Origin of the sequence: Bacillus yapensis (assembly GCF_005280205.1) — a bacterium.
Taxonomy (GTDB): Bacteria; Bacillota; Bacilli; order Bacillales; family Cytobacillaceae; genus Robertmurraya; species Robertmurraya yapensis.
The window spans coordinates 1-57671 of record NZ_SUND01000023.1; the positions used below are offsets into that span (position 1 = coordinate 1).

Consider the following 57671-nt stretch of genomic DNA (forward strand, 5'->3'; position numbering starts at 1 on the left):
GAACGATTAGTACCTTACGCTTTTTTCTTTTCATTCTGTCTGCCACGCTTGGCATTTATGGCTTCTTTCTTGGATTATTTATTGTGCTCAGCCATTTAGCCTCATTGCGTTCATGCGGCTTACCTTACTTGGCCCCAATATCACCTCCATTTAAAGACTTGGCCAACGCTTTGTTTCGATTACCTTGGCCATGGCGAAACACTCGACCGGACATGTTGAAGACACGAGATTCTACAAGGCAAGGGGACAGGCATAAATGAGGAGATATAAAAGTATGGTTGCACTTTTCCTTCTTCTCACCCTTACCGGTTGCTGGAGCAGATATGAAGTGCAAAACATGAACTATGCTACGGCTGTTGGAATAGACTATGTCGATGGCCAATACACCTTGTATGTGCAATTGCTTGATTTCTCGACAGTGGCCAAGCTGGAGGGACAGCAAAAAGCGGAGCAGCCCCCGGTTTGGGTGGGCAAAGGCGAAGGTTCCTCGTTTACGGAGGCGGCAAATGATTTGTACAGTACATCACAACAACGCTTAAACTGGGGACAAATCTCTGCCATTTTGTTCAGCGAGAGATTGATGAAGGAAAACAAAGTCGGAGAAGTGCTGGAATTGATCAACCGTTATCGTGAAATAAGGTACTTGGCCTGGCTGTTTAGCGCAAGAGAGCCTCCTGAAGAAATCTTGCTGGCAACCCCATTTTTTAGATTATCGCCAAATGCATCCATTCTTCACAATCCCGAGCAAAATTTCAGACAGCGTTCTATCCTTGCTCCGGTCCGCCTGCAACAATTTGTACTGGACTCAAACGAAAAGGCCAGAACCAGTTATATACCGGAATTATCGCTTCACAAAGGTCAATGGCAGGAAAGTAATAAACCAAAAGAGCTGCTTAGATATTCTGGCATACATGTATATGATCTACACAATTATTATGGACGAATGGATCTTAAGGATTTGTCGGGAATGCCCTGGCTAAGTACTCACACGATCCGAGTACCTCTTGATTTGTTTGCCGAAGAGAAGCTTGCGGCTATTCTTGTCGCAGAAAAACCCAAATATGAAGTGACTCCTATTGTGAAATTGAACAAGGCGTATTTCGATATTTCAGTAAAAGTGAAGGCAGGGATCAATGAATTGCATACGGACCTTACCGAAAAGGAACTCACACAAATGGCTCAGGAAAAAATAGAGGAGCAAATCCGCAAAACGTATCAAACTGCTTTTAAAGAGGGTATAGATATTTACAATTTGGGCGAATCTTTGTATCGCAAACATCCACATCAATGGAAGAGCATTGCCACAGGAAAACAGCAACTCGTTTTAAACCAAGATTCCCTGCGCCATGTAAAGGTTGAGGTGAATATTGTTTACCCTGGAAGATATAAATTACATGAACATGGTGAATCCACCTCGTGATTCTGGCAAGTGAAATTATTAACTCACCTTGCTTCTTCTGCTTAGAGTTGGGGAAGCAAGGTTTTTGTTTCCAAAAAAATAGTTTAACGTTGTAAATCCGCATTTTCCTGACGGAACCCCTATAAAATCATTAAGGAAAGGCGTAATCTCCTCTCCATTCAGTCTCTCATTAACCACAAAACTTTGGGTAGATTCCATTGAAACAAATATGACATTGCGCTTTTCTGCAATCCCGAACATCTTTTCATTTGGCTTTGGTTTGTTGGCCATCAAATAATTTTGAATTTCAGTCAGTTCATCACTGTTTGCCAGTGCCTTTTTTGTACTGGTACGAGTCTGCAGTACGCCATCATATATGTGGAAGTTAAAGATCCCTATATTTTTGACTAATATTTCCCTGTCAAACGAACGGGTTAATAATTGAGGGCGTTCCGATTCAGCGAGTCCTAGATTGATAATGAAAATTGCCGTAACCATCACGAAGTAAATCCAACTTTCTTTGACAGTAGCTTTTTGAACATCATTATTTCGCTTGCTTGCCCACCAAATTAAAAGAAACACGTCTATGAACAATAGCAAATATAAAGGATTTACCAGCTCTCCTATACTGCTTCCTAAGTCACCCATATTGCTCGATTGAAATAATACAGGAATAGTCAGAAAATCATTAAAGAACTTATAGAACATAACATTAGCAATTAAAACGAGAGTAGATACTATGCCTACACTAATGACATAAATATTCCTTGCCCTTTCCTTCATAAACAGACCCAATCCAAACAATAACAACAAGAAACTCAGTGGGTTGAGAAATAAAATGAAGGCTTGCATTCCATTTTCTATCTTTATATCAAAGCTAGTCTTATAAATTACATAGGTTTTTAACCACATAAATAAGGTTGCCATGAATAAGAAGGAGTACTTTTTAAGTAAATTTTTAACCATTTTTCCACCTCTTAATTATTTATCGCAAACACTTTATCCTCTTTACCCTACCATTAAAAGAAAAAGTTTCCGGTCACTATGAACTGGAGACTTTTTCACATTAATATTCTTCACCAATAGTAATACTTTTTTATTTTACGATTAGAACTGGACTGTTTACTCTTTTTACTACTTTATGGCTCACACTTCCTAATACCATTTCCTGCAAAGAATTTAGGCCGCGGCTTCCTATCACAATCAAATCAAACTCTCCTTGGTTTGCATATTCAACTATTGTAGGGCCGGGTTCACCATGCAATATCTTCACGTGGTAAGTCAATGAATTGGATTTTAGTTGCTCTTCAATGGGTAAAAGCTTCTTTCGCCTAGATAGTTCAAGTTCCTCTCTTCCCTGGGAGTGAAGAACATCTCTCTTTGTTTTTGAGAAGTCCGCTACATAAACCACTTCAATAAAGCATTCCTTGCATAAAGAAGCAATTTTTATTGATTCTTCAGTAGCTCTAATTGAATGCTCCGATCCATCCACAGCTAACAAAATCCTTTTGTACATGTTTCTCACTCCTATTAAAATTAATGGCCGGACAGCTTTGCATTTGAATTGTTATATATGGCCAGCTTATCAACAAGCTTTTGGCTGGCCGAATCCAAATTTTTGATGGTCACAACATTTTTATTCTCTCGATATTTAATTACCACTTTGTCAATCGCTCCTACTGCTGAATCATCCCAGATATGGGCGCCTGAGAAATCGATAATGATATTTTTATTTTCCGCAGAGAAATCAAAAGCTTCTAAAAACCCTTCTACAGATGCAAAGAACAACTGACCTTCCACCTGAAAAACCGTATTTTGCTTTTCTTGCTTTTTAGTTACCTTTATTGTTGAAATCTTAGCTACGAAGAATATGGCACTTAAAATGACACCGGCGATAACTCCTTTAGACAAATCATGAGTGGCAACTACGATAGCAACCGTTACCAGCATAACTACTGCATCACTTTTAGGAGCCTTTTTTAAATAAGAAAACGAAGTCCAATCAAATGTACCAATGGAGACCATAATCATAATGCCCACGAGAACCGACATTGGAATTCGAACCACTAAATCGCCTAAAACAATAATTAAAAACATTAAAAAGGCACCTGCAATAAGCGTTGATAGTCTGCCTCTCCCTCCAGATTTCACATTAATCACGGACTGTCCAATCATCGCGCAACCTGCCATCCCTCCAAAGAAGCCTGTAACGATGTTGGCAATTCCCTGTCCCTTTGACTCGCGAGTTTTATTACTTTCTGTGCCTGTCATATCATCAACAATAGATGCAGTTAATAAGGCCTCAAGCAACCCAACAATTGCTAAGGCTAAGGAATAAGGGAAAATAATTTGTAATGTTTCAAAAGTAAATGGAACGTCTGGAATGAAAAATGAAGGCAAGGATTGAGTGATCGCACCTAAATCACCGACAGTTCTCAAGTCGGCATTAGAAAAAATCGCCACAGCTGTTAACGCGATAATTGCGATTAATGGAGCTGGGACTACCTTGATAAATCTCGGCAATACATACACAATCACTAAAGTGATGGCAACAAAGACATAAGTCAAAGTTGAAATCCCGATAAAATGAGGAACCTGCGCCATAAAAATCAGTATGGCCAATGCATTTACAAAGCCAATCATCACGGCACGTGGGATAAATTTCATCACTTTGGCTACCTTAAACACACCAAATATCACTTGGATTATACCTGTTAAAATAGTGGCTGCCAGTAAATAATTAAGCCCATGCTCTTTAACCAACGGTACCATCAGTAATGCCATCGCACCGGTGGCAGCTGAAATCATTCCTGGCCTTCCACCCACAAACGCAATAATGACTGCAATACAGAAAGAAGCATATAATCCAACCATCGGATCAACACCTGCTATAATGGAGAAGGCGATAGCCTCTGGTATTAAGGCAAGAGCAACTACAATACCAGCAAGGACATCTCCTCTCACATTGGAGAACCATTCTTTCTTTAACTTCTCGACCATTATGTTTACACCTCAGTTTATATTTATTTTTTGACTTTTTAACTCTCATAAAAGTCGAATTTAAAACCCAATAAAATGAGTGTACCATCTTTTGTCCCAAAATTGAACCTTTTTGGTCCTTTTTTATAGTAATAACTTTATGGTATGATAAGGAAAAGCACGAACAGTTAGGAGAATATGACATGTTAATTGGTTATATGAGACCCCATCAACAAGACCTCAACTGTGAAATACAATTAAGCAACTTAAAAAAAATGAATTGTGAAATAATCATTGCAGAAGAACATTCATCTCCAAAAAAACGCACGCAACTTAAAAATTTAATCCACAATCTTAATAAGAATGACAAAGTAGTTGTGACAAGACTTTTTACTTTAGCTGATTCAACACGACATCTTGTAGAGTTACTAGAAGAGATTGAATCGAAAGGTGCTTATATTATCTCTCTTCATGAGAATATCGATACTAGTATCAAATCTGGATATCCATTCACTGAAATTGTGAAACATCTTGTTGAATTTCAAAGCGATGCAATAAGCGAAAAAACAAAAATAGGATTGTCAGAAGCCAAAGAGAAGGGTGTTAGTGCTGGTAGACCAAGAAAACCTGATAAAAATGTTCAACGCGCGATTGAAATGTATCAAAGTAAAAATTATAGCCTGTCACAAATAAAAGAAGAGACGGGGATTAGTAAATCCACCTTATATCGATACTTAGAAAATTAGATAAAAAAACGATCATGATAAGAAATTTCCTTACATGATCGTTTTTGATTGAACGAGACTATAACCACTTTCACAAATTACAAAACAATAACCAAACTTGCAAAAAGTGGGGTTATTTAGATAGCAAATATTAGCAACTGTTTCTGGATTGGTATACCCTAAAACAAAAACGCCTACCTAATTGATAGACGTCAAGATATATATTCAACGAATGACGGACTCCGTAAAAGCCCCGTCTTCGTGTAGTTCCTAAATTTAACCCGGCACTTGATTTTCGGTTCAATGAATGTAAACTTCTTATTTTCATCCACGATCAAATCTCTGTACTCACCATAGAATTGTTTCCGAGCAGCCGGTGTCATGAACTCCATTAAACCACCAGGCTTTAGCCTGCCATTTTCTTCAAAAGCCAGCAGCAACCCAAACTTATCTTTTCGCAAACCGGTAATCACCACATCAGTATATTGATAGTTAATTACCTTCAGCCAATCGTGTGATCTCTTCTTGATCTGATATTTGGAATCAGCTTTTTTAAGGACAATACCTTCAAGTCCGTTCTGTTTCACTAAATCGAAATAAGCTCGGCCATTCCCATGCAGCCATTGTACCTTTGAAATATGCTTTTCATTTTCCACTAGCGAATCAAGCAGCTCTTTTCTCTGCAGCAATGGCAGATGTGTCACTTTCTCACCCTTATGATAAAGAACATCAAATATACAATACTGAATGGTATGCTCCGATCGCTTCGACTGAAACCTTTCCATCATGGCCTCAAAATCTGGCTTGCCTTCTGAATCGGATACGATTATCTCTCCATCAAGGACTGTGCCATCAGGAATATTTAAATGCAGCAGCTCCGGGAACTTGGCGGTCACTTCGTTGTTATGTCGCGAATACAGCTTAATTTGGTTATTGAATTTGGTTAATATCAATCTGATCCCATCAAGTTTGAGTTCAGTGATGTATTTTTCATCGTCAAAAGGTTCGTCTGACTTTTCTAATAGCATTGGTGCAGCAAACACCTGATAATCACCTCTGATTAATAGTAGCACGACAGCTGCGATAATTCTGGTGAAAAGGTGTTTGTAAGTTATTCCTAGCTTTCCATTAATGACGAATCATTTGTATAGTGATATTTCAAGAATATTGCTATCTTTTTATTTGGTCTTTATTGGATTGGATATACCACATTGGAACTTCCATCAGTTTGCCTTCATCTTCCTCATGCCCTGTGGACAAAACCTCAAATACAATAGCATCTTCTTTAATTTCAACTACTTTAACACAAATTTCTTCAAATTTTAGTGTTTCACCTATTTTAAAGTCCATTTGATAAAAACTCCTTTTTGACTCCATAATTTTCTTAAACTATCCTGCCCCTTTAGTGGAACAAGAAAGATACAATACACATTATCTCTAGTAAACAGCCTCCAAGAATTCTTGGAGGCTTGACTTACAGATTATGCGATATTCTATGCTTTGCTTTTCGATTGAAAGAACCATTTCATCATTGGTGGAGTCACAATGGTGGAAACCAGTATTACGACGACAATCACAGCAAACATATCTTGTGAAAGTAAGTCAGATTCAAGTCCCAATGCTGCCAGAATCAATGCGACTTCTCCCCTTGAAACCATCGCTGCTCCGATTCCCAATGAGCTGTTCCAATTAAACCCAGCCCATTTTGCCCCGAGCGAAGCACCAACTAATTTGGTCATGATTGCGATAAGGCTTAAAACTGTAATTAAACCCAAATTTTCACCTATACCTGCAAATTGAGCTGTCACACCAATGGATGTGAAGAACACGGGAACAAAGATGGCGTAACTGATCGTCTCGACCTTTTCAAAAACTTCTCCCTTGAAGTTTGTCACGCTGATAGCAACACCTGCGATATAGGCTCCGATAATCGCAGCCACTCCCGTATATTCAGCGAGGAAAGCATAAACGAAGCAAATAATTAGGGCGGACGAGATCACCGTTTCCGAGTCTTTTAATGTTGAAAACTTTTTCAAGAACCACGGTACCAATTTCCATCCAATAAGAATCGCTCCAGCAAAGAATAGTACCTTTTTAAGCACGACTGTCGTCAAACTTACATCTCCGCCTGCAAAGCTCATTAAGAATGCCAAGGCAATGATTACAACTACGTCGTCAATTACAGCAGCCCCTAAAATCGTGGTGCCTTCTCGGGTTTGCAATTGATTCATCTCCTTTAGAGCCTGCACGGAAATACTAACGCTGGTAGCAGAGAGCAGCAAACCGAGGAACCAAGATTCGAAAGTACCAAGGTTCAATGTGATGCCTGCTAAGTAACCAATTAACAGAGGAACTACGATACCGCCCAAACCTACATATGCGGAGGCTTTCCCGGTGCGTTTAAATTCATCCAGGTCCGTTTCTAAGCCAGCGATGAACATCAAAAGTATAACACCGATCTGACTAAATTCTGCCAGTGTTTCTGTTTCATTCACCAAGCCCAGGAAGGAGGGACCCAAGACAATTCCGATCAATAATTGTCCGAGAACTGCGGGCTGCCCCAATCTCACGCTCAAGCTCCCGGCTATTTTGGCTGTAACTATAATAATGGCTAACTGTAGTATTAACACCCATATTCCACCTTTCATCTTTATTATTTGTTTTATAACACACAGACATACAAAAAGAGCCTGTCACCAAGGGACATACGTATCCCTTGGTGACAGGCTCCTCCAAGTCATTGAAGTATTCAAATGTATTATTATTTATTATTATCTCATAATTTGATCAAATCCGTACCCTATTGCTTATCGCTCTTAAATGGGTATCCTTATTCAACTAACCTTCCCCGTTAGTTTAACAAAAAAGAGCTGCCACGATAACAGCTCTGATCTTAAACTCATGCACCCGTTTGTTTAAGTACTTCACATTCTTTATTCATTATCTCGACAGTCTATTATCACTATTGTTTCGATTCTTTATTCTTAAGATGCCAAGATAAACAAAGAGCATAGAACCTGCTAGTCCTATTGTGGCAGGCAGAATAATTGATTTTCCTGAATTACCAGCAAAAATTAAACTCCATCCTATTTTTCCGAATGCGATAAAAGTCATAACCGAAAAACCAAACCAGATGTTTCTCTGCCAAAAAGCAAGAGCTAGCAAGGTAAGTGACAGTGGAATGATTAATGTAACCAAAATCTTCACCATTCCCCAATCACTGGTCAGATAGCCTACTTCATATTGAAGGAATTCCTGTACATCAGCATTAACCGAACTCGGTTCAGGGAACCAAAACATGCTCGTAAAAATGCAAAACAGGGTACACGAAATCCCTGCCAAACTTCTTTTGAAAGCAAAGAAACAAAAAGGAATAATGAAAATCGGCCTGATAAACCATGAAAGTTGATTGTGATGCCGTGCGAATGCCCATTCAAGAAAATTACGATTTACTCCGAAAGCAATCAAGAAACCGACAGAAGCCAAAGCAAACAAAATAGCAAATGATTTATCATATTTTTTGAACATAACTATTCACCCCTTCCATTTACACTGAAGAAGAAGAAAGCACTTTAAATAGACATCAGTTCTTCCTTGTTACAAAAATACAATTCAGATTAACAATTGAAGGATAACAAAGAACGTTCAACCCTACCCAAAAAATACCATATGCGGCTGATTATATATACGAAATTGTTGCACTAACCTGCCTGTTAGTGGAAGAAGTATTTTTTGAACAACTATATTATTTTTTAAATGATTTTATTGTAAAATAAACAACTTTATTATCTCTGCACATCATTTCGGAGTAAATATCAAAAAAAGCACTCTTTCTACAGAGTAAGGGTGCTTTAACCTGTTTATAACTCGATATAAAATGTATGTGTTTCAATATACTCTTTATTTGACTCGATATAGTCAGTAATAATGCCAATCACTTCGTGTAGGTTTTCAATGCTTGTTTCTGTTCGCGGAACTGTATCACCCGGAACATTATGGTGATGAAAGGGATCTGTTTTTACATGTCTTGGTGGTTCTGGGTGTTCTTGTTTATCAAAAGAAGTAATATGTCTTTCGTGTTTACTCTTTCTGTTTCTTCCTTGAACAACAGGGTATTCCCAAGCATAACGATATTCTTCAATATCGCCTAAATCACTGTATTTTTCGTTTATAGATAAGACCGTTTCCCCGTAAATATTATGATTATTTAGTGGCAATGTAGCAACAACTCTTGCCTCTCCCTTTGCCTTTATTTCAGGTATCTTGTTGTGATTAAAGAGTTGAGGATTTGATTCGAAAAGGTCAGCAAAATATTGAACCCTTTCTATTTGCATTTGTTGTTTTGGGTTATTCATATTGTAGTTTGTTTAATTCTTCAAGAGCATCTCGCCAATCAAAATAATCATCAGGTTCATCAAGGGAATACGGATCATCTATATTTTCAAAAACTTCTTCAAATGTTCCATTGTAAATGTTCTGGAATTCGCTAATTTCATCCATCAGTTCTTTAATTACATCTTCTTTTATGCGATTACGTATACGATAGTGTTGATACAAAGCTTGAATTCGTGATGCCCAAACGCCGTTTTGCCAATAGAAAAAATTATGGAGAGGGTAACAACGATGACCTACGTCTGTAATCCTTTCCATACCAGTAGATACATACCGGCTTAGGGTAGCTTTAGATATACCTAATAACTTTTGAAGTTGGTGTGAAGTAATCAAGGCTTTACGATGGTAAATATACTCAAGCTTACCCCGTTCAGTAATTAATAGAAACATTTGGTCTAAAGCATATTTTGCTTTGGCAAAAGATTCTATAAGTGGGAGCCTAGTATCCTTTAGGATGTTATTCAATTCATCTGTCCATTTACTATAAAGAGCTTGTTCTTGAATGAAAACAGTGTCTTTGGCCGGAGTTATAGTAATAAGATACGAATGATATTTCATTTGCATCGCATATGCGTAATTTGAAACCAATTCAACAGCGCTTATATCTGGATGCTGGGTTAGCTTATTAACTAATTTGTTACTAAATTCTTCTCGAAACCCTGATGAATTTGCATTATCATTTTGCAAAGAAATCAATTCTATCCCTCCTTTCCTTTATTTTACCATACAATGAAACGAAATTGTATTTTTGTTTCATTATACTCATTTCTTTCCCTTTTTATGCTGCATATAACCAAAACATAAAGAATATTTTTATCTTAAAGATTTTGTTTATAAAGGTATACTTTTAGGACAAGTTATCATTCTATGTTAATAACGTTTGAAAACTCCTTAAATATTATTTTTTAAACGTTTATGTTATTACATAGATTTTATAAACATATTGGTATATAATGGTGAAGTAGGGAGAGTGAAAAAGGTTGACAAATTTCGGATATGTTCGAGTTAGTTCTAAAGATCAAAATGAAGCACGCCAAATACATAAAATGAAGGAATTGGGGATAGAAGAAAGATTTATCTTCATTGATAAATTATCCGGAAAAGATTTTGACAGACCGCAATATCTGTTATTAAAAAGATTTATCCAAAAAGGTGATTTAATTTACATCGATGCGTTAGACCGATTAGGACGCAACTATGATGGTATCCTTCAAGAATGGAAAGAAATCACTAGGATTTTGCAAGCAGACATAATTGTCCTGGAGAATGCCGAGCTTTTTGACAGTAGGAAATTTCGTTCAATGGGTGATATGGGGAAAATGCTTGAAGATCAATTTCTAAGTTTGCTTGCATATGCAGCCGAGCAAGAGAGGAAGAGAATACTTTTAAGACAAGCTGAAGGAATAGCTGCCGCAAAAGCTTCAGGGCAAACATTTGGTAGGCCTAGCATTAATTACATCAATCTCACAACGGAACAAAAATATTTAATTGAAAAGAATTATGAACGATGGAAATCGAAAAAAATTACTGCGGTTGAGTTTATGAAGCTGCTAGATCTGAAGAAAAATACTTTCTATAAAGTAATTAAACAATATGGGGTACGACCGAGATACATGTAAAAAAGGGTCATAGTATGGTATTGTTTACCATTTATAACCCTTTCTTGCTCTTTACTTTCTTATATACTATACAGGAATATCTTCCTCGATTGGTTGTGGAATATTTTCTAAATCGATCATATAGTCTCCGAAACGTTTTATATGCCTAGTCAGATAAGGGCTAAGCATGACAATATCTTCTTTTGAAAATACATAGCCTTCTTTAGAAAGTTCCCACAAAATAAGTGTTATATCACATACATTTTGGAATATTACTGCGTTGGCAACTAAATCATTATATTTAATTCGCTTTTCTTGTTCTTCTGGATCATTTTCTGAAATGATCCCATCGCCACCAAAAAATAGCCATTTGGAAAAGCCGTTATATGCTTCGACTTTGTTTGTACTAGCACCAATTTGCTCTCTTAGTTTTATATCAGAAATATATTTAAGCAAAAATACAGTTCTTACAATCCTTCCTAATTCCCTAAAAGCTTGATATAATCGGTTTTTTCTACTATAGTTACTTAGTTTTCTAAGTAGTGTAGAGGGTAATATTTTACCAGCTTTTATAGAAAGAACCTGTCACTTTAATCGGTAAATTGCACCTGTTTTAAGTGCTATTTTGCACTTCAAAATACGCCTATTCTAAACAATAAAAGCACTTATCCAAGCTGTGAGCTGGTAACAAGTGCTTTACGTTTTATTTTAGAGGTTTTTCCAAATAGCGATAAATGGTTGTTCGAGATACGCCCCATTTTTCCGCCACATCTTTAATTGATGTACCATTTTCAATGAGCGATTTCATCATTTCAATATCTTTCGCTTCCAGTTTCTCCGGACGTCCCCCAAGACGACCACGCGCTCTAGCTGCTGCTCGTCCTGCTGCTGAGCGTTCCTCGATCAGATTCCGTTCAAATTCTGCAAAGGCTGCGAAGAGGTGGAACATTAATTGCCCCGTTGCGTTGCTTTTGTCCATCGTTAGGTTTTCTTGCAGGCTGTGAAAGCCCACACCTCGTTCGTTCAAAGTATTCACAATCTGTATTAAGTCCTGCATGTTGCGACCAAGACGATCTAATCGCCAAACAACAATGGTATCGCCTTCACGTGCATATTGAAGTGCTTCCTCCAAGCCAGGGCGCTGCTTTTTCGCTCCACTCATCTTATCGTGAAAGATTTTTCCACAGCCATGTTGCGTTAACGCATCCATTTGTAAATCTAAATTTTGTAACCCTGTCGAAACGCGCGCATATCCAATTAACACCAGTAATCACTCTTTTCTCATTTTTCCTTTAAGTTCATTGTAACATAAGATAGAATTCAATATGTTATTGAACATAGAATAATGAACAGAGTTTTGTAACACCTATAGCCTTAAAAAACATTCATTTCAACGGATATCTGAGTGTGTTCAGAAAAGGACGAGTTTTAGAACACATAGAGTAGCATAAGTAGTGGTCATGTTAGATTTTGGAACATGAAGAGTAAAATAAAAAGCGCTGATAATTCCGAATAACCGGGTATGTACACTTTTTGCTTTTTATACAAAATGAGCAATAGATGTAAAAAAAACCCGTTGTTAGACGGATGCAGTAAATGGGGACCATCGCTGAGCTGTAATTTCTTGTATACATTAAAGTAGTAGTAACCGAAATGGCACAAGTCCCTATAGCTGCATAAACCAAAAATGTAGGGAGCCAAAGTCAAAACGCTTTCACATCTAAAACTTATAAATTTTTGACGCACAGATTTTTAGATTTATTTTAACTGTTCTCTCAAAGATTGTTGCTATCGTGCATAATTTAGGCATTTGAAAAGGCGTACCTCTGATAATAGATTAGTACGCCTTTTCCATCTCATTTTTAATGTCAAAGCGGGAGTCGAACTGAAGCAAACGCCCTATTTAGTCAAATAGAACTAAAAATAAATAAAAAAACATATAAATTTCTTCAATGGGTATATTATATACAAGTTATATCAATTTATAGTAGGAGGTTTTACTTGTGAAAGCAGTTACTTTTCAAGGTTCCAAGGATATGCAAGTGAAAGAAGTTCCAGATGCGAAGCTTCAACAAAAAGACGATATTGTCGTGCGCATTACATCAACAGCGATATGCGGATCTGACTTACATATTTATCAAGGTGCCCTGCCAGCTGAAAAAGATTACGTAGTTGGCCACGAGCCTATGGGTATTGTAGAAGAAGTAGGGCCAGAGGTAACAAAAGTGAAGAAAGGGGACAGAGTTGTCATACCGTTTAATATTTCGTGTGGCAGCTGTTTCTATTGTCAGCATGATTTGGAGAGCCAATGCGATAATTCTAATCCAAATCCAGAAATTGATACAGGCGGATATTTTGGATTTACGGAGCGTTACGGTAATCATCCAGGTGGACAAGCTGAATATTTGCGTGTTCCTTATGGGAATTTTATGCCTTTTGTAATTCCTGAATCTGTTGAACTTGAAGATGAAGCATTACTGTTTATGTCTGATGTACTACCAACTGCTTATTGGAGCATTGAAAGTGCAGGGGTAAAAAAAGGGGATACAGTTGCCGTACTCGGCTGTGGACCGGTTGGGTTAATGGCGCAAAAGTTTGCATGGATGAAAGGCGCAAAAAGAGTCATTGCGGTCGATAATCTTCCATATAGGCTTGAACGTGCCAAAAAAATGAACAATGTTGAAATTTATAATTTTGATGAATTTGATGATATGGGTTCCCATATTAAAGAAATCACAAATGGCGGTGTAGACGCAGTCATTGACTGCGTAGGGATGGATGGTAAAAAAACACCCCTCGAAGCTGCCGAACAAAAGATGAAGCTTATTGGTGGAACAATTAGCCCGATCAAAATCGGTATGAATGCTGTGAGAAAATTTGGAACGTTGCAGCTGACTGGGGTCTACGGGTCCAAATATAACCAGTTCCCTTTAGGGAATATATTTGAAAGAAATGTACAAATAAAAATGGGCCAAGCACCTGTCATACATTACATGCCAATGCTCTTTAAAATGATTACGTCGGGAGAGTTGGACCCAACAGAAATCGTCTCTCATAAAATGCGTCTAGACCAGGCGAGCGAAGCCTATCAAATCTTTAATGATCACGAAGATGAGTGTGTCAAAGTCATTCTTCAACCCTAATCTTACTATACACTTCCAGATTGTATTATAACCAATAGTATACTTTTTATCACTATGTAAAAGTAAAGTGTGTACTTACAAAATAATGCTATATTGGGGTACGACCGAGATACATGTAAAAAAGGGTCATAGTATGGTATTGTTTACCATTTATAACCCTTTCTTGCTCTTTACTTTCTTATATACTATACAGGAATATCTTCCTCGATTGGTTGTGGAATATTTTCTAAATCGATCATATAGTCTCCGAAACGTTTTATATGCCTAGTCAGATAAGGGCTAAGCATGACAATATCTTCTTTTGAAAATACATAGCCTTCTTTAGAAAGTTCCCACAAAATAAGTGTTATATCACATACATTTTGGAATATTACTGCGTTGGCAACTAAATCATTATATTTAATTCGCTTTTCTTGTTCTTCTGGATCATTTTCTGAAATGATCCCATCGCCACCAAAAAATAGCCATTTGGAAAAGCCGTTATATGCTTCGACTTTGTTTGTACTAGCACCAATTTGCTCTCTTAGTTTTATATCAGAAATATATTTAAGCAAAAATACAGTTCTTACAATCCTTCCTAATTCCCTAAAAGCTTGATATAATCGGTTTTTTCTACTATAGTTACTTAGTTTTCTAAGTAGTGTAGAGGGTAATATTTTACCAGCTTTTATAGAAAGAACCACTTGGAGCAGATCTTGCCAGTGTGTTTCAATTAGGTCCCAGTCAACGGTATCACTAAACAACTGATCAATGTGGTGATATTTTGTGTCCTTATCAGCCCTGTAAAATTTTAAATCCTTCCAATTTCGAATACGAGGCATTAAATTAATCCCCAATAAATGTGCAAGTGCAAAAACAGGCGTTGATTGACCTTGCGTATCAGCATGTAACGTATCGGGCTGAATGTCTGATTTATTTTTCAGCAAACCATCAATAATATAAACTGCTTCCCAAACTCCACATGGAATGAAGTGACTAAAGAGTGCAATATAAGTATCTGAAACATGATGATATGCAATCCCCCCATAACCTCCGTATCGAATGTGGTATTCAGAGATTAAGTTTTCTTCGTAGAGATCAAATTTTGTTCCATCTGCAGCAGCCGTTTTTCCATCACCCCATAGTCTAGGCAAACTAAATTGATTGTATTGATTTAAAATATTACGAATAGCTTCGTCTATTTTAGATGCATTAATATGTCGCCGATTTACAAATGAAATCATGTGTGGGGTTACTGCTTTTTTCATGTGCTTAGAAGTCTGTGTTGGTCCTAAATTACATCCGTATCCAAAAGAAGTAATGATATAACGTTCCATTGCATTTTCAAGCTTAGGATCTGAACCAGATAATGGTCCAAAATGCCGTGTCCAATTTGTCCAATGTTCTACATTACAAAGAATATCTAAGACATTTCGTTCAGGTAACCGTTGAGAAATAACTACCTCTAACGCCTTACTTGTCTGAGGTTGTTCTTTTCTCATTATTTTTCTCAACGTTGGTTCTCCATTTTCATTAATGATTACCTGGCCGTTATCAGGGTAGTTTAAATCTACTTTTTGTGCAGTATCTCCTAGCCAGAGCTTTAATTGTTGAACAAAATCCCCTGAATTTGAAGAAAAGCCAAGTTCCTTACAGTATTCATCTACCATAGGTTTACACTCATCCCAAGAAAGGAGCTGTTCACGGTAATCAGCAAAATTCTCTGATCCTTTTACACAAAGGTCTCCCGTTTTTAAATCGCTTGCAAGATAGGAAAAAATACAGATTTCAAGGTGTTTACGATGGATTAAGTTATTTTCTTTAGGTACATAAATCGTTTTTTTCCACTGTTCACTAGCAAATGAAAGATCCAAATCTATTTGTAGCTTTACAATTTTTCGGTTCTCATTATCACGTAAAAATTGTAAAGCTTCTAAAAGTGATTGATCCTGTGTGGTTGAATTAATTTCAATCATACTAATCAATCTAAAAAGAGTTTTCCTGTGGCTTTTATAGAACTTCCATAAAAGAGGAAGGTAGTTATTGCCATTATATGATGAAATTGATTCACAATCTTCTTTTAATGCGTCGATACCACCTCTTCTCCCTAATAACTCCCTTATTTTCTGACCAGTCAAGGTATCGTTCTCATTTATACTTGTGGCATTTAAGACTTCCGCCAAAACAGATATAAGATTTTCAGTTTTTGATCTATGTTTTTCTCGAAGAAGTTCTAGCTCCTCTTTGCCTTTGTTATGTATAGTTCTGACTCTTTTGAGAAACATCTCTACCAAACTATCTATAGCTGAAATTTTTGAGCGATAAATCATACAAAGTAGCAGCATATATCTTTTAGCTAAATTAAAGTCTTTTAATTCTGATGCATCAAGCGCTTTTGCTTCTAAAGCGAAGTGTTTAATTTTTAAATTTGGAATATCCTCTAGTAAGCTATCAATTTCTTCTATAAAATCAGTTAACAGAAGTAACCTATTTTGTATTTCTTTCATATGCGAAAGTGTTGCGCTTTTTGGAATTTCTTTTAATAAGTTATATTCAGAAGTCCGATTATCATTTTTAGTAACTAGTAATTGATCTAATTTTCGCTCAATTTCAGGAGTCAATTTTGAAAATACTGAATTAAATAACTGGTGATTCACTAATGTTCTTATACGACGAGCCAATCGATCTAATGTACTAAAAGCAGGTAATTCACACCTTTCTTTTATTAATATTTCAATGGATACGTTGATAAGATCGGCTGGATTGTCCATTACCTGTGTAGCCTTATAAATTGAAGTAGTTGCAATATGTAAGGCTTCTTTTCCATAAGGACGTACATTGAGGTAATCTCTAATTGCTTTTTGATGTCGGTAAATTGATTTACTATTGTAATTCGGTTCAACACTAGCAGAGAGATTCAAACAGGTCCGAATATGAATCATGATCTCTACAGGAATATCTTTCGGTGGAGGAAAGTAACCAAGTCGTTGGAAAGACTTTAACATAACTAATAGACTTAGAACTGAAACAGGTCCTCTAGCAACTTTATGCGCAAATTGGTTTTCTTCAGGTGTAGGGGAGTAAACATCACGAAGTTCTTTTGAAGTAGGACGTTTTTTAAATCTTGGATAAGCCGTACGTTCTATAGATGACAAATTACCAACTCCATTCAAATTAAGTTGGGGGTGGTGACAGAGTAGCTGCCCTAGTCCGTCACATAATTCCCTAAAAATATAAGAGATTATTAATTTGCTTCTACTAGTTTTCTTTTATTAATCGCTCGATATAATGATCCCTGTGAAAGTCCTGTACCTTCTACAATTTCTTTTACCGAGTATTCTTTACTGTCATACATCCTCAAGGCTATTTCAATTTTCCCTTGATCCACTTTAGGCCTTCCTAGTTTTTTTCCTCTTCTTTTACTCGCTTCTAACCCTTCTTTAACTCTTTCTACAATTAAATTTCTTTCTAACTCTGCGATGACACACATCATTTGAAACATGGCTTTTCCCGTTGATGTTCTTGTATCCATGTTCTCCTTAATAGAAACGAACTTTACACCAGTATCCTCGAATTGCTGAATAATAGAAAGAATATCAAGTGTTTTTCTCCCTAAGCGTGAAATACTTTCTACTACAACGGTATCACCTTTCCTTATTACATCTAGCAATGAGTTAAGTCCATCTCTATCCTTTGTAGTCCCAGTAAATTTCTCTTGAACCATTTTTTCACAGCCGTACTCAGAAAGTAATATAATTTGTCGGTCTAAATTTTGGTCAACTGTCGAAACTCGAGCATAACCGATTATCATAAAGAAGCCTCCTGCACAATTTAATAATCTAATTGTACAAGAGACATCATTTTTGTAAAAGTATTTGGTAAAACTTTTGGTAATTATTTTTGGTAACCTATAAAATTAGTAAAATCAAGCATCAGTATTTCTCATAAATATTGTTACAAAAAATATGGTTTTTGGTAACAATCTTTTTATTAATACAAAACCAATCAGATATAATTATTTTGATAAACGCTCCATGAGAGTAGCTTTTTCTGCTTCAAAACCAGGTTTGTCAAGTAAAGCAAACATATTCTTCTTGTATGCTTCGACTCCAGGCTGGTCAAATGGGTTAACTCCTAATAGATGGCCACTAATCCCACATGCCTTCTCAAAAAAGTAAACCATCTCACCGTAAGTGTATTCATTCATTTCATCCAGTTCAATCACGAGATTAGGTACTTCTCCATCTATATGGGCCATAAGGGTACCCTGAAATGCACTTTTGTTGACTTCATCCATCGTCTTACCTGCCAGGAAGTTTAATCCATCAATATTTTCTGGATCCTCCTGAATAGTCACTTCAATTCGAGGTTTCTTAATCTGTAAAACCGTTTCTAAAAGGTTTCGTCGACCTTCTTGTACATATTGCCCCATGGAATGCAAATCCGTTGAAAAATCAACGGAAGCAGGGAATAGCCCCTTTTGATCTTTTCCTTCACTTTCCCCAAACAGCTGCTTCCACCATTCCGATACGTAGTGAAGGGAGGGCTCATAGTTAACAAGCACTTCAATTGCTTTTCCCTTATTGTAGAGTACATTTCGGACCGCAGCATACTGATAGCTCTCATTTGTCAATAAATCAGGATTGTTGTATTTACGGGCTGCTGCTGCTGCCCCTTCCATCATATGATCAATATCAAGTCCTGCTACGGCAATTGGTAAGAGACCAACTGCTGTTAGCACAGAATACCTTCCACCTACATCATCCGGAATAACAAACGTTTCATATCCTTCTTTGTCCGCAAGCTTTTTTAATACGCCTTTTTCCTGATCTGTAGTGGCAAAAATACGTTTTCTCGCCTCTTCTTTTCCGTATTTTTTCTCCATATAGTCACGAAAAATACGGAAAGCAAGGGCTGGCTCTGTCGTTGTTCCTGATTTGGAAATGACGTTAACAGAGATATCTTTCCCCTCTAATAGTTCAAATAAATGAGATATATAAGTAGAACTGATATTGTGACCGGCAAAATACACTTTTGTCTTATCGTTCATTTGGTTATGAAAGCTATGGGACAAAGCTTCTATAGCTGATCTTGCACCCAAATACGAACCACCAATACCAATTACAACCATTGCGTCTGAATGTTTCTTGATTCTTTCAGCAGCTTGTTTAATTCTTTCAAATTCACTCTTATCATAGTTTAGTGGCAAATCGACCCAACCAAGATAATCAGAGCCGGGGCCTGTTTTTTCATGTAGCATTTTATGAGCCACTTTTACAAATTCACTTAGATTATCTACTTCACTCTTTTTCATAAATGCTAATGCATTGGAGTAATCAAACGAAATAGTCATACATTACTTCCCCTTTCAATCAAATTTAGCTTAGCTGCTTCAATCGGAGATCCTTCTCCGTAAAAAAGATCTCTCGGCATAGTAAAACGTTTCATGTTAGTGCATTCTCCTTTTCTACAGTATATAAGGGAAGTTTTTAAAAACACATTTAAACTCCCCCTTTTCAATTTTGAAAAATCCTTAGTGGGACCGTGTAATTATCAATAGCGTACATTAAAAGATAGTTAGTATTAAGAAAACTCAATGGTCCCTCTCTACATCGGCACTTAGTATGTCTTCTGTTTTGATTTCAAGTAATATTTCCAAGAATCTTATCGTTCCTAATACTTTTCGAGTGTCTCCCTCATTTTGAACATTCTCCATTTTCTTTTGTTGGATCAGTTCACTTATTACTTGCTTGAAAGCATTGGTTTTTATAAGCCATTCTCCAACCAGTAGCTTAGTTGAGTCTCTCTCGTGTTCGGTTTTGACAGCAAATAAACTTTCGGTATCTGTCTCTCTTAACGTGATTGAATTAAAATCTTCGCTCATTTGAATCCGAAAATAATTCCTTTCACTATCATAATATTTTCCGTCCCTTAGAAGAAAATACTCTATCCCTAATACTATTTCATAAAAGGGCTCATTATCTGATGGAGAATGGAGTTCTTTTACTTCGATATTCTTCACCATGTCTAAATAGGTTTCTAAACCATATTGTGTGTTAATGATTTTTGCATCCAATACGTTCATGATGTCACACCTCAATATTGTTTTATTTTTTTGGCTCTGTTAAACTTGTCTGTTGGCTCCAGGTGCTCGCTTTCCGCGGGCGAGCCGGGAGCCTCCTCGGCGCTGTGCGGCTGCGGGGTCTCCCTTGTCATGTTTTTCCCGCAGGACGTTGAATCATCATCCGTGAATAGGCACCGCACGAGAAAATGTGAATGCATTTTCGAGGAGTCTCGCTCCTTCCGCTTCAATCAACATAGTTAGCACTATCAACGACTTAAGTAAATCTACCAATTTTTGGGATATACCAAACTAAAAATCCAATGAATTTCCGGCTCATTTTAACGAAAGACATATACAGCAGATGACTTTATGATTTTTCCACAGCATGTCCGCCAAATTCATTACGAAGGGAAGCTACCACTTTACCTGTAAATGTATCATTGTCTAATGAACGGTAACGCATTAGTAAAGACATAGCGATAACAGGGGTAGCTGTTTGAAGATCCAAAGCGGTTTCAACTGTCCATTTCCCTTCCCCAGAAGAATGCATAATGCCCTTAATTTCATCTAATTTTGCATCTTTAGAAAATGCGCGTTCTGTCAATTCCATGAGCCATGAGCGGATGACAGAACCGTTATTCCACACCCGTGCCACTTTTTCATAGTCAAAATCGAAATCGCTTTTTTCCAGGACTTCGAATCCTTCACCAATGGCGGCCATCATTCCGTATTCTATTCCATTGTGGACCATTTTTAAGAAGTGGCCACTACCAGATTTCCCAGCATATAAATACCCATTATCTACAGCTGTATCTCTAAAAATCGGCTCGACAATGCTCCATGCTTCAGGATCTCCACCAATCATATAACAAGCACCATAGCGAGCACCTTCCATCCCCCCAGAAGTACCGGCATCCATAAAGCTCACTCCAACTTTCTTCAACTGTTCGTAACGACGAATGGATTCCTTATAATGCGAATTACCAGCTTCAATGACGATATCTCCTTCACTTAGAAATGGTGTGATTTCACTAATAACTGAATCAACGACTGAGTGTGGGACCATTATCCAAACAACTCGTGGCTTTTCTAATGATTGAACAAGATCTTGTAAACTGGATGCTCCTTCAACTCCGTATTTTTTAATTTCTTCAATAGTATTTGTATTTAGATCAAACGCCATTACACGGTGTTTATTGTCAATTAAGTTTTTTCCTAAGTTCATACCCATTTTCCCTAATCCAATTAATCCTACTTTCACTTGAGTTTCCTCCTTTAAATTACAAAAAATAGCCTGTATTATTATGCTACCCATTTGTTGTTCTTCATGGTCTCCTTATGGAACCATAAGGATTCAACAAATACTTTAAGTTCCTTGGGTAAATCGCGTAACAATTATCTGTCAAATCCAACCTCGGTTTGCTCTCTTCATACCAATAGCCTTCCAGGGAGGTGCGGATTAAACTCCCCCCCTAGTTTCCCACCATTTAAAACCATCCTCCTCCAATAATTGCGAAGCAGCTTGTGGCCCCATCGAACCGGCTTGATATAGGTGGAGTGGAAGGGCATTTTCCTCAAACGCCTCTAAAACGGGCTGTACCCATTTCCAAGATAATTCAACTTCGTCCCAATGAGCAAAGAAGGTAGAGTCCCCACGCAGAGCATCAAATATTAAGAGTTCATATGCTTCGGGCACGTCTTTTTTACTCGCTGAAAAATCAACAACAATAGGTTCTAATTTTCCATTTATCGGGTTTTTACTATTTAACTGCAACGAAACACCTTCATTAGGACTTACATTAATAACTAATAGATTGGGTTCAGCATTTTGGATTTCATTGGTATACAAATTCTTTAATGGGTTTTTGAATTCAATCACAATCCGCGTTAATTTTTCCGTCATTCTTTTTCCTGTCCGGATATAGAATGGGACCCCGTCCCAGAAGGAATTATCAATCCATAGACGAGCAGCGACGAATGTATCGTTTTTAGAAGAAGCATCAACGCCAGGTTCTTCTAAGTATCTGACTACTGGTGTACCGTTTATTTCACCTGATCCATATTGGCCACGAACGACGTGGATACCTACAGTATTTTTCTGTAATGGTCGCAGAGATTCCATAACTTTTCTTTTCTCATTACGGATATCTTTTGCACTAATCTGTTTTGGGAGATGCATGGCTGTCATCATCAACAGCTGTAGCATATGATTTTGAACCATATCACGAATAGCGCCTGCTTGGTCATAATAACCAGCCCTCTCTTCTACACCAACCGTTTCACTAGCCGTAATTTGCACATTGGCAATAAACCGATTGTTCCAAAGTGATTGCAGTACAGGATTGGCAAATTCCAAGGCTTCAAGGTTTTGAACCATTGGTTTTCCGAGATAATGGTCAATCCGAAAAATTTCGTCTTCTTCAAAAGCTTTGCTTAATTTTTCGTTTAAATCTTCAGCAGATTTTAAGTCATACCCAAATGGTTTTTCGATAATCAATCGTTTCCATCCCTTTGTCGAACCTAAGCCACTCTTCTTTATGTTTAAAGCAATTACATCAAAGAATTCAGGAGCAACAGAAAGATAAAACATTCGATTCTCTTCAATACTCTGGTCTTTTTCATTTTGTTGAACGACTTCAACTAACTTCTTATACCCTTCAGCATTCGTGAAATCTAATTGGCAATAACGAAATGCCTTTACAAACTCTTGTTTTTCGGATTTATCATTTATCAAGTGTCTAGAAAAAGTGTATAGCGAGTCTGTTACATGGTTTTGAAAATCAACATCAGACATTTCGTCTATTCCTACACCAATGATCAAAAAAGAATCTGGTAATTTTTGATTCAAATATAAATTAAACAAGGCAGGGTAGATTTTTCGCTTAGCTAAATCCCCAGTTGCCCCAAATAAGACAAACGTCATAGAATCCACTTTTCATTCCTCCACTTTTTCAAAGCATTTTTAAATGGAAAAATGCCTGATTTTCTTCGTTTTCCCTACAAAACAACAGGGATTTTCGCTATTGCGTTATCCTACTTTTGGATGTAAGATTCGTTTATTTCTCCCAGCTTGTCCGGTAATAATGATATCTCTTAATTGAGAATGTCCACATTTTGGACAGGTTTCATTATTTATGGTGATGGTTAGACATCTTTCACAAACTTTTCGCTGCTTAGTTTTGAACTTTCCCATGCGGACCTCTCCTTTCGTAAAAAGCAACAACATGTATAAATTATTAAATGAAGTTTCACTTCATCTCACCATACTTGTAGCAGTATTCCCTTAAGGTTTGGTAGTATTTTTTAAGCTCGCTATTACTTGAGCAAAATCAGTATATTACGTATGTTATACTTTTGAAAGTACGCACTTTATTAACATATAGATACATTCGTATAACATAGTGTTAAAAATAATACTATAAACTTGAATCCAATACCAAGCGTGAAAAGCCAAGGACAGCGATTATACAAGATTCGCTGCCCTTGGCTTTTTAGTAACTGATTCTTTTATTAAATGTTGTGTTTTTTCAACCTTTTAAATACGTAGAGATATAAAAAAACACGGACAGCATCTTTATTAAGATAGCTAACCGTGGTTTGTTAGTATATGAACTTTTTTACACTTTTTCGAACCTCTAGGAGAAACTCTTTTTTCTACTGAATAGACGATTTGTTTTCTGTTTCTTTTTCCAATACATTTTCAATATAATCTTTACCCCAGTCATACATAGCATCCAGAATAGGCATCAGACTTCTTCCATACTCAGTGAGTGAGTATTCAACTTTTGGTGGAACGACAGGATAGACTTCACGATGAACAATCAAATGGTCTTCAAGTTCGCGCAATTGATTAACAAGCATTCTTTGAGTGATACCCGGCATGAGGGCCTTTAGTTCACCAAAACGTTTGGTTCCTTCTTTTCCTAGATGCCACAATACCAACATTTTCCATTTTCCACCAATAATCGAAAGAGTCAATTCTTTTTCACAATTAAACACTTTTTCCCCAAGATTCGGCATTCATTTCACCTCCAACCCTTATTATGTCCCATAGTATACTTTTTGTTACTATATGATAAAAAAGTGCATACTTTTAATTTAGTAACATACCCAGTATACTGAGTATCATACCGTTAGTAAATAGCTATCAATTGGATACAATAACACTGTGCAAAAGAAAGCTATACGGCACAATTATACTATTATATAAGGAGCGAGTAATAAATGAAATTACAATTAGCATTAGATCTTGTAGATATTCCAGGAGCCATTGAATTGGTGAAAGAAGTAGAAAATCATATAGATGTTGTAGAAATCGGCACGCCGGTTGTGATTAATGAAGGCCTTAAAGCAGTAAAGGAAGTGAAAGCTGCCTTCCCTAACTTAACTGTATTAGCTGACCTTAAAATCATGGATGCAGCTGGATATGAAGTTAGCCAAGCATCTGCAGCAGGCGCTGACATCATCACCATTCTTGGTACAGCTGAAGACGAGTCCATTAAAGGTGCTGTAGAAGAAGCAAAAAAACAAGGTAAACAAATCCTTGCTGATATGATCGCAGTTAAAGACATTGAAGGTCGTGCGAAAGAACTGGATGAACTAGGAGTAGATTATATCTGCGTTCACACAGGTTATGACCTTCAAGCTGTAGGAAAAAATTCTTTCGAAGACCTTGCAACCATTAAGAGCGTTGTAAAAAATGCGAAAACTGCTATTGCAGGCGGAATCAAATTAGAAACACTTCCAGATGTGATTAAAGTACAACCAGATCTTGTCATCGTAGGTGGCGGTATCACAAGCAAAGACGATAAAAAAGCAGTTGCAGCTAAAATGCAAGAATTGATTAAACAAGGTTCATTATAACTATGAAAACTACTCAATATTTAGCTGAAGTCGTTCAAGAATTAAGTCGGACAGTCGACTTAATCTCTGACGAAGAAGCAGAGAAGTTGGTTAATAAGATTCTGGAATCCAAAAAAATCTTTGTTGCAGGTGCGGGCAGATCTGGATTTATGGGCAAATCTTTCGTGATGAGAATGATGCACATGGGGATCGATGCTTATGTAATCGGTGAAACTGTAACAGCAAATTTAGAAAAAGATGATTTGTTGATCATCGGTTCAGGTTCAGGTGAAACGAAAACCTTGGTTTCAATCGCTGAAAAAGCAAAAAGTTTAGGTGGGACGGTCGCAGCTGTAACGATTTCCCCTGACTCCACGATTGGAAAATTAGCTGATATTATCATTAAATTGCCTGGATCACCGAAAGATCAATCTGAAAGTGAATATAAGACCATACAACCAATGGGGTCACTTTTTGAGCAAACGATGTTATTATTTTATGATGCATTGATCTTGCGTTTTATGGAAAAAAAAGGCTTAGACTCTACTAAAATGTACGGCAAACATGCCAATCTCGAATAGAGTACACTTTAAAAAATATGGAAACATCGTAAAGACCGCATTTATTTCTTTTATGAATTGCGGTCTTTACTGCATATTACAAATAACACAGTCCATACAGGAAAGAAAAAATAGCCTCTGATTCAGTCCCTTCTATGGCCGGATCAGAGATCATTATTGGGTGGGGCACAGCCAAGAATTTAGCCATCACTCACAGTATGAGCCCTATTTGGGTTATCACCAATATTTCACTGGTAGGCCCCATGTCTATATAAGTTTTTTTATGGGAAAATAAAATCCTATTGGCGATGAAAAACGCTTCATAAGTGTAGTAAACAAAACTCTTCGTTTTATAAAACAAAGGAATGAGGTTGAATAAATGGTTCAATTCGGCGTAATCGGTACTAATTGGATTACAGAAAGATTACTTGAAGCAGCAAATGATGTAGAAGATTTTAAACTAACTGCTGTTTATTCTCGCACGATTAGTAGAGCAGAAGAATTTGCAAGTAAATATGGAGTAACAAAAATATTTACAAACCTAAAAGAAATGGCAGTTAGTCAAGAAATTGACGCGGTGTACATTGGCTACTCCCAATTCATATCACGCAGAACAAGCTATTTTATTTTTGCAAAATGGCAAACATGTGTTATGTGAAAAGCCACTGGCTGTTAATGCAACCGAAGTAGCGAGGATGATTCAAGCCGCAAAAGATCATAACGCCCTATTAATGGAAGCAATGAAATCAACCTTACTTCCAAACTTCAAGGTCATTCAAGATAATTTACATAAAATTGGTCCTATCCGTAGATACTTTGCAAGCTATTGTCAGTATTCATCTCGTTATGATAAATACAAAGAAGGAATTGTCCTTAATGCCTTCAATCCAGAGTTTGCGAACGGTTCATTAATGGACCTTGGTGTCTATTGTTTGTATCCACTTATTACATTATTTGGTGAACCAAAAGAAGTGAAGGCAACTGGCATTATGCTTGATTCGGGTGTGGATGGTGAAGGTAGCGTCATCTTAAAATATGATGATAAAGATGCGATTGTGATGTATTCCAAAATAACGAACTCTTATTTACCAAGCGAAATTCAAGGCGAAAAAGGAAGTATCATGATTGATAAGATTCATACGGCTGAAAAAGTAGAAATTCACTACACTGACGGCACGGTTGAACAATTAACAGTCGACCAATCTCATCCAGCTATGTATTACGAAGTGAAAGAATTTATTGAATTAATCAACCGAGGAAAAACAGAGTCTGATACTAACTCATATAAAAATTCATACACCACGATACAAGTGTTGGATAAAGTGAGAGATGAAATAGGTCTTGTATATCAAAGTGATCATAAGTGAAAAAACACAAAAACCCCTACAGCGACTTGTATTATTCTCTTGAGAAATTACGAATCTGGCCTGTTTGTCGAAGAATAAAAGAAATCGTTTTAGAACTTACCTAAACTATTTTGCATCCATTCTTTTTTATAAGAGCATTATAGCATTTTCTACCCGGCTAACAAATTTTAAAGGACTTTTGCTTATTATGCAAAGGTTCAATGCTCATTTTTTAAGATGTGTTTCTTCTTATTAATTTGTGATTTAGTTTAAGTATTCCTTAATAGGAGTAGCGACAATGACACTACCCCTATTAGGATCCTACCAACAACCGCACTTTTCTGACCCCACCCTACCCTACAGAGTAAAAAGGGTTGTAAATGTAAAAAAAATCCATGCTATGACCCTTTTTTACAAGTACCTCGGTCGTACCCCAATTAGTGGCATTACTGTTGGTCATGCCCGGTTGGTTAACACTTTGGATAGCGATATTTGCTGATATGGGAGCAACTTTACTTGTAACATTAAACAGTTTACGCTTATTGAAAATCAAAGAATAGGTTCTAAAATGGGCTTCAACAATTGGATGCGATAATTGAACTGATTAAAAGGAGGTTTTCAAAATGGTCATACAATCAAATATGTCACCCAAAGCTATTACTGAAGTTTGGGAAAGTACAACGGATGTTTTTAAAGAACACAATATTCCACTGACTGAAAAAACTTTAGTTACATTGGTTGAAGCCGATGCATTGACTTCCCTACTTCAAGAACTCAATGCTATTGTTGGAAGTTCAACGGCAACTTGTATAGAAGGTGGCTGACAAATGCCATCAAAAAAGGAGTAGTCTACTCCTTTCATCATATATATTTTAATTATACAACTAAAGGACGCTTTAACTGAGCAACGAAAAAAGCCAAATTTCTCAATGGATGTTGAGAAATTTGGCTTTTTAGTATGAGAAATTCCTTAGCGTTGTAAATCCGCATTTTCCTGACGCTACCCCTATAAACATAATAATCACCTATTACCATTCTAAAAGCATAAGTAATAAAGTTCATTGGTAATTGAAGGGAAGTCATAAAAAAAGTGTAATAATCCTTTGGGGACTATTACACTTAATTCTAATCCATCGCTATTCTCCACTAGGAGGTATAATCTTAATTTGTTTTTACATTTCAAGTAGTTCTAAAAACTCTTGTTCGTTAATGATTTTAAGTTTAACACCATTTGTAATATACTTCTCTGCTTTTTTTAATTTCGTACTTTTAGTTCCCTTAATGAAGTTCTGAAAGTCTTCTAGACCTGCAACAACATAGGTTGTTTTCTTGGTAACATAATCGTTGCATTTTCCACTACGAAGAAGAACCTCTTTTATTGCTTCTTTTCTCACTAAAAATGATAATTTTCCAGTAAAGACGAACGTTTCATCCTTTAAAGATAGGGACTTGAACTTTCCAGTCATATAATCACCAAACTACATTAAACTAACTTATTTCGAATTTTAAATGCTTGAATAAAGACCTGGGCAAACTCTGTACTATTTGAATAATCTAAATCACAAGGATTTCCGTTATATAGACTAAATCCTGCTTGTACTAGCCATGTAGTTGATCCAGTCAATCCAGCGTGACTTGGTACCATTATTCCTTTATTTTCATCGAATCTCATTAAAGATACTAGTGGACCGTTATATGGCTTAAAATCACTTTCGTCAATCAACTCGTAAATGTAAGGAACAGCTGCTATATAAATATTTGATTCATATTGACTGCTCTTACCAGGTGTAATGCCATAAATCTGCATTAGTTTCTCGAAATTTTCTTTGTGTTCTTCATTAATAAAATACATTTAAGTCCCCCCACCAATTGATTTAATATGTTTGTTTCCATTAGGAATTTTATTTAATTCAAATTAACAAAACTATTGTTTAGATAGCACCTTGTATTTAGAGTGATTCACAATAGTTCTAGTATTTTCTAAATTAAGCTCCTTACTGGAATCTAAACTGATTTCAACTAATACACTATTTTCTCTAATCATTGTTACATTTCCTTCAACAGTAATCCCTTTTCTTGAAAATTGTATCGTATCTCCAATTTTTGCTTTTGTAGACATAAACATCAAACTCCAATCTCGTAAGTTCTTATATCCAGTTCATTGGTTTCTCTTCGCAAAAACTACCAACACATTCTCTTTAACTATTTCTCTATGTCTATCCAATCTCCACTTTTTGTCCAACGTTTCCCTTTTTAGATTCCTCACTTCTATTCAGGAGATTCAAACATTGATCGAGCTCCTTTGAATATTGAATTGTTTTTTCATGCGTAAGTCCATATTCAAGACCAGCGCCAATCATTTGTTGACGCTTTTTTTCTATAGCGCGCATTACCTCGTTATTTTCCATCTTTAATATCACTTCTCCTTCTAAATGCATGAAAGTCATCGCTCATTGATGTAATTCATGTAGAGAATAAGCTTAAAACGGAAGCGGCCCTTCATATTCGTTCAATATATGAAAGTTGGAAATACGGGAAGGATTAATAATGTCACCATTTGAAATATCGACTAAGGCATATCCAAATTCCGAACGTAACTTTTCTAATGAATCCTGGTAGATCCCTTTAATTTTGCTAATTTCCTCAGCATTATAGGGTAACTTTCCCACTGTTTGTTGATTTTTCCATAAAAATAAAGCCCGTATAATTGTACAAAAATTAATTAATATATCACTAGATTCAACTTTAAGTGCAAGGATCACACTATTTCCCATAAGAATCTTCTGGAATTTATACATGGTTAAAAACCCTCTTTCTGAATTGATTTCACTCCACGTACAACAGCTTCAATTAATTGTTCTTGCGTTGTCATAGAACGGAGATTAGCCAACTTCTCCACTTCTGCGTGCAGTTCATTCGGTAGATGAATATACTGACTAACTATTCCTGATTCTAATTTCACTTCACCATTTAAGTAATGTATTTCACCCTCAATTACATAACGTTGCAAGAGGTCAAAATACTCTTTATTTAATTTCACCCTTGCTTGACGGCAGCGCACCAGGTAGTCCCCTTCAGCTCGTTCAAAAACTTGAATATTTTTCGGGCCTAATTCACTGATTAATTCATATAAAAGGTCATAAGTTATATGCTCGCTTTTTCTTGGAATCGGTAAACGGAATACGATAAATCCCTTTTTTGGATTGTATGGTTTATGTGGCCACTCGTCCGATGTTAACAGTATTTCTTGTTCATCCGGATGGATCAATCCTCCATCAGCTTTCAAAAGAGTAATAGTAGATGTATTTACTATTCTTACCGTTTCATCATGATAAGGAATAAGGTCAAACAGTCGCATACGATTCTTATATAAATGAAGCTTTTCTCCATATTTAGCAATGCTCTTATGTGTTCTAGTGTGAAGATGCTCTTTGAAGTCGATACAATCTTTTTCATTGAATCGTCTTTCAGTTTTATTTCCAATTTGAACAAGTTTACTATCAATTTTCTCTGCAAGAGCTAAACTATTAAGATATTGAGGTGTAACACCGACAATTTGAGCTGCTTTACGTAAAGAAATTCCTTCTAATTTCAGTTTTTCTTTTGCCCTTTTTACTTCATCTTCAGAAAAGCGGTATCCACCATCCCTTCTAAACGTATCTTGATTCGCTGGCGATAGAACTCCAATTTTAATAAGATAGCGCACTTGGCGTTCCGTACGATCAAGTTCTTTTGATGCTTGTGAAAGTGTAAGATACATGGCTTTTCCCTCTCTTTATCCGTGCAATTTAATATAAATTCGTTACTACCTCTTTAGGGTATAAATAATCTAAATCGACTAGATCAGTTCTATCATACACAGGAATATAACATTCATCCCCGAGCCCATATACGCTAAATACATATCCTGCTGGTTCTTCATTTTGCTCAACAGGGAAACCTAACAATGCTGTTCTAGTTTCCGATAGAAAAACCCGCTTTTCGTCCTTCCCTAAGGAAAGATTGTGCCACTCATTACCGTCGAAGTACGGCTTTTCAAAGAAGATAACTGCCTCTAATGTAATAAATAAAATAGGTGTATTTGTCATATTATATCTCCTTTTAGTTCCACATATATAATAGAAGAAACTAGGGAGAAAATCTCCCTAAGATCCTTAAATCTATTTTGAAAGTAACGCTCTTGCTTCTTCTTCCGTATCGCAAAGAAGATGGAATCGATTAGCTTTCAAATTGTAGTATTTAACTTGTTTAGTAACGGAAAGCTCAAATACGTGCTTCGATGCGGAAGTTGATTTCCCGATAATAACTTTCTTCACTTTATCACCAACAGGAAGATATGCATTGTCACCCACGCTCCACTCCTTCATTTCCTTCATAACAGCGGGACGTTCATTCCAAACAGTACCTATTAGCGATTCATCAACTACGGCTTCTAATCCAATGGGAACAATATTTAATTTTCTTCCATCACTTAACGCTATAGATACCGGATGCTTTCTTGATAACTTAACTTCAAAAATATAACCTAATTCTCCATTATAACGAATCATTCTTCCAGGCTCGCAATCCTCTTGACTTAATGTCAAACCATCTGTAATCGAGTAGCGATATCTAGGGAATTTTTCTTGCATCTGAGCAATAACTTGCGGTTCAGCTAGTTTCAATGTTTCTTGATCACTAGCTCCTATTGGTGTAAAGACGGTAACTTGAATTGGCATTAACTCTAATCGTACCGTTTTTTTCATCAACTTCATATTCATATTCATTCCTCCTAGTGTGTGTTGTTACTTATTATCTAGTGCATATCCTGTGTTTTTAAATCTACAATCACTTCCTCGAATGATTTTAGATTTACAAGAGGCAAAATGTATTTTGAGAATAACTCTATATATTGGTGACCCTTCATGGTGTACTCAAACAGCTATCTTCATGTTGAAACCTCCTTTCTTAGTTCAGATTGAAATACTTATTGTAGTCCTTAATGTAAGGAACGACCTACCTACTTTAAGAATTGTTAAAAGGGATTTCTTAGTGTAGAAGAATAATAAAGTTGTTTAAGTTTCGAAATGCAACTCAACATTCATTAAGTTTCATATTAGCTTCGGAATGTGCCATTAGTTTACTAGTTTTCCCTTAGAATTTTTCCATGAAAAAGGAGAAGAAAACCTATATTTTCTATATTTTCCTGATTCAACTTCATAGTTATAATGCCGTTCATATTTTTCAGTGGAAGTCTCTTTATCCTTTTTCATAATTGTGACTTCTCCAGTAAAATCAGGATAATTAGAAACAAAAAGCTGCATTACCTTATTATTTTTTTCTTCTTTCTCAACTTCTGTTATAAAAGCCATTCTGTTTGTAATCATTTTAACGTACATTTTTTCACCGCCTTTTCTTACTGAACTTCATCGTTCTTTATCGAAACATATCTATCATTTTGTTCGTTTCGCTTTGTTGAATCGCGCTCTGAACCGTTCTAAAACCCAGTCCCTTTCGTAATGGTTTTCATCTGCAACTTCATCACAAGTCTGTATTACTTCTTCTACGAGTTCATCAATACGTTTAATCGCTTGTTTATAGAGCGTACTTTCATCTGTCATGTTTTCACTTCCTTTGCTAATCTAGTACAAAATCAACAGCTAGAAATAAGGGTTTTAACCTTTGCATTTTTTAAATCTGTACCTTGCTTCAAAGACCTCAATCAATTATTCCATGAGACTTCCTTCCATTAAGCTGCAAACCATTCTTCAGGATTACAAGAGTAGGACTTTGAATCACGATTTTCTACTTTACCAATGTAAATCACCTTATCGTTATCATCGATTTTATAGAATACTCTTGCTCTTTTACATTTCACACGCTTCACTTCTTTATTTCGGTTTAAGCCGCCGTACTGAAGGGAAGTAGGACGCGGGTCTTCAGAAAGTACCCTAATCGCCTCTTCGATCATTGCCTTCTCCTTTTTATTAAACTTTGATAATTCCTTTTCTACTCTTCTAGACGAAAATTTTACAAGATACATTTTATATACTCCTCTCATATTTATTTATGCTGTATCTACTGCTTTCGACAAATTTAAGTATTTTATCTTTTTAGTAGAGATAAAGAGGTTCTTATTTTTTACAAGGACGATTTGAAAAATATGGAATATTTACTCCGTATGAAATTCAGCTTCTGTGATTTCTGGAACCGATTGAAATTTTCTTATACTGCCACCACCTTATAACCATTTATTTCAAATTTCGTGGATTATATACATTATATACATATATATGTATATCGTAATATCTTGACTAAATATTACCACCTCTTCGCTGGAAATACAACCCATAATTTAATTAAAATATATAAAAAATTACAACATGGTATATAACCTTTAAAAATATAACATTTTTCTATGTTTTATCTTCTTTGATAGTGGTTTAATTAAATATAGGAGATTATAACTTTGTTATTTTATTATTTATTTAAATTGTAAATATATTACATAATTAATCTAAACTTATAAAGGAGTAGGAAAATGACAGAAATTGGTTTTCGAAGAAATTTTGAACTCGCACTTTCAAAAGGAGAATATTGGAAAAACAAAAAACTATTTCATGAAATAGAAAAATATGGATTTTCGAATATTAATTGGACTGAAATACCAGATGATGTTCTTTTGTACATTTTTATTCACGATCAACCTACTATCGGGGAAAAACGGAAAAATACTACTAAAAAAGAATATTTACGTGACTTAAATCAATTACTATCTTATCTATATAATCCCGCAAACAATCTACCTTCTTTGAGAGAGCTGAAACCTGAAGACCTTCTTGGTTATCAGCGATACCTGGAAGGAAAATATAAAAAGACCACACTTTTACGCAAAACATCAGTGGTGAAACATTTCTTCCGATATTTAGCAAGTAAGGAAATACTAAATCGGGATATAACGTTGCAGCTAAAGAGGCCTAAAACAAAATACGAAGAGCTGGTTAATCGAGATCTATTTAATCATGAAGTAAGTCAACTCCTGGAACATTTTAAAATGACAGATTGGTTTGCTTATTCTATGGTTTTTTCGTTGGTGACAACAGGTATGCGTATAATGGAGTTTTCTACTGCTAAATGGAGAAATCTTCGTTATGAAGAAAGAGTGGGTCTTCATGTCTTAACGGTACTAGGTAAAGGGGATAAAGAAAGAGACATAATTATATTTGATGATGTATTGGAAGTAATCAAAGAAAACCGTAGAAGAAAGAATCTAAATGACACCGTAGGGGCTCTGGATGATACAGCATTCTTTCCTAAATCGGATGGAACTCATTACAATAGTACGTATCTTAGTAATGAATTCACAAGATTAGTTAGCAATGCCCCCTTTGATTTCATAAAGGATCGTTTTGTAAAAGAGGAGCTTTCAGCCGGTGAAGGAAAGCATATCAAATATAGAATTACACCTCACACCTGCCGGCACTATACAGCAGCCTTTTTCATGGATAAAGGAATTGATTTAAAATCCATTCAAGATTTGCTAGGTCATGCGTCCATGCATACAACGGACAGATATTTAAGAAGGAAACGGAGTATAGAACAGCATGCTGCAGTAAAATTAGGAGAAAAATCATTTATCAATTCATTAACAAACTGACAGAGGATACACTAATACACTAACAAAAGGAGCATTCGAATCTAATCGTCTGCACCTTTTTCTAAATTTATTCTTATTACGTCTATGGTAGATGAATTTCAAAAAAATAGTGCGGCTATAAAATGGGGTAGCATCAGGAAAACACGGATTTACAACGTTAAGGAAATTCTCATATAAAAAAGCCTAATTTCTCAAAATATATGCTGAGAAATTAGGCTTTTTTCGTTACCTCTTTAAAGCGCGATTGTTTAATAACATTTCCTTTCAAACAACTTACAAGGAGATAGAACTTTTTTTCCCTAACTGAATATTTATGTATGATCTGAATTGTCTATTCTTTCCAAAGATCTATACCATAAACTTTGTTATCATTTTCATCAACTACCAGAATTACCCTTCCGAAATAAGAAATAAAACTTCTAATAAACGGAGAATACTGTAATTCATTATTTGCATACCACCCATAAGGAACAAGTGGAAGAAAGTTACTTTTTTCAAGATAAGTAGAGAAAAGGAAGGTAGCTAATTCTTCAACTTCTTTTGATAAGAGTGGTTGAATCTTTTCCTTATTAACTAGAAAGTATTTTAAATTCTTTTTGAGAGTAGAATTACTTGAAATTCTCTCCTTATATAGTTCTCTAAAAATGGTAACTGCAACATTATCTGATGATTGACCTAGAAACTTTTCTTTAGATGCCTTTTTAACTTTAGAAAGATTAATATAACTGACTTTATCGTCTTCATATTGTAGTAATACTTTTTCATAATGTGGGGCAATTTCTTGTATTATTTGTTGAAGAATCTCATTGTTTGGTACCGGAATAACTGTAACAAATGTATCATCATTACCTAGTAGTATAGATGATAAAAAAAATTGACAAATTGTACTTATTTCATTTGATTCTGGTGGTTTGATTCTCTCAACTCTAATATTTTGATTTGCCACTGAAAAATTCATCTTTGGTGGTTCAATCTCAATAAGCCAGTGTAACATTATCGACACCTCTTACTCTAATACAATATTTTACCACGAAATATCGTAATCTTTAGAGAATTTTTCTAAGTAATACGAACCATATCTACCAATAGCTGTTCCATGAACAGATGCACTATATTTATCTTTAAACGACAAAATTACCTCTCTTGAATTTGACCATGTAGTAGTTGCTGGATTTAAAAAACTTGTCATATCCGCTTCCCAAAACCATATACCATCTTGATAAAAATTCATTTCTAAGTATGCTTCGCTAATAAAATCTGCTACAACACTTGTTTGAGTACAAGTAAATAGTCTCTTGGTTTTCGCAAAAGTACAAGTTATTGTGGCAACACCTTCGGGTGATCTTGCTTGAACGCTGCTTTTAAGGACTCCTGTATTATTATTTATTTCTTCTATTATTGGTGTTATTTCTGTTTGTAAAATTCGATTTATCTCTTCTTCATCATCTTTAGCAGTTATTAGTTTATCTTCTAACTCAGCAAATTCATTATCATTTAAATACTCCCTTAGAAAATCTGTCTGATTTTTCTCTGTATTCCTATACATCATATTATCATTACTCTCATAATAAAAATAAACTTCCTCTAGTACCGTGGTTGTATCGTTGTCTAGATTATCTTGATTATTAGTCGATTCATCATTTAACGAATCATTATCTAGACTCGCGGCATTACTTATTTGTGATGGAAATGTAAGGCAACATCCAATCAATAATACTATTAATAGTTTTCTAAACTTCATACATTATCTCCTCCTAAAAATGATGTAAAAACATTTCATCGATACTTCCTATTCTTTCCATTACCATTATAAGGCAAATTGAAATTTAATGCGTCTATTTATTCAAAATATTAATTAAATTCTATTATTTCAAAATCGATATTTTAATAGTTAATTTTCTATGCAAGAAGATTTGCTGATTTTTTAACGCTTTATTGTAAATTAAACAAATTGCTTATCTCTGTACAATTCCGCTATTAACCATGATTTTATCAGTCTCCTACACTTGTAATAAGATTAAAAAAATACTTTTGTTTGAAAGTATATGTATTTGCTATCAATAGTTCAATTGAAACTTGAAAATGTCATTTTAATAAATATTTCTTCATCCGTACTTAATTTACTCCTATTCTCGTCATCCAAATTAACTCTATTTTCCTAATTAATCTATTGAATAATTGGTCATCCAATTTGATCACTCCTCCAAATTTATAAATATAGAATTACTCAGATTCTTCTAGATTATTTTTAGGCTTTCTTGTGAACGTTTCCAAATACCTATCGCTTTTAATGATCATTTCCGTTCGTTGTTGGTCCTTATATTCATTTTTTCTCAAATTACCGAATACAAGAACATTCTTCCCTACCAGTTGTTTTTCCGTATAAGTGAACTCCTTCCAGTGCTTCTGGAAGATAACAATGGTGAAAGGTACTGAGTTTTCTTCTAGGGTGATGTACATAACCTTTTCTAACTTGATTAGTTTTGTCACCTTTCCATAAACAAAGTATCCGACGTTCTGAAGAATATTGTCATTCCATAAAAGTTCATGGGCTTGCTCCTGGTTAACTACTAATTCAGATATGGGCACCTTTCTTCCTCCGCCGACATTTACTAGAATTGACGATAATATATCAGGTTCATATTCTGTAAGAAGCTTTACAACCCCTTTAACAGAGCTAATAGATTGAGGTGTCAGATTTTCATTTTTCAACTTCACTTCTTTTTTCTTTTTTTCGGTTTGCTCCCTCTCGGTTGTATTTTTCTCCTTATCTGGGTCTAACCCACTCATACTTAGTCGAATGACAATTTCTTTTACCCCTTTATTCAAAACTTCTGCCTGATACTCCTTTACTTTTGAAATTGTTTCAACAAGGTCCAGCCGTTGATAAAAACCACAATCAGACACATGTTTAGAATCTCCTTTTCCGGACGTCTTAAAATGTGCCACTCTCCCATCTTCAACTGCGTCAATGTAGATTAATGGAGCATTACAATTTTTATCGAGACAATATATCCTGGTCCCATGTGTAGATTCATTGTATTCTGAAGCCGAAATAATTCCTCCGTTATGCAACTTCGCTGATAACATACCAATTCCCCTTTCCACATGAAAAAAGACGCACGTTCCCTAGAAATTAAGGGAATGTGCGTCCTCCGCCACATTTCGAATATTTGTTATTAGTTATAATAAATTATAGCATGGTAGCTAATAACCTTTCAACCTGTATACGAGAGTTTAAAGGTTATTCTATAGCTTTGCAATTGAATTTATACCGATATTTTTAGCAGTTTCATTTAATGTTTCTGTATATTCAAATATTTTGTTTTGAAATTGATTCACTATTTCATTTATATTTTGTTGAAAAAACTTGATTAGTTCTCCCATATCCTTCAGAGTATCACCCGACTTCTGAATACGAGCTTCTACAAACAAATCATGGCCACCAATTGGTAGTTCAGTAAAGTCTTTTACCGTAATCAACGCATAATCCTCATTTGTTTCTACAAGGATCAACGCTGCTTTGTCTGTTTGTTGGATGATTTCTTGTGCCAATTTTGATGCTCCAAATACTTCTGTTATTTTTTGATTCAAAATTTCGTTGTTTAACATGTTCATTCCTCCAAGTGTGTGTTTTCATATATTTAAAGAAGTAGAGTTATTATAAAAGAGATAACTATACTACATTCTTCCTACTAATTTTAAAGCTTATTTCGATTTCCATATTTGCTGTACTTTGCAGCTTAATAAAGTTACTTCAATTTTCTTCTATTGCCTGTTTACTTTAGCCGCTGGACGTATAGTGCAATACTTCCATATTTCAAAGAACATTTTCTGAATAGAAATGAAGATTTCTCTATAGATCATTAGCAATATATTTTTTCCCTCTAGTAAGCTAAAAATAACAAGTATGGGAGAAAAACAGACGAAAATAATGATGAATGGTACCAGTAGTCCTACACCAAATATCGTTAAAAATAACTTATTAAGTATTTTCACTTTAATCGCTCCTTTGTAGGATATCGTTATTCATTCCATTGAAAACTCTTTAACATTCCTTACGCCCCATAGCTACTCATAAGCCACAAGCTAATTGAGTTCTATTAAATAGAATATTTCCTCCCAATTATAGTTCGTTCAGGATGTTCATAAAGATTGTCCAGCCACATGGAGTAATCGTAAGTTACTATGATGTCCGCGCCCGGACAACCTGCATGTAAACTATCTAACAAAACGGCCAACTCTCTGTGGTCCTTTTCTGTATAATTATGACGTAAACCATAACTTTTCCCTTAAATAAAGCATAAAGTTTCCAGACTTAGAGCCACCTAATTTTAATCGCACTCTTTAGCCAATTTTTCTATTCTCACTTCTTATCTTTTTATGAAATGGAGTTGCAGTAGCCATAAATAGATATTTTAGGAACGTTTATGATTTATTTTTTTGATTATGGAAATTTTATGGTTTATTCTATTTTTGTGTCATATTCTGCTGTTCCTACACCCTTTTAAAAACTACTCTTTGCACTAATTTTTACTTTTTAACAACCGCACCCACTTTAAATTCAAATAGAAAAACAATCCACCTGGATTTGGTAGCCCAATATGTATCTCTCTACTCTTTGTTTATGAAATTACATTTTGCATCTTAGCAACCACTCTTATCCTTAATGTTCTTCTAGTTCCTAATATAAACTTAAATAGCAGGCTAATCTCTTTTATCTGTAATCCTCATTTTTTTAATTAAGGGTGATATGGTCAATCCTTGGATTAATAAGGAAAACAATACCACACTGAATGTTAGAATTAGGATTTCCTCTCTCCCATCAAAGGTGCGTGGAAGACTTAATGCCAGAGCAATTGATAAACTGCCCTTTACTCCCCCCCAATTTAGAATCACTTTATATTTTTCCGAAAACCCTTTGAGCGGGGCAAGACTTATATAGAGAGCGATTGTCCTCGAAATTAAGACTATTAGTATGGCAAGTGCAATGTATCCCCATTTTTCAGCAAGATGAACGTTTTTTATCTCCAGTCCAATCATCAAGAAAATTAAGCTATTTGCAAAAAATGTAATGGTATCAAAAAAAGAATCTATATTCATTTTGGTAGTTGAAGACATACCAATTTTCCTTCCGTAATTACCTAAAATTATCCCAGACACCACGATTGCAATGACACCTGATACATGGAAATGCTCAGCTACAAAGTAACTTCCAAAGAACATAAGAACTGAAAGTGCAATTTCTAAAGGGTAATCATCATAAATTCTGACTATCTGCGAAAAAATGAAACCTGACACACCACCGATAATAATTCCACCAATGCTAAATTTTAAGAACAACAATAGCCCTTGAGAAAGGCCGACAATCCCCATATCTAAATATGAAATGAGAAATACAGTAGATATTTGGAATAGTACAACAGATACTCCATCATTAAAAAGTGACTCTCCTTCAATTATTGTTACTAGTTTTTTGGGTACCCCTAGTGATTTGAAAATTGAAATGACACTGATTGGATCCGTTGCACTCATTAAAGAAGCAAATGTAAAAGCTGCGACAATAGGAAGACCGATGAGGTAATACGCTCCTAAACCAATTAGAAGGAATGATAATAGTGTGCCTCCGATTGCTAAGGCAATTATTGGCTTTTTTTCTTCCCTTAATTGTGAAAACGGTAGTTTTAAGGAAGCGTCTCCTAATAAAATCGGTAAGAATAATGATATGATAATAACCTGAAAAACGTCAGATTGTACTATAAACTGTTCGGCCTCATCTAAGTAAGGTATTTCAGTTAGACCTAAGATCAGACCTACTATCACCAGCGCTATCGAATATGGCCGCTTTAACAATTTTGCAATCGCAATAACCGCTAATGAAATCACCAAAAGAACAAGTATTTGAATAAATGTTTCATTGAAATGGTGCATAAGATTTCTCCTTACCATTATTTAAGTTCGATTTTTATGATGTACAAACTCTACAATTATTTTCTTCGTCCCGTTTATTAATATACGAATCGATTTACTAGAAGAATGTCTCCTTTATATAGAAAGTAAGTGCGGTAATCCTATAAGGATCACCGCACTTACTCATACCTTTTTATTCCCCTGTTTAACATAACTAATTTTACTCCAAAAAATAGCTTTATCCTATCATAATCTTCTCTTCGACATACTTAAAAGGCTGTTTTTTGGTTGCTCTTGCCAATGCAAAGGCGATAGTAAGTGGCCCCACTCTTCCAATAAACATCATGAAAGAAATTAGCACTTTCCCTGCTGGACTTAACTCTGGAGTCAGTCCTAGAGACATTCCTACAGTTCCAAATGCTGAAATAACCTCAAATAATAGAACATTGAGAGGAGCATCCTCCGTGATTGTTAATATAAACAATATAAAAAATACAAGTGCAGTAGAATAAACAGTAATTGAAAATGCTCTAAAAACTAAATCATTTGGCAAACGTCTTCCCATTACATTTACTTCATCTCTTCCCCTAATTAGTGTCCATACAGCAAGTACAATAATTACAAATGTCGTCACCTTGATACCTCCTGCTGTCCCCCCTGACCCACCTCCTATAAACATAAGAAGCATTGTAACAAATTGGGAACTTAGGGTCATATCAGCCGTATTCAATGAATTAAAACCTGCAGTCCTCGGAACTACACCATGGAAGTAAGCTCCTAATATTTTGTCTTTTAGCGCTAAGCTTCCTAAAGTACCTGGGTTATCGTATTCCAAAATTAATATAATAATCGTAGCTAGAACATTCAAAATCAATGTAATTAATAATACTAATTTCGAATGAAGAGAGAGTTTTTTCAATGATTTTTTCTTTACTAAATCCAATATTACTGTATAACCTATTCCACCAATAATTAATAGTGAACTAAGGGTTAAAATGACTGTTACATCCCCTACGTAACCGGTCATGCTACTAAATCCACCCATAAGATCAAACCCGGCATTATTAAAAGCCGAAACAGAATGAAATAGACCATAAAAAAGGGCTTTGGGAAATCCAAAATCTGATATCCAACGGAAGGATAGAACCACCGCTCCAATTAATTCAAGTAATAGAGTAAAACCTACTACGAATTTTACTAGTCTAACCATTCCTTCTAGCGAGAGCTGATTAAGCGATTCTTGGATCATGAGCCTGCCCTTTAGGCCAATATTTTTCCCAAGAAACAAAGCTATTAGAATTCCGACTGTCATAAAACCAAGCCCTCCAATTTGGATGAGAACCATTATGACAATTTGACCAAACATAGTAAATGTCGTATGTGTATCAACAACTACTAATCCGGTCACACAAACCGCTGAAGTTGCTTCAAACAAGGCATCAATAAATGACAGATAGTGTCTATCCTTTGTGGAAAATGGAAGCATAAGCAATAATGTACCCACAAAAATAAGACCCAAAAATCCTAATGTCAAAGTTTGAGCAGGGTTAATTTTAATCCACTGATTTTCAAACTCGATTGATTTGAATTTTTTGAAACTTTTATTCATATTTGTATCTCCTAACTTATATGTAGATATTGCAGTTTATAGTCTATACACCTTCTTCTTCAAATCTTCTAATGTCATCGTTATGTCCAATGACGATCAAGATGTCCCCTTCAAGAATTTTATCTTCAGCTGCCGGAGATATCATAACTTGTTTTCCTCTTTTAATAGCTACTATCATACATCCAAATCTAGCCCTTATATCTAACTCAAGCAATGTCTTAACATGAATTCGATCTGTAGCAACAATTTCAATTATACTGTGGTCTTTGGATAACTCAATATAATCAATAATTTTTTCTGAAACAATATAGTGTGCAATCCTCTTTGCCATATCCCTTTCAGGATGAATAATTCGATTAACACCAATTTTCTCAAGCACCTTATGGTGATAGTCATTTTGCGCTTTTGTCCAAACCTGCTTAACTCCCATTTCTTTTAACATTAAAGATGTTAGAATACTTGCCTCAATATCATCACCAAATGATACAAAAACGTGATCGAAATTTCGAATACCAAGTTGTTTTAAGGCATTTTCATCAATTGCATTTACTTGAAGACTATGTGTAGCATATTCAATCACGTCATTTACTTTCTCTATGTCCTTATCGATAGCAAGTACTTCTACCCCTAATTCGTAAAATTCTTTTACAATACTACCTCCAAATCGTCCCAAACCAAATACAGCAAATTGTTTTTTCAATGACAGCTCATCCTTTCAAAATAGAGGACCTTATTGTTTGTAGTGAAGACTTAAATAAGTCCGCAAAGTCAGATCAGAAGTTCTCTTTATTTTTTCCATCATTAGTAAAACAATTCACTCCCTTCAGAGGGACATCTCTATAGCTTAGGACTTTGTTTTGTGATATTCTTTCTGATTCAAGACCTTAAATAATTGGTTGGCACAGTACTCAATAATCTCTCTTCTTCTGATAATGCCTATGAAAATACCATTATCGTCAACTACAGGTACAAAGTTTTGTTCTTTTGCTCTTGCAATTATTGCCTCCATTTCTTCATTAACAGAAATCGGTTCATTTTTGACATGGAGAGGTATTTCTGAAAGCATAATTTGATCGGTATTTCTAAAATTTAGATCCGGTGTATTTTTTAGCTTCCACAATAAATCCCCTTCCGTTAAAGTACCAATATACTTTCCATCATGATCGATAATAGGAATCGCCGAATACCTATGGTATTCCATTTTTTCTAATGCTTGTCTCATTGTCCTATTAAAGTTTAAGTAAACTACTTCTGATTTCGGTAAAAGAAAAAATGCAATATTCATTATTGTACACTCCTTCCATCTGCCACTATATGAATATCAATGTTTGACGTCTTTCTCATAATTGTATTTACAATTGAGCCTTTTTTTATTTCTTCCCATCTTGTTCTTGCCGATTGTCCTAAAAGGATTTGAGTAATAAAATGTCGCTTTGCCACTTCAATAATGACATCTGAAGGTTTCCTATTATTTTGTTGCTCAAGAATAAAGCTTGCATGAAATTGTTTTGCAAGCTCCTGCCATTGTTCGATTTTCCGTTTTTTCTCCAGTGAAAAGTGCTCTGGGTTTTCACTTGTAACATTAAGAATATATAGCTCTGCTTTCAAACGATTGGCCATTCGCCAACCTCTTCTAATCAACTTTTCAGCTGTTGGTCCATAATGGACACATACGAGTATTTTTTCATGGATTCCGATTGGACCATCCAGTAATTTTCCGCTTGTTTGTTCAATTTTTTCATCAACTTCGTTGGCAATCTCTCGGAGAGCTAGTTCTCGAAGCGCAGCAAGATTAGTGGTCGTGAAAAAATTACGCAAGCTTTGCTCGATTTTATTGCTCGAATAGATTTTCCCCTCCGCCAGGCGTTTCCTTAAAGCTTCAGGTGTAACATCAATTAATTGGAGTTCATTAGCCTTTTGTAAAAAGGTATCAGGTACTCTTTCTCTTACAACAATTCCCGTAATTTGTTGGACGATATCATTTACACTTTCAATATGTTGAATATTCATAGCAGACATCACATCGATTCCTGCCTCTAATATTTCTTCTACATCCATGTATCTTTTGGGATGGTTAGAACCAGGAATATTCGTATGAGCAAGCTCGTCTACAATGACGAAATCAGGTTTTCGCTGAATAATTGCGTCAACATCTACTTCATAAAATGATTTTCCTTTGTATATAATTTCTTTTAATGGGATAATCTCTAAATCTTTTATTAAGGCTTCTGTGTCTTTTCGCTTATGGGCTTCAATAAAGGCGATGACTACATCGTTGCCTTCAGAGCGTAAATCATGGGCTTCCTGAAGCATTTTATAGGATTTACCAACCCCAGGTGCTGCTCCTATATATAGTTTTAGTTTTCCTCTTTTTGACTCACCTATATCACGCAGGTATTCCTCCGGAGTTTTTCTACGAAAATAAGGGTGATTGTCAGCCATCCATAGCACCTCCAGCATGAAGACCCCGACGAAGAGTCGAGGTATCTCCTATTACTCAGCCATATTCTTTAATTCTAAGTTAAGTGTTAAAACATTCACTCGTTCCTCACCAAATAAACCTAATTCTCTTCCTTCTATATACATCGAGATTAGTTTATTTAGCTGTTCTACTGATATCCCGGTTATGCTAGAAATTCTTTTTACTTGAGCATAAGCTGCTGCCGGACTAATATGTGGATCAAGTCCTGACCCTGAGTTAGATAAAAGGTCGATTGGAACATCAGATATCGGTGTATCTGGATTGTTTTCCTTCCAGGCCTCTATCGATTCCTTTGTACGATTAATCATATCCTCGTTTGATGGAGCATAGTTATTTGATCCTGAGCTTGCACCATCGTAATCGATACTTGATACCCTTCCGTGAAAATATGCTGGATCTGTAAAACTTTGACCAATCAATTTAGAGCCAATAATCTCATTTTCCTCACTATATATCAAACTGCCATCTGCTTTATCAGGCATAATTGCTTGTGCAATTCCTGTTACTGTTAGAGGATACGTTAATCCACATAAAACCATGATAAGAAAACTAGTTCGTATGATCGGACCGAACATTTTTTGTTTTTCTTCCATTAAATATTACCTCTTTTCTACTCTTTATATGAATAATCCAACCATAAGATCAATGAGTTTAATCCCGATAAATGGAACAAGCATTCCACCTAATCCATAAATAGTTAGATTTCTACGTAATAACGCATTTGACTTCATTGGTTTATAGGTAACACCCTTCATTGCCAACGGAATCAGCAATGGAATAATGAGAGCATTAAAGATTAATGCAGAGAGAATTGCTGACATTGGCGAATCCAAACGCATGATATTTAATACACCCATTTCTGGTATAGCAATCATAAACATTGCTGGGATAATGGCGAAATATTTGGCAATGTCGTTAGCGATACTAAAAGTCGTTAATGCTCCACGTGTCATTAATAACTGCTTCCCAATCGATACAACCTCAATGATTTTCGTAGGATTAGAGTCAAGATCTACCATATTAGCCGCTTCCTTCGCCGCAGTTGTGCCACTATTCATCGCTAATCCGACATCTGCTTGTGCCAAAGCTGGCGCATCATTCGTACCATCACCCGTCATGGCAACAAGTTTCCCTTGCGACTGTTCATATTTAATCACTTCGATCTTATCTTCCGGTTTACACTCTGCAATAAATTCATCTACACCAGCTTCTTTTGCAATCGTTGCAGCTGTGAGTGGGTTATCACCGGTACACATAACCGTTTTGATCCCCATTTGCCGTAATTGTTCAAAACGCTCTCTCATACCTGGCTTAACGGTATCCTTTAAATAGATTAAACCATAGATTTTATTTTCACAGGCTACAGACAGTGGCGTTCCTCCTTCCTTAGCAATCATATTTGCTTTTTCATCTAAATCCTTTGGAATACTTCCACCTTTGGCAATGACCCATTGTTTCACTGCATCTACTGCACCTTTTCGAACCTGTAGACCATTTTTTAAATCCATCCCACTCATGCGTGTTTCTGCTTTAAATTCAATAAACTGTCCATCTGCCGCAACTTGGTCATCATATTTTAATCCCTTTTGCTTCATTAATACTAAAACAGAGCGGCCTTCTGGCGTCTCATCTTTTATTGAACTAATAGCTGTCCATTGAACAAGATCCTGGATTTTTTCATCTCCTACAGGAATGAACTCACTTGCCATCCGGTTCCCAAATGTAATAGTACCTGTTTTATCGAGAATAATCGTATTAATATCTCCAGCCGCTTCTACTGCTTTTCCCGACATCGCAAGGACATTGAATTGTGTCACACGGTCCATACCAGCGATTCCGATCGCTGATAATAATCCACCAATCGTCGTTGGAATTAAGCAAACCAACAATGCGATTAATACAGGGATTTCCAAGCTAAATCCCAGGTATTTTGTAAAAAACGGTAATGTTACCACAACAATCATAAAAATAAGCGTTAAGCTTGTTAAAACTGTATTTAGCGCAATTTCATTAGGCGTCTTTTGACGTTCCGCTCCTTCAACAAGTGAAATCATTCGATCAAGAAATGATTCACCCGGATCACTAGTGATTCGAACTTTAATACTATCACTCACAACTCTTGTACCGCCTGTAACTGAGTTGAAGTCTCCACCTGCTTCCTTAATGACTGGTGCAGATTCACCAGTGATTGCAGATTCATCTACAGATGCTAATCCTTCGATTACCTGACCATCACCAGGAATCATTTCACCTTGCGTAACAAGGACAATGTCTCCTTTTCGTAGATTTGTAGAAGGTACTACTTCAATTTCTCCGTTTGGCATAAATCTGTTTGCCATAATATCTTTTTTGGAATTCTTTAATGAATCTGCTTGCGCCTTCCCTCGCCCTTCAGCAATCGCTTCTGCAAAATTTGCAAATAATACTGTAAAAAGAAGAATAAAGGTTACCGTGATATTAAACCAAGGTGCGATCTGACTAGCCCCAAATGCATCAGGCGCAAATGAGAGTATAAGTGTAATCAAAAACCCTATTTCCACAACAAACATGATTGGGTTTTTGATCATTTTTCTCGGATCGAGCTTTAGAAAGGATTCTTTTAACGCTTGTTTCACCATCGCATTATTCATCGTTTTATTACTTCCACCTTTTTTATTAGGTTGATTGTATGAGAGATTACTCAAACTCCTATTTTGAGGGAAATCATTTCCATTTTCCCTTTGTAAATTACTCATAAGATTGCCTCCAATCTATAATGTTAAAAATTCAGCAACTGGTCCAAGTACGAGTGTCGGGAAGAAAGTTAGTGCTCCAACAATTAAGATGGTTCCGACTAAGATCACCCCGAAGAGGGAAGTATCTGTACGGAATGTGCCTACCGTTTCTGGAACCAATTTTTTCGAAGCCAATGAACCAGCTACAGCTAACATTGTTACCAGACCGAAGAAGCGTCCAATATACATTACGATCCCCGTTGATATATTCCAAAATGAAGTATTATCTCCAAGTCCCTCAAAGCCTGAGCCGTTATTTGCCGCTGAGGAAGTGTACTCGTATACAACCTGAGTTAATCCATGGAAACCTGGATTTGAAATCCCGTCGCTACCTAGTGGCGTAAATAACGCGATGGCTGAAGCACCGAGAATTAACAATGGCTGCAGGATTAAAGTAATGGCAATCAGCTTCATTTCTTTTCCTTCGATTTTCTTTCCTAAAAATTCCGGAGTTCGACCAACCATTAAACCAGACAGAAAGACTGCTATCATCGCATACATGAGGACGTTAATAAATCCTGCACCTACTCCACCGAAAACGGTATTTAACATCATATTAGAAAGTGTAATTAATCCACTTATCGGTGTAAGAGTATCATGCATACTATTTACCGCTCCCGTCTCAGATGCAGTAGTGACCACCGCATAAAGCACAGATTGCCCTGTACCAAAGCGAACTTCCTTCCCTTCCATACTTCCTTGATCATGTTGCATACCTAAATCGTTTAATATTGGGTTCCCTTGATATTCGTAAGCAAGTGACGTCCCCAATAACACAACAAACATCATCGCCATAGATACAAATAAGACTCGACCTTGTTTCTTATTACCTACCATTCTTCCATAAGCAAATGGCAATGAAGTAGGTAATAGCATCATCAATAAGATTTGCATAAAATTACTAATCGCGTTTGGGTTTTCAAAAGGATGTGCAGAGTTTACTCCAACAAATCCACCACCATTGTTTCCCAACTCTTTTATCGATAAGAATGAACCGATCGGACCTCGTGCGATACTTTGCTCTGCACCTTCAACTGTATGAGCTGTTACAGTCGGTTCAAGTGTTTGTGGAACACCAAGTGCTACAAAAATTAATCCTGTAATAAATGCGATCGGCAACAATACTCTTGTAATCGAGCGAACTAAGTCTACATAAAAATTGCCTAGTTTATTTCCCGCAAGACCACGAACAAATGCCATTACCACTGCCAATGCTGTTCCTGGAGCTACGAACATCATAAATAGGATTCCAATCATTTGCGATAAATAGGAAAGCCCACTTTCACCGCTATAATGCTGTAAGTTTGTATTTGTCATAAAACTAATAGCTGTATTAAAAGCAAGTGTTGGTTCCATTCCTGCTATATCACCTGGATTTAAAGGCAATATCCCTTGGAATCTAAAAACCATGTATACTAGCACAATCATAAAAGCATTAGCTAAGACAGCAGCTAGAGCATATTGCTTCCAGCTTTGGTTAACTTGTTTGATTCCCCCAATTTTATAAAGTAACTTTTCAAATGGACCATAAATCTTATCTAGACCTGTTTGTTGATAATCAAAAGCTTTTACTAAATAAATTCCCATTGGCTTTGCTAGTAAGGCTACCACCAAAAGGGTGATGACAATTGAAAGTATGGTCATACTCACCTGAATTTCCCTCCAACCTAAAATTTCTCTGGATTAACTAACACATATAGTAAATAAAGAGCTGTGCCCGCGATTAATAAAAGCAATACTTCAGACATTCTTTTCATCTCCTTGATCAACCACTTTTGAAGACCATTCTGTAAGGCCAACCATCAATATGGGCAGAACAATAAAAAGTGCAACCATAATTCCATCTAGCATTCTCGTTTCCTCCTAACATCAGTTTTCATGAAGCAAGAATCTATAATTTGTACTTTTCGAATGAATGACGTACTTGGCACCTACCGAATAATAAAGTCTTAATTTATAAAGTTCTTTTGTAATTACAATAATCGGTGCTGAAGTACTTCGGCTTATAAGCTGAATCATTTTGCAGGTGGCTGGGATCTCATCTTCGAAAATCAGCACTTTTTTCACAACAGAATTCAAATGAATATATCGATTTGTTGGACTAATTTGAAATATTTGATGAAACCCAATACTTCTTAGATAACTGCAAACTTCATCATCAAAAGAGACAAAGATGAATCGACAATTGGAATGCAGTTGGGACTCTAAATCTTGCAAAATCTCAAAAGTCGGAATACAAAGTAGCAAAGGTTCTTCGGATAAATTCACTATCTCCCCCCCTTTCAACCTATTTATTGGCGAATTCTCTGTTCTCCCGAAAAAATTAACAAAACCATAAAAAAATAGACCAATGCTTACTTTTTCCCCAGATTGAATACAAGAATCCTCAGGATATGAATGGCAATAAAATATGCCACTTCATAAGAATGATTCATGTCTTTCAATTTTGATTGGAGAAAAAGCACACATTGGTCTACGTAGCGCCCAGCAAGCATATTGCTCTCTTTGCGCTCTGTCTTCCATGTTTACTTTTTCCATATAGGCATAATAAAAAGACCTACATAAATACTCAGACTGTTTTTTAGCTGATTTTAAGACAGCAAAAAAACCCCCTGATGTAAGGTGGTCTTGTGGACCTCCTTCGCTTTAGCCGACGAAGTTAGCTGACGGGTAGGATGGCGAAAGAGTCTCTCATCCCTTCTACATCAAGTAGAATTAACCCCAAAAAATTGGTTCCTCCGCTCCCGAATTATTCGGGATTAGGCCGAAAATTAAATTGTTTCGTTTATGTGGAATATAATACTCTCGCTTATTTTATTTGTAAATAGCCGAAAAACACTAAAATAGTTCGAAATTCAGTTATATTATCGTCATTTTGTGATGTTATCTTTAAATTCCTAACTATTTCGCATTTTTTCGCAGGATTTTAAAAAACTTTTTCTTGTTGACAATTTGAAGAGGACGCCAGTATGATAATGCACAGATTAAAATCTTTCATTGGAGGATTATATGGCAATAACAAAAAAGAAGCTAGAAGCTGATATCAGCGAAGAATTTATCAGACTTCAAAGAGATCTCATTGGCCGAGGACCTCAAGAAACGAGGACTTATATCTTACATGATATGGTAATTGTTCGTTTCAAAGGTGTTCTTACAGTCGAGGAAAAGCACCTAGTTGCTAGTGTAGAAGGAAGAAAATTAGTAAAACATGCAAGACAACTTTTACGAGAAATGTACAGCAAAAAGTTTGAGGAAATAGTAGAGAGATATACTAAGTGTAAAGTCCTTTCCAGTCATAGTGATATTAGTACAAACATTGGAGAAAGAATTGAAGTATTTGTTCTCGATAAAGATTTAGAGAAGATGTTAGAGCAAGGATTATAAAAATGAGGTTTTCTCTTAACTCTAAGGATACTAAGAGAAAACCCTTTTTATGGGAAATACTTTAAGTAGTTGTTATATTAAACATTATTGTGAAAAAGAAATTAGCATCCCATATTGAAATATGCTGCTTACGACAGTTTAATAAATTCGATAAATAACATTAATCCCTCTTTGATTAATGCTACCTGTTACTTTAATGTCAACTTTCGTACTTCCGAAATCATAAACCTCTCTTCTGTAGGTTTTTAGCATGTCTTAATTTATCGATTGTGCCTTATAAACCAGCATTTTTGGTTTCTGAAGAAACCTATTAGCTATATAAAAGAGTGAGATATTATTCAGCCTCTAATTCAATATAGTGGCCCGATTGTTTAACTATCCTGCTTCTATAGTTGAAGAAGAAATTTTTATTTAAAGGCTGTTCTTATTTCTTTTATTGCATCTTTAATTTTGTCTACTTGTGCAAAATGAGGGTGATTAACCTCGGAAAGTATTCTCTCTAATACAAACTTAAGTTCGCCCAAATACTCCGAGGAAGTTGTATATGTATTGTAAGAGAAGAATTTTATCTCTTCTGCCAATTCTACTTGGCTTATTTTCATTAACTCTTCATATAAGAGTTTTGCGAACTCTTTCATATCATCTAAGCTTTCAAAATTCCTCCCCATTTTTTTCAACTCCTTTTATCCTTCTTCAAGTAAACTGCTCCTTTCGCACAATAAGAAAAGCTGCCACATTGACAGCTTCGATCTTCAACTCTTGCCCCCGTTTTGTTTAAGTACAACTTTTTACAATCTAGAATAGCTATAATAATAAAATTATTTTTTCATTACTATCAAGAATATACCTAATCCAGCAACTGCAATTAGTAAGAATAAAGAAACAGTCGGTATTCCAAAATCCGTTCCCCAACTTAATTGTCCATCTTTAGTTGCTATATATGATGCTGAAGCTTTAATGGAATCGGATAATTGTTGTATTGAATACGCGATAATTCCCGTAATAATCGCCTGTGCAATAAGAAAATACCCTAATAAATCTCTCAAATAATTTTCCTCCTTAAGTTGGTTAGTATAAATTTCGACAAGGAGAGAAATTATCCCTTTTTAATCTAACCTCCTTCTTAGCACAATAGGGACTGCCAAAACTAAAACTTCTTCTTTCGTTTATGCCACCCATTAGATCAATACTAGGATAGAAATAAATCATAAGCATTTAGAAATATGAACAATTTTTTTAATTCGAATAAGGTTCCCTGAATATATTAGTACTTCGTTGACTGTGAATAACTCGTTCAAAGAGAATTTCATCTGGAATATCAAAATGAACTAATATACGGACAAACTCGTCATTATTGTATATTTCTTCCAGATAATATTTTCTCCCTTTTTTAGTTCGGTTTGCACTGCAAGTAATAATATGAAAGTCACTGTGTTTTTTAGCATAATCAATAATTACCTTTAAGATAGAATGCTTTAGAATGTTAGGTCCTTGTTTTGGTTGTAGCTTCTTATCGTTTTTATAGTTCAATTCCTATTTCTTACTTAGCCTTATTGCTATGTATAGAAGTAAACCAAATGCACCGCCACCAAGTATAACTAAACCATACTCTGATAAACTCATAACTAGTCCAACAGAAATTATTATTCCAAGTAATATAGACCAAAATATTTGCATTAACTTATTCTACTTATGCTGCTTTATATATTTAATCCTTATATAATTAAAATTTTTCACAGTAAAAAAGAGCAACTTAACCGCCACTCTTTCAGTAAAATTCTATATTCATTAATTAATATCCTTCTTCAACTTAACTGCTTACTATAGTTCAATAAGAAAAGGCTGCCGTAATTGCAGCCTTTTCTTGAAGGAAAGCACCCCGGTAGTTCAACAAACACTTATAATCAATGTTCCATCTGGATTAACTGTGACCAATGGATATTCAGGTGAGTTTTCTCCAGTAAGAATACTTTCTTTATCAAGAATCTTTGATAGATTTTTCATAAATTCAAAGACAGCATTAGCCTCATATTTACTTTTAACTTCTTTTGGGTCAATATTGAATTCAATCTCATCTACTGAAAAGAAATGGCAATTAATCAAAACACCATTAATGTTAATAGACATTAAGTTACATTTTAAAGTATAAGTTTGTCATCTATCCTTTTAAAGCATAAGCATGGCATAGTGACATTTTTATGCTTTAAGTAACAAAAAAATCTATAAGTGAAATGATTAAGTAAAATAAAGCATAAGCTTTCCAAACGGAAAACTTATGCTTTACGTCACAATAATAACAATGGTATATATCTTTTCCTTTTTTTACATATGGGGGGTCAAGGAAGATAGTTGAATCATCTGACCAATAGGCTTCTTCTATTAAATCTATAGCATTTTCTTGCGTCACAACAATATTATCACTCAACGAATGAATTTTTTCTATTCTTCTAATTAGTTCTCCCGGGTTCCTTCTCGAAAGCAGGTCCTTAACAGTGCCCTTTCTTCCTCCAAGAGGATTAGCCTTTGGTACACCACTATACGCTAATCGATTAACCAACAGCGAAGACCAAGCAGCTTCTACCATATCTGCTCCTTCATAGTCAGACAAAATAACATCTTGTGCCTTAAAGTAAGCCTCATGAGTAGGTTGAACAGTTTGAATGCGTTCAATAATCTCGTGTGGATAATGCTTCATTAACCACCAAAAAGAAAACACTCCTGTATCTAGGTCATTTAAATGCAGTTGTTCAACAATTCCCGCATTGAGCATTGCTAACTCAAAACTTCCTCCACCCGTGTAAGGTGATACGATTTTTTTGGACTTGGTTTCCTGAAGGTGAGTGTACAAATATTCAACTATTCTACTCTTCCCTCCTGGATATCTGTACGGTGACATACGTTTTGACAATCTCTTTCCTAAAGGTGAAATTTTAATTTTTTCTGCATGTTTATCCTCTAAAATAAGTTTAAACCTGTGTTTAGTTGTTTGTTCATTTAGATAAGTATACCCATCACAAATTTCACACCAAAACCCTTGTTCAATAGAATCCATTTGAAAGTCTTCGCTTTCCAGAGTATCCATATGTCCGCAAAATGTGCATGTAATCAACAAAGCCACCCTCTTTCAATCGCTTAGAGAGTTTAGTCAGCATATCGTCAAACTAAAACCTCCCTAGCTGCCTAAGTATGGGTTTTATTATTCTGAGTTGCTAGTAAGTAGTAATAAATAATTAAAGGTGATTATTTTCCTTTGGGTGAGGTAACCAAATTTCACCGTCTTTTTGGATAACACCATATTGGCCATATCCATTTTCATCAACAAACCAGACCAGGTGTTTTCTAAACTCAGATGATTGAATGTGGACCGGTTCGTTTGGTGGAGCTACACTCTTTCGTACAAACGGGCTCCAGCCAAATTCGATTTCATTGTTTACAACTACATCTCCATTAGATTTGTTAAGGATCCAAACTCCGAAATTTTTCTGTTCATCTGTAAACCAAATTAAATCCTCAATAAGAGGTTCCCCGGGAGGATTAAAAGGATATCCATCATAAAATGTATCTTTACGATGCTTGTTTCTCCATTCAACTCCTAGTTCATGATACTTCATGAAGCTATCTGCTTCTTCTTTGGAGAATATAGCGTAAACTCCGCCTCTATTTTGATTTACTCTATCTATAGGGAATTGAATTACTTTCGCTTTATTCATTTTATCAACTCATTTCACTATACATATATATGTATACTATTTGTATTTTCGATTATAAAGGAATACTTGTTTTCTTGTCTAGTATAAATTTCAAAAAAATAAAAAAAAGCTCCGTTCACGACGAAGCTCAATAAAAGCGTAAAGCAATGTATGGCAAGAACGCAAAGAAGATTGCGATAAATATAAATCCATAGGACCAAAATCTCCACATACGTTGCGACTTAGGATTTTTCCTTACTTTATAGACCTTAGCCACTACAAAACAAAGTAAAGCTCCAACGATACAAAACATTACTCCCCATTGTTGGCAAAAGGAAAGGACATCTAAAAAAAATGATTCTGACTGCCCATTATTTGGAACCTTAGGCAATAGAGTGTCCTCTTCGAACTGGACTAAAGGTGCACTAGTTGCGTTACCTAGTATCATTATTCCTCCTCCTCATCATCCGAAAGAAAATCATCTATATTTAATTTTGGTTTACCCGACCGTTCCAAGTCCTTATATGTACCTTCATTATTTACTGTACAATTTATTATTTTGCCGTTCTGGAATTCAACAGTTAATTTCCCTTGTGGGACAATACGTGTTGCTAAGTATCTTGTAATAATATAGTACAGATACCTAATGTTGTTCTTTAGAAAAAGTTCGTCATAATTCTTTGTTGGAAATAGAACTTCGAAATCGCCACCACTATTACTAATAATAGAGTATTTATCACTTATTCTTGGTGGTGAATTAAAGGTATAAATAATCTCCAGTATACCATGACCGTGCTCAGGGCTAGATAAGTGCGGTGATTCCTCTGTTAAGCGCTTGATCAATAATTCCATTGTCATATCATTGAGAGTTTCTGCTGTATAGACAATTTCATTCTTCTTCATAACTTTCCCCCGTGACTTTAGTTTTACAAATATATATAGGTTCCGACATATATTGACATTAATACCATTCTATTATACATATATATGCGTAATATTTAAATATTTTTTTAATTTTGCTATTTTCTCCCTCTTTAATAGGTCTTGTTTACGAGGTCATTAGGCTCATATAAAAACCGATTAAAGAGAGAGAAAAAAATTTTCTCTCTTCCCGTAATCATATAGCTTCCTTCACTTCTTGCTCAGTATTGTTATTGTTAACTTCCCAAATATTAATAAAATGCCATACACTCTTATGGACTTCTACTTGCGATATAATCACATCTCCAACAGACAACAATTGGACTTTATTGTGATAAACCATTCTCTCTCCAGTTCCATCACTAATAACAGCTGACATTTCATCTAACACATCCATAACCTTTCCAGCAACATAATATAAACCTTGCATTGGACGGTCATTCATATGTAGATCAACTTCCGGGAATGAGAACCACGCTGCAGGTTCCTCATATACTGTAACGTTTGGTAGCTGAATTTCCTCTTGTTTAGGTTGAAACTTGCTAACAAACTCTAATGCTTTTTCATCTAAATCGAGTTCCTTCAACTGAACTTCCTTTACAGGTAGATCAATTACCTCTTGACCTAGATCATGAGTAACGGGCTGTACTGATAGTGTCTTCTCGGTAGAAATATCGATTGGAGGCTTTACACTTTCCAAATTAGATTTTTCTAATTCAAAAAGTTCATTCCGTAACCTTATAGATTCCGCTTCTTCTCTTATTTGTAAAGCATAGAATTTTTCTGTATTTGCCCTAGCACGCTGTTCAGCACTCTTTGAGAATAGGGATAACGAAACAGCAAATAGACCAACGCAAATACAAACGCACAAGAATCCTAGCACAAACATATAATTCCTCCTAAGTGTATTGTGAATAGTTATCCTCAATTGCTCGTAAGACCTGTACGCAAAAAAAACCCTACGGGCAAAATTTTCCTAAAAAGAAAATTAATGCAACCCGTAGGGTTTAAAACTTCAAGTTCAGGCTCAAAAGAGCAAATAAAAAAATAACTACGATTAGTATACCAATTAGCAAATAAAAACTCAATCAACTTTCACGATTTTATTTTCATAACTTTTATAATATGTAAAGTACTCTTCCATTTGTTCAGTAGAATCTGCTGGAGAAAGAACAATACGCTTTAATTGTCTCTGACTACCTGGGAATGAAAATGATAAAGATTCAATAATATTTGAGAGCCTACTTACAATCGGTCTTGTTCTCTTATATTCAAATTCTAACTGTTTATTGGATTTGAATCTTCTATCCATTAACGCTCTAGCTAGGTATTCTATATCTTCTTTGTTTATTTGATCACACATAAGCTTGTTAAGCCGAAATTCATCATCGGATACTTTTTCTTTTTTCCAATACGTTAGTGAACAATAATCAATAAGATATTGGATTAAATCGTTTGCTTCTATATAAATTCGTGTTCGAGGAAAGTTTACTCCTGTAACATGCAAATGTCGTACACCAGTACCAACAATCTCATTTTCTAAAATATTGCGCTCAAATGTAGCTCTTGTTAGGTCAAGCAGATCTACGCAATCATTAACGGATGTTAAATACTTAAATCCAAGTTCCTTCACTACACTATGATTTTGAAGAAAAGACAAACCTTCTTCATATGTAACCACATTGTCCGCATTAATATTAATTTGTATTGGTACCACATTACGAACACTCATATTATAACTACCTCTTCTATTAGATTATATAAAGCAAAGTATAGCATATATATGTATACTCTGTAATATTTTAATGAAAAATTAAGGTATATTGAACCATTTTTTTGTTAAATTATTGAATAAATTATAAAGCACCCTAATTTTTCGTTTAGGGTGCTTTAATTTTACTCAATTGCATTGGTACTTTTTAAATTTTCTATATTCAGGTAAATAGACAACCTTATTGTTTCTAATTTCTTTCAACGATTTCTTAATATCAACATCACTAACAGCCAGGATATTAGTTGCAGGAATCCTTTTAACTTCCCGCTCCCGTGTCAAAACCATAAAATGGTTCTGTTCTCTACCGATAACTGTAACTACAGTTTCATCAAACTTTACTAAAGTCATGTCGATTGCCTCCTTTAACAAGTTTAAATTTCTCAACCTGTTCATCTGTAATAAATCCGACCCTTCCTCCACTCATACCTGTCTGCGCATTAAAATTAAGCACATGATTGAAGATAG

General features: G+C 35.5%; 63 protein-coding genes, 3 pseudogenes and 1 riboswitch (1 of these 67 running past the window's edge). Of the genes and pseudogenes, 11 read left to right on the forward strand and 55 right to left on the reverse strand.

The annotated features are described in order from the left end of the window. The first annotated feature begins 5 nt into the window (after positions 1–5). Complete coding sequence (locus FAR12_RS20910; RefSeq protein WP_281275706.1) at positions 6–260, forward strand: spore germination protein; 255 nt, start codon at positions 6–8, stop codon at positions 258–260. Continuing rightward, complete coding sequence (locus FAR12_RS20915; RefSeq protein ID WP_246010468.1) at positions 257–1420, forward strand: Ger(x)C family spore germination protein; 1164 nt, start codon at positions 257–259, stop codon at positions 1418–1420. The genes FAR12_RS20910 and FAR12_RS20915 overlap by 4 nt, the downstream gene beginning before the upstream one ends. Before the next feature lie 120 nt (positions 1421–1540). On the opposite strand, the pseudogene FAR12_RS20920 reads toward FAR12_RS20915, so the two are convergent. The 3 genes and pseudogenes from FAR12_RS20920 to FAR12_RS20930 form a co-directional block, all read right to left on the reverse strand. After that, positions 1541–2365: pseudogene (locus FAR12_RS20920) on the reverse strand (LTA synthase family protein); the annotation flags it as partial. Between the two features lie 130 nt (positions 2366–2495). After that, positions 2496–2915 carry a universal stress protein gene (locus tag FAR12_RS20925; RefSeq protein WP_126410715.1) on the reverse strand — a complete coding sequence of 140 codons (420 nt, stop codon included), beginning with the start codon at positions 2913–2915 and terminating at the stop codon, positions 2496–2498. Positions 2916–2935: 20 nt separating this feature from the next. Then, a complete protein-coding gene (locus FAR12_RS20930) occupies positions 2936–4399 on the reverse strand; it encodes a SulP family inorganic anion transporter (protein ID WP_126410716.1) in 1464 nt (487 codons plus the stop codon). Positions 4400–4581: 182 nt separating this feature from the next. Here FAR12_RS20930 and FAR12_RS20935 point away from each other — a divergent pair, with 182 nt between their 5' ends. Beyond that, complete coding sequence (locus FAR12_RS20935) at positions 4582–5124, forward strand: recombinase family protein (protein WP_126410717.1); 543 nt, start codon at positions 4582–4584, stop codon at positions 5122–5124. Positions 5125–5315: 191 nt separating this feature from the next. Here FAR12_RS20935 and FAR12_RS20940 read toward each other — a convergent pair whose 3' ends face one another. The 6 genes from FAR12_RS20940 to FAR12_RS20965 form a co-directional block, all read right to left on the reverse strand. Then, entirely contained in the window at positions 5316–6146 is an 831-nt protein-coding gene (locus FAR12_RS20940; RefSeq protein ID WP_126410718.1) for an ATP-dependent DNA ligase, read from the reverse strand. A 127-nt stretch (positions 6147–6273) separates the two neighbouring features. Next, positions 6274–6453, reverse strand: a complete 180-nt coding sequence (locus FAR12_RS20945; RefSeq protein WP_126410719.1) for a hypothetical protein — start codon at positions 6451–6453, stop codon at positions 6274–6276. 143 nt (positions 6454–6596) lie between these two features. After that, positions 6597–7733 (reverse strand): cation:proton antiporter, encoded by a 1137-nt coding sequence (locus tag FAR12_RS20950; protein ID WP_126410720.1) that lies wholly within the window; start codon positions 7731–7733, stop codon positions 6597–6599. Between the two features lie 310 nt (positions 7734–8043). Next, positions 8044–8631 (reverse strand): hypothetical protein, encoded by a 588-nt coding sequence (locus tag FAR12_RS20955; protein ID WP_126410721.1) that lies wholly within the window; start codon positions 8629–8631, stop codon positions 8044–8046. A gap of 332 nt (positions 8632–8963) precedes the next feature. Next, complete coding sequence (locus FAR12_RS20960) at positions 8964–9458, reverse strand: toxin-antitoxin system TumE family protein (protein ID WP_126410722.1); 495 nt, start codon at positions 9456–9458, stop codon at positions 8964–8966. Further along, complete coding sequence (locus tag FAR12_RS20965) at positions 9451–10191, reverse strand: hypothetical protein (protein WP_126410723.1); 741 nt, start codon at positions 10189–10191, stop codon at positions 9451–9453. The genes FAR12_RS20960 and FAR12_RS20965 overlap by 8 nt, the downstream gene beginning before the upstream one ends. A gap of 284 nt (positions 10192–10475) precedes the next feature. Between FAR12_RS20965 and FAR12_RS20970 the strand changes: the two genes are divergently transcribed. Further along, positions 10476–11114 (forward strand): recombinase family protein, encoded by a 639-nt coding sequence (locus tag FAR12_RS20970; RefSeq protein ID WP_126410724.1) that lies wholly within the window; start codon positions 10476–10478, stop codon positions 11112–11114. A 66-nt stretch (positions 11115–11180) separates the two neighbouring features. Here FAR12_RS20970 and FAR12_RS20975 read toward each other — a convergent pair. Further along, positions 11181–11675, reverse strand: a pseudogene (locus tag FAR12_RS20975) (Tn3 family transposase); the annotation flags it as partial. Between the two features lie 121 nt (positions 11676–11796). Next, positions 11797–12357 carry a recombinase family protein gene (locus FAR12_RS20980; protein ID WP_072501987.1) on the reverse strand — a complete coding sequence of 187 codons (561 nt, stop codon included), beginning with the start codon at positions 12355–12357 and terminating at the stop codon, positions 11797–11799. Positions 12358–13096: 739 nt separating this feature from the next. On the opposite strand from FAR12_RS20980, the gene FAR12_RS20985 reads away from it, so the two are divergent. Continuing rightward, positions 13097–14236, forward strand: coding sequence for a zinc-dependent alcohol dehydrogenase (locus FAR12_RS20985; protein WP_066154501.1), 1140 nt, complete (start codon positions 13097–13099; stop codon positions 14234–14236). Between the two features lie 185 nt (positions 14237–14421). On the opposite strand, the gene FAR12_RS20990 is transcribed toward FAR12_RS20985, so the two are convergent. From FAR12_RS20990 to FAR12_RS21020, 8 genes are all read right to left on the reverse strand, one after another. Further along, complete coding sequence (locus FAR12_RS20990) at positions 14422–17370, reverse strand: Tn3 family transposase (RefSeq protein ID WP_072501989.1); 2949 nt, start codon at positions 17368–17370, stop codon at positions 14422–14424. Positions 17371–17459: 89 nt separating this feature from the next. Beyond that, positions 17460–18026 carry a recombinase family protein gene (locus FAR12_RS20995; protein ID WP_066154495.1) on the reverse strand — a complete coding sequence of 189 codons (567 nt, stop codon included), beginning with the start codon at positions 18024–18026 and terminating at the stop codon, positions 17460–17462. A 204-nt stretch (positions 18027–18230) separates the two neighbouring features. Next, complete coding sequence (locus FAR12_RS21000) at positions 18231–19568, reverse strand: glucose-6-phosphate isomerase (protein ID WP_066154493.1); 1338 nt, start codon at positions 19566–19568, stop codon at positions 18231–18233. 240 nt (positions 19569–19808) lie between these two features. Beyond that, entirely contained in the window at positions 19809–20300 is a 492-nt protein-coding gene (locus FAR12_RS21005; protein ID WP_031538332.1) for a hypothetical protein, read from the reverse strand. A 346-nt stretch (positions 20301–20646) separates the two neighbouring features. Then, positions 20647–21540: a phosphogluconate dehydrogenase (NAD(+)-dependent, decarboxylating) gene (gene gnd / locus FAR12_RS21010; protein ID WP_031538333.1), complete on the reverse strand. Its 894-nt coding sequence runs from the start codon at positions 21538–21540 to the stop codon at positions 20647–20649. A gap of 198 nt (positions 21541–21738) precedes the next feature. Beyond that, entirely contained in the window at positions 21739–23211 is a 1473-nt protein-coding gene (zwf, locus tag FAR12_RS21015; RefSeq protein ID WP_066154490.1) for a glucose-6-phosphate dehydrogenase, read from the reverse strand. Positions 23212–23307: 96 nt separating this feature from the next. Further along, on the reverse strand, positions 23308–23472 hold the full coding sequence (locus FAR12_RS23600; protein ID WP_153246161.1) for a hypothetical protein: 165 nt from the start codon (positions 23470–23472) through the stop codon (positions 23308–23310). 461 nt (positions 23473–23933) lie between these two features. Beyond that, positions 23934–24299 (reverse strand): winged helix-turn-helix transcriptional regulator, encoded by a 366-nt coding sequence (locus FAR12_RS21020; RefSeq protein ID WP_031538335.1) that lies wholly within the window; start codon positions 24297–24299, stop codon positions 23934–23936. 204 nt (positions 24300–24503) lie between these two features. Between FAR12_RS21020 and hxlA the strand changes: the two genes are divergently transcribed. The 4 genes and pseudogenes from hxlA to FAR12_RS21040 all read left to right on the forward strand — a co-directional run bounded on the left by hxlA (position 24504) and on the right by FAR12_RS21040 (position 27851). Further along, the gene (gene hxlA / locus FAR12_RS21025; protein ID WP_066154434.1) at positions 24504–25142 is read left to right on the forward strand and encodes a 3-hexulose-6-phosphate synthase; all 639 of its coding nucleotides are present in this window, start codon (positions 24504–24506) and stop codon (positions 25140–25142) included. A gap of 2 nt (positions 25143–25144) precedes the next feature. Then, positions 25145–25702: a 6-phospho-3-hexuloisomerase gene (gene hxlB / locus FAR12_RS21030; RefSeq protein WP_066154431.1), complete on the forward strand. Its 558-nt coding sequence runs from the start codon at positions 25145–25147 to the stop codon at positions 25700–25702. Positions 25703–26060: 358 nt separating this feature from the next. Continuing rightward, positions 26061–27048 (forward strand): annotated as a pseudogene (locus FAR12_RS21035) (Gfo/Idh/MocA family protein). A 602-nt stretch (positions 27049–27650) separates the two neighbouring features. Then, positions 27651–27851, forward strand: coding sequence for a hypothetical protein (locus tag FAR12_RS21040; protein ID WP_126410725.1), 201 nt, complete (start codon positions 27651–27653; stop codon positions 27849–27851). Positions 27852–28199: 348 nt separating this feature from the next. Here FAR12_RS21040 and FAR12_RS21045 read toward each other — a convergent pair whose 3' ends face one another. The 11 genes from FAR12_RS21045 to FAR12_RS21090 form a co-directional block, all read right to left on the reverse strand. Next, positions 28200–28493: a BRCT domain-containing protein gene (locus FAR12_RS21045; protein ID WP_126410726.1), complete on the reverse strand. Its 294-nt coding sequence runs from the start codon at positions 28491–28493 to the stop codon at positions 28200–28202. Positions 28494–28510: 17 nt separating this feature from the next. Next, positions 28511–28879, reverse strand: a complete 369-nt coding sequence (locus FAR12_RS21050; protein WP_126410727.1) for a DUF2538 family protein — start codon at positions 28877–28879, stop codon at positions 28511–28513. Between the two features lie 72 nt (positions 28880–28951). After that, positions 28952–29146 carry a DUF2187 family protein gene (locus tag FAR12_RS21055; protein ID WP_126410728.1) on the reverse strand — a complete coding sequence of 65 codons (195 nt, stop codon included), beginning with the start codon at positions 29144–29146 and terminating at the stop codon, positions 28952–28954. A gap of 97 nt (positions 29147–29243) precedes the next feature. After that, positions 29244–29435, reverse strand: coding sequence for an aspartyl-phosphate phosphatase Spo0E family protein (locus FAR12_RS21060; RefSeq protein ID WP_246010469.1), 192 nt, complete (start codon positions 29433–29435; stop codon positions 29244–29246). 72 nt (positions 29436–29507) lie between these two features. Then, positions 29508–29801 (reverse strand): hypothetical protein, encoded by a 294-nt coding sequence (locus tag FAR12_RS21065; RefSeq protein ID WP_158318921.1) that lies wholly within the window; start codon positions 29799–29801, stop codon positions 29508–29510. A gap of 26 nt (positions 29802–29827) precedes the next feature. Then, positions 29828–30787: a MerR family transcriptional regulator gene (locus FAR12_RS21070; RefSeq protein ID WP_126410731.1), complete on the reverse strand. Its 960-nt coding sequence runs from the start codon at positions 30785–30787 to the stop codon at positions 29828–29830. 28 nt (positions 30788–30815) lie between these two features. Further along, the gene (locus FAR12_RS21075) at positions 30816–31115 is read right to left on the reverse strand and encodes a hypothetical protein (protein WP_126410732.1); all 300 of its coding nucleotides are present in this window, start codon (positions 31113–31115) and stop codon (positions 30816–30818) included. A 72-nt stretch (positions 31116–31187) separates the two neighbouring features. Further along, positions 31188–31787: a hypothetical protein gene (locus FAR12_RS21080; protein ID WP_126410733.1), complete on the reverse strand. Its 600-nt coding sequence runs from the start codon at positions 31785–31787 to the stop codon at positions 31188–31190. A 354-nt stretch (positions 31788–32141) separates the two neighbouring features. Continuing rightward, positions 32142–32393 (reverse strand): hypothetical protein, encoded by a 252-nt coding sequence (locus FAR12_RS21085; protein WP_170972283.1) that lies wholly within the window; start codon positions 32391–32393, stop codon positions 32142–32144. A 66-nt stretch (positions 32394–32459) separates the two neighbouring features. Then, positions 32460–32627 (reverse strand): hypothetical protein, encoded by a 168-nt coding sequence (locus FAR12_RS23605; protein ID WP_170209293.1) that lies wholly within the window; start codon positions 32625–32627, stop codon positions 32460–32462. 128 nt (positions 32628–32755) lie between these two features. After that, positions 32756–33049, reverse strand: a complete 294-nt coding sequence (locus FAR12_RS21090) for a type II toxin-antitoxin system RelE family toxin (protein ID WP_158318919.1) — start codon at positions 33047–33049, stop codon at positions 32756–32758. Positions 33050–33547: 498 nt separating this feature from the next. Between FAR12_RS21090 and FAR12_RS21095 the strand changes: the two genes are divergently transcribed. Next, entirely contained in the window at positions 33548–34663 is a 1116-nt protein-coding gene (locus tag FAR12_RS21095) for a tyrosine-type recombinase/integrase (protein ID WP_126410736.1), read from the forward strand. Positions 34664–34994: 331 nt separating this feature from the next. On the opposite strand, the gene FAR12_RS21100 is transcribed toward FAR12_RS21095, so the two are convergent. The 14 genes from FAR12_RS21100 to FAR12_RS21170 all read right to left on the reverse strand — a co-directional run bounded on the left by FAR12_RS21100 (position 34995) and on the right by FAR12_RS21170 (position 49706). Then, positions 34995–35657, reverse strand: coding sequence for a hypothetical protein (locus tag FAR12_RS21100; protein WP_126410737.1), 663 nt, complete (start codon positions 35655–35657; stop codon positions 34995–34997). A gap of 30 nt (positions 35658–35687) precedes the next feature. Further along, a complete protein-coding gene (locus FAR12_RS21105) occupies positions 35688–36404 on the reverse strand; it encodes a hypothetical protein (protein ID WP_126410738.1) in 717 nt (238 codons plus the stop codon). Positions 36405–36886: 482 nt separating this feature from the next. Continuing rightward, positions 36887–37753, reverse strand: a complete 867-nt coding sequence (locus FAR12_RS21110; RefSeq protein WP_126410739.1) for a hypothetical protein — start codon at positions 37751–37753, stop codon at positions 36887–36889. A gap of 159 nt (positions 37754–37912) precedes the next feature. After that, on the reverse strand, positions 37913–38275 hold the full coding sequence (locus FAR12_RS21115) for an HD domain-containing protein (protein ID WP_126410740.1): 363 nt from the start codon (positions 38273–38275) through the stop codon (positions 37913–37915). 1095 nt (positions 38276–39370) lie between these two features. Beyond that, positions 39371–40594, reverse strand: a complete 1224-nt coding sequence (locus FAR12_RS21125) for a cation:proton antiporter (protein ID WP_126410741.1) — start codon at positions 40592–40594, stop codon at positions 39371–39373. A 217-nt stretch (positions 40595–40811) separates the two neighbouring features. After that, positions 40812–42182 (reverse strand): TrkH family potassium uptake protein, encoded by a 1371-nt coding sequence (locus FAR12_RS21130; RefSeq protein WP_126410742.1) that lies wholly within the window; start codon positions 42180–42182, stop codon positions 40812–40814. A gap of 43 nt (positions 42183–42225) precedes the next feature. Next, positions 42226–42882, reverse strand: a complete 657-nt coding sequence (locus FAR12_RS21135; RefSeq protein WP_126410743.1) for a potassium channel family protein — start codon at positions 42880–42882, stop codon at positions 42226–42228. Positions 42883–43026: 144 nt separating this feature from the next. Further along, entirely contained in the window at positions 43027–43467 is a 441-nt protein-coding gene (locus FAR12_RS21140; RefSeq protein ID WP_126410744.1) for a CBS domain-containing protein, read from the reverse strand. Then, a complete protein-coding gene (gene kdpDN, locus FAR12_RS21145; RefSeq protein ID WP_425456224.1) occupies positions 43467–44642 on the reverse strand; it encodes a KdpD-like non-kinase potassium sensor in 1176 nt (391 codons plus the stop codon). Before kdpDN ends, FAR12_RS21140 begins: the two co-directional genes overlap by 1 nt. 33 nt (positions 44643–44675) lie before the next feature. Continuing rightward, entirely contained in the window at positions 44676–45257 is a 582-nt protein-coding gene (kdpC, locus tag FAR12_RS21150; RefSeq protein WP_126410745.1) for a potassium-transporting ATPase subunit KdpC, read from the reverse strand. 24 nt (positions 45258–45281) lie between these two features. Next, the gene (gene kdpB / locus FAR12_RS21155; protein ID WP_246010471.1) at positions 45282–47294 is read right to left on the reverse strand and encodes a potassium-transporting ATPase subunit KdpB; all 2013 of its coding nucleotides are present in this window, start codon (positions 47292–47294) and stop codon (positions 45282–45284) included. Positions 47295–47414: 120 nt separating this feature from the next. Beyond that, positions 47415–49082: a potassium-transporting ATPase subunit KdpA gene (gene kdpA, locus FAR12_RS21160; RefSeq protein ID WP_126410779.1), complete on the reverse strand. Its 1668-nt coding sequence runs from the start codon at positions 49080–49082 to the stop codon at positions 47415–47417. A gap of 23 nt (positions 49083–49105) precedes the next feature. Then, positions 49106–49195 carry a potassium-transporting ATPase subunit F gene (locus tag FAR12_RS24220; protein ID WP_126410747.1) on the reverse strand — a complete coding sequence of 30 codons (90 nt, stop codon included), beginning with the start codon at positions 49193–49195 and terminating at the stop codon, positions 49106–49108. A 112-nt stretch (positions 49196–49307) separates the two neighbouring features. Then, complete coding sequence (locus FAR12_RS21170; RefSeq protein ID WP_126410748.1) at positions 49308–49706, reverse strand: hypothetical protein; 399 nt, start codon at positions 49704–49706, stop codon at positions 49308–49310. Between the two features lie 365 nt (positions 49707–50071). Next, positions 50072–50214: riboswitch (cyclic di-AMP (ydaO/yuaA leader) on the reverse strand. Between the two features lie 233 nt (positions 50215–50447). Here FAR12_RS21170 and FAR12_RS21175 point away from each other — a divergent pair. After that, complete coding sequence (locus FAR12_RS21175) at positions 50448–50822, forward strand: Na-translocating system protein MpsC family protein (RefSeq protein WP_126410749.1); 375 nt, start codon at positions 50448–50450, stop codon at positions 50820–50822. A gap of 407 nt (positions 50823–51229) precedes the next feature. On the opposite strand, the gene FAR12_RS21180 is transcribed toward FAR12_RS21175, so the two are convergent. From FAR12_RS21180 to FAR12_RS21230, 11 genes are all read right to left on the reverse strand, one after another. After that, positions 51230–51490: a hypothetical protein gene (locus FAR12_RS21180; RefSeq protein ID WP_126410750.1), complete on the reverse strand. Its 261-nt coding sequence runs from the start codon at positions 51488–51490 to the stop codon at positions 51230–51232. A gap of 150 nt (positions 51491–51640) precedes the next feature. Then, positions 51641–51868 (reverse strand): hypothetical protein, encoded by a 228-nt coding sequence (locus FAR12_RS21185; protein WP_126410751.1) that lies wholly within the window; start codon positions 51866–51868, stop codon positions 51641–51643. A gap of 841 nt (positions 51869–52709) precedes the next feature. Then, complete coding sequence (locus FAR12_RS21190) at positions 52710–52949, reverse strand: hypothetical protein (RefSeq protein ID WP_126410752.1); 240 nt, start codon at positions 52947–52949, stop codon at positions 52710–52712. A 76-nt stretch (positions 52950–53025) separates the two neighbouring features. Next, positions 53026–53874: a DNA adenine methylase gene (locus tag FAR12_RS21195; protein ID WP_126410753.1), complete on the reverse strand. Its 849-nt coding sequence runs from the start codon at positions 53872–53874 to the stop codon at positions 53026–53028. A gap of 178 nt (positions 53875–54052) precedes the next feature. Next, complete coding sequence (locus FAR12_RS21200; RefSeq protein ID WP_126410754.1) at positions 54053–54532, reverse strand: hypothetical protein; 480 nt, start codon at positions 54530–54532, stop codon at positions 54053–54055. A gap of 127 nt (positions 54533–54659) precedes the next feature. Continuing rightward, positions 54660–54959, reverse strand: a complete 300-nt coding sequence (locus FAR12_RS21205) for a hypothetical protein (protein WP_126410755.1) — start codon at positions 54957–54959, stop codon at positions 54660–54662. Further along, the gene (locus tag FAR12_RS21210) at positions 54959–55414 is read right to left on the reverse strand and encodes a hypothetical protein (RefSeq protein ID WP_126410756.1); all 456 of its coding nucleotides are present in this window, start codon (positions 55412–55414) and stop codon (positions 54959–54961) included. The genes FAR12_RS21205 and FAR12_RS21210 overlap by 1 nt, the downstream gene beginning before the upstream one ends. A 214-nt stretch (positions 55415–55628) precedes the next feature. Then, positions 55629–56321 (reverse strand): hypothetical protein, encoded by a 693-nt coding sequence (locus FAR12_RS21215; RefSeq protein WP_126410757.1) that lies wholly within the window; start codon positions 56319–56321, stop codon positions 55629–55631. A 195-nt stretch (positions 56322–56516) separates the two neighbouring features. Then, entirely contained in the window at positions 56517–57164 is a 648-nt protein-coding gene (locus FAR12_RS21220; protein ID WP_126410758.1) for a hypothetical protein, read from the reverse strand. 168 nt (positions 57165–57332) lie between these two features. Beyond that, positions 57333–57554: a hypothetical protein gene (locus tag FAR12_RS21225; RefSeq protein WP_126410759.1), complete on the reverse strand. Its 222-nt coding sequence runs from the start codon at positions 57552–57554 to the stop codon at positions 57333–57335. Beyond that, positions 57535–57671 carry the 3' portion of a ThiF family adenylyltransferase gene (locus FAR12_RS21230; RefSeq protein ID WP_126410760.1) on the reverse strand. The gene runs 793 nt beyond the window's last position, so the window shows 137 of its 930 coding nt (coding positions 794–930); the start codon falls outside the window, past its right edge; its stop codon occupies positions 57535–57537. The genes FAR12_RS21225 and FAR12_RS21230 overlap by 20 nt, the downstream gene beginning before the upstream one ends.

What these genes read in the sequence shown, in the direction of transcription:
- FAR12_RS24220 (WP_126410747.1), bottom strand. Translation starts at nt 49,195, where the DNA reads ATGAAAAGAATGTCTGAAGTATTGCTTTTATTAATCGCGGGCACAGCT.
- hxlB (WP_066154431.1), top strand. Translation starts at nt 25,145, where the DNA reads ATGAAAACTACTCAATATTTAGCTGAAGTCGTTCAAGAATTAAGTCGG.
- FAR12_RS21200 (WP_126410754.1), bottom strand. Translation starts at nt 54,532, where the DNA reads ATGAATAAAGCGAAAGTAATTCAATTCCCTATAGATAGAGTAAATCAA.
- kdpB (WP_246010471.1), bottom strand. Translation starts at nt 47,294, where the DNA reads ATGAATAATGCGATGGTGAAACAAGCGTTAAAAGAATCCTTTCTAAAG.
- FAR12_RS21210 (WP_126410756.1), bottom strand. Translation starts at nt 55,414, where the DNA reads ATGAAGAAGAATGAAATTGTCTATACAGCAGAAACTCTCAATGATATG.
- FAR12_RS20935 (WP_126410717.1), top strand. Translation starts at nt 4,582, where the DNA reads ATGTTAATTGGTTATATGAGACCCCATCAACAAGACCTCAACTGTGAA.
- FAR12_RS21215 (WP_126410757.1), bottom strand. Translation starts at nt 56,321, where the DNA reads ATGTTTGTGCTAGGATTCTTGTGCGTTTGTATTTGCGTTGGTCTATTT.
- FAR12_RS21050 (WP_126410727.1), bottom strand. Translation starts at nt 28,879, where the DNA reads ATGTATTTTATTAATGAAGAACACAAAGAAAATTTCGAGAAACTAATG.
- FAR12_RS21060 (WP_246010469.1), bottom strand. Translation starts at nt 29,435, where the DNA reads ATGGAAAATAACGAGGTAATGCGCGCTATAGAAAAAAAGCGTCAACAA.
- FAR12_RS21005 (WP_031538332.1), bottom strand. Translation starts at nt 20,300, where the DNA reads ATGAACGTATTGGATGCAAAAATCATTAACACACAATATGGTTTAGAA.
- FAR12_RS21055 (WP_126410728.1), bottom strand. Translation starts at nt 29,146, where the DNA reads ATGTCTACAAAAGCAAAAATTGGAGATACGATACAATTTTCAAGAAAA.
- FAR12_RS21125 (WP_126410741.1), bottom strand. Translation starts at nt 40,594, where the DNA reads ATGCACCATTTCAATGAAACATTTATTCAAATACTTGTTCTTTTGGTG.
- FAR12_RS21115 (WP_126410740.1), bottom strand. Translation starts at nt 38,275, where the DNA reads ATGTTAAACAACGAAATTTTGAATCAAAAAATAACAGAAGTATTTGGA.
- kdpA (WP_126410779.1), bottom strand. Translation starts at nt 49,082, where the DNA reads ATGACCATACTTTCAATTGTCATCACCCTTTTGGTGGTAGCCTTACTA.
- kdpC (WP_126410745.1), bottom strand. Translation starts at nt 45,257, where the DNA reads ATGGAAGAAAAACAAAAAATGTTCGGTCCGATCATACGAACTAGTTTT.
- FAR12_RS21075 (WP_126410732.1), bottom strand. Translation starts at nt 31,115, where the DNA reads ATGACAAATACACCTATTTTATTTATTACATTAGAGGCAGTTATCTTC.
- FAR12_RS23605 (WP_170209293.1), bottom strand. Translation starts at nt 32,627, where the DNA reads ATGACAGATGAAAGTACGCTCTATAAACAAGCGATTAAACGTATTGAT.
- FAR12_RS21020 (WP_031538335.1), bottom strand. Translation starts at nt 24,299, where the DNA reads ATGCCGAATCTTGGGGAAAAAGTGTTTAATTGTGAAAAAGAATTGACT.
- FAR12_RS21190 (WP_126410752.1), bottom strand. Translation starts at nt 52,949, where the DNA reads ATGTCTATTAACATTAATGGTGTTTTGATTAATTGCCATTTCTTTTCA.
- hxlA (WP_066154434.1), top strand. Translation starts at nt 24,504, where the DNA reads ATGAAATTACAATTAGCATTAGATCTTGTAGATATTCCAGGAGCCATT.
- FAR12_RS21045 (WP_126410726.1), bottom strand. Translation starts at nt 28,493, where the DNA reads ATGACTGGAAAGTTCAAGTCCCTATCTTTAAAGGATGAAACGTTCGTC.
- FAR12_RS21100 (WP_126410737.1), bottom strand. Translation starts at nt 35,657, where the DNA reads ATGTTACACTGGCTTATTGAGATTGAACCACCAAAGATGAATTTTTCA.
- FAR12_RS21180 (WP_126410750.1), bottom strand. Translation starts at nt 51,490, where the DNA reads ATGGGGAGGAATTTTGAAAGCTTAGATGATATGAAAGAGTTCGCAAAA.
- FAR12_RS21105 (WP_126410738.1), bottom strand. Translation starts at nt 36,404, where the DNA reads ATGAAGTTTAGAAAACTATTAATAGTATTATTGATTGGATGTTGCCTT.
- FAR12_RS21065 (WP_158318921.1), bottom strand. Translation starts at nt 29,801, where the DNA reads ATGGGAAATAGTGTGATCCTTGCACTTAAAGTTGAATCTAGTGATATA.
- kdpDN (WP_425456224.1), bottom strand. Translation starts at nt 44,642, where the DNA reads ATGCTGGAGGTGCTATGGATGGCTGACAATCACCCTTATTTTCGTAGA.
- FAR12_RS21040 (WP_126410725.1), top strand. Translation starts at nt 27,651, where the DNA reads ATGGTCATACAATCAAATATGTCACCCAAAGCTATTACTGAAGTTTGG.
- FAR12_RS20960 (WP_126410722.1), bottom strand. Translation starts at nt 9,458, where the DNA reads ATGAATAACCCAAAACAACAAATGCAAATAGAAAGGGTTCAATATTTT.
- FAR12_RS21095 (WP_126410736.1), top strand. Translation starts at nt 33,548, where the DNA reads ATGACAGAAATTGGTTTTCGAAGAAATTTTGAACTCGCACTTTCAAAA.
- FAR12_RS21000 (WP_066154493.1), bottom strand. Translation starts at nt 19,568, where the DNA reads ATGACTATTTCGTTTGATTACTCCAATGCATTAGCATTTATGAAAAAG.
- FAR12_RS20945 (WP_126410719.1), bottom strand. Translation starts at nt 6,453, where the DNA reads ATGGACTTTAAAATAGGTGAAACACTAAAATTTGAAGAAATTTGTGTT.
- FAR12_RS21080 (WP_126410733.1), bottom strand. Translation starts at nt 31,787, where the DNA reads ATGAATATGAAGTTGATGAAAAAAACGGTACGATTAGAGTTAATGCCA.
- FAR12_RS20915 (WP_246010468.1), top strand. Translation starts at nt 257, where the DNA reads ATGAGGAGATATAAAAGTATGGTTGCACTTTTCCTTCTTCTCACCCTT.
- FAR12_RS21090 (WP_158318919.1), bottom strand. Translation starts at nt 33,049, where the DNA reads ATGTATCTTGTAAAATTTTCGTCTAGAAGAGTAGAAAAGGAATTATCA.
- FAR12_RS21110 (WP_126410739.1), bottom strand. Translation starts at nt 37,753, where the DNA reads ATGTTATCAGCGAAGTTGCATAACGGAGGAATTATTTCGGCTTCAGAA.
- FAR12_RS20995 (WP_066154495.1), bottom strand. Translation starts at nt 18,026, where the DNA reads ATGATAATCGGTTATGCTCGAGTTTCGACAGTTGACCAAAATTTAGAC.
- FAR12_RS21175 (WP_126410749.1), top strand. Translation starts at nt 50,448, where the DNA reads ATGGCAATAACAAAAAAGAAGCTAGAAGCTGATATCAGCGAAGAATTT.
- FAR12_RS21220 (WP_126410758.1), bottom strand. Translation starts at nt 57,164, where the DNA reads ATGAGTGTTCGTAATGTGGTACCAATACAAATTAATATTAATGCGGAC.
- FAR12_RS21225 (WP_126410759.1), bottom strand. Translation starts at nt 57,554, where the DNA reads ATGACTTTAGTAAAGTTTGATGAAACTGTAGTTACAGTTATCGGTAGA.
- FAR12_RS21070 (WP_126410731.1), bottom strand. Translation starts at nt 30,787, where the DNA reads ATGTATCTTACACTTTCACAAGCATCAAAAGAACTTGATCGTACGGAA.
- FAR12_RS20925 (WP_126410715.1), bottom strand. Translation starts at nt 2,915, where the DNA reads ATGTACAAAAGGATTTTGTTAGCTGTGGATGGATCGGAGCATTCAATT.
- FAR12_RS21140 (WP_126410744.1), bottom strand. Translation starts at nt 43,467, where the DNA reads ATGAATATTGCATTTTTTCTTTTACCGAAATCAGAAGTAGTTTACTTA.
- FAR12_RS21130 (WP_126410742.1), bottom strand. Translation starts at nt 42,182, where the DNA reads ATGAATAAAAGTTTCAAAAAATTCAAATCAATCGAGTTTGAAAATCAG.
- FAR12_RS21205 (WP_126410755.1), bottom strand. Translation starts at nt 54,959, where the DNA reads ATGATACTAGGTAACGCAACTAGTGCACCTTTAGTCCAGTTCGAAGAG.
- FAR12_RS20930 (WP_126410716.1), bottom strand. Translation starts at nt 4,399, where the DNA reads ATGGTCGAGAAGTTAAAGAAAGAATGGTTCTCCAATGTGAGAGGAGAT.
- FAR12_RS21195 (WP_126410753.1), bottom strand. Translation starts at nt 53,874, where the DNA reads ATGGATTCTATTGAACAAGGGTTTTGGTGTGAAATTTGTGATGGGTAT.
- FAR12_RS20955 (WP_126410721.1), bottom strand. Translation starts at nt 8,631, where the DNA reads ATGTTCAAAAAATATGATAAATCATTTGCTATTTTGTTTGCTTTGGCT.
- FAR12_RS21085 (WP_170972283.1), bottom strand. Translation starts at nt 32,393, where the DNA reads ATGATTACAAACAGAATGGCTTTTATAACAGAAGTTGAGAAAGAAGAA.
- FAR12_RS23600 (WP_153246161.1), bottom strand. Translation starts at nt 23,472, where the DNA reads ATGGGAAAGTTCAAAACTAAGCAGCGAAAAGTTTGTGAAAGATGTCTA.